Origin of the sequence: Pantoea sp. JZ2, from assembly GCF_035191405.1 — a bacterium.
Lineage (GTDB): Bacteria > Pseudomonadota > Gammaproteobacteria > Enterobacterales > Enterobacteriaceae > Pantoea > Pantoea stewartii.
This window is the reverse complement of sequence record NZ_CP045248.1, coordinates 114,526-172,196: the sequence shown is the minus strand read 5'-3', so window position 1 is coordinate 172,196 and position 57,671 is coordinate 114,526. Positions and strand designations below refer to the sequence as shown.

Below are 57,671 nucleotides of genomic sequence, written 5' to 3'. Positions count from 1 at the left end.
GTGTAATGACTTCAACCTTCTCGCCGTGTTCGGCCAGTAACGTCGCGATACAGAGTCCGGATACACCGCTGCCCAGCACTGACCAGCGGCTCATTGTCCACCATCCTGATGGGGTAAAAACGGAATAAGGATAGTCACATTGGCCTCTCTGTTAGCTCTCAGAGACCCGCGATACAAGAAGGGAAAAAGCACAAGCCTGACAGAAACAGGCTCTGCGGCAAGCATCTACGCGATGCGCAGATGCCCGTCTTCCTACGCCAGTATCAACTGGGTCAGGTTCTAAGGGTCGCTAAGCCGCGCATGGCGCTATTAGCCTCTCAGTCTCTCTGGCGAGACTCCCCTGACGGGTTCTAGTTGTATTTTAAGCGACGCTGTTCGTCAAGGCTGACACGCAATTTATCGCCGGGTCCGGCAAGATAAATTGCGCATTCAGGGTACACCCATGTAGCGCAACAACGCCGTCATGCAGGCCGCGCCCAGAATAATGAAAATCAGCGGAGCTCTACGCCAGGCAAGGAACAGGGCAAACCCGACGCCCATCACTCTGGCCATCCCTGCAAAATGCTGGCCTTCAAACAGCGTGGTGGTTGCCGCAACCGCAAGCAGCAGTACAGTGGCAGCATCGGATAACATGTTTTGGGTTCGTTCACTGACGGGCAGACGATTGCCGAGTTTAACACCCGCGAAACGGATGGCGTAGGTGCCAGCAGCCAGCAACGCAATACCTGCAATAATCATGGCGTGATTCATTTGCGCGATCTCCATGTAAAGAGGCCCAGCAAGGAAAACAATACGGGCATACCGGCAGGTACGAAAGGCGTGACCACCAGCGACAAAAACGCACCAGTCATAGCAGGAATGCGGGTGCGCGCTTTGCGTAAGGCAGGAAAGATTAGCGCAATCAGGATCGCGGGAAAGACCGCATCCAGGCCGATAGTAGACACATTCGGAATAAACTGCCCTATCGCCGCGCCAGCCATTACGGTCACAGGCCAGATTACGCCAATACTGATGCCGCATATCCAGAATGCCTGGCGACGTTGCGCCAGCGTAGGCTGGGAAATGCCAAACACGACACTTTCATCATTCATGATGTGGCATCCTAGCAGACCCCGTCTGCCCTGACCGACCAAATCCTTGACAGTGATACCAAAAGGAAGATGACGCGCATTGACCAACAGCCCCGCCGCTGCCGCCGTGAGAGGACTGCCACCGCCCGCCACGATACCGATAAACAGGAATTCAGACGCCCCCGCCAGCACCAGCGTCGATAACGCCAGCGGCACCCAAAACGGAAAACCCTCTGCAAGAGCGAGCGAACCATATGACAGGCCTACAATGCCATCGGCAAGACAGACAAGGAAAATGGCTTTTATCACGCCCTTGTCCAGAGTCTCTTTTTTATCCAGCACCACGATTAGCTCCCATAACGAACGATATACCCATTATAATGAACGGACCGCAGCAGTATTACAAGATGAACGATACGTTCGCCATAACGAACAGGATGCAGGATGAGTACACCCATTGATATTATCGCCAGCAGTTTAGTCAGAGAGCGCCAGCGGGTAGGACTGACTCTCGCAGAAGTCGCGCGTCGGGCTGGCATAGCAAAGTCGACCCTTTCTCAACTTGAGGCGGGGAACGGTAATCCTGGCATTGAGACGTTGTGGTCACTTTGCGTTGCCCTGAATATTCCGTTTGCCCGCCTGATGGAGCCGGAAGCGAACCGCCTGCAGGTTATTCGTCGCGGTGAAGGCCCTGCCGTTGCCGCCGAGCAGGCGGATTATAAAGCCGTCCTGCTGGCAACCTGTCCGCCCGGCGCGCGACGGGATATCTATCTGCTGCACATCCAGCCCGGCAGCGAGCGCCGCTCGCAACCGCATTCGCCGAATACCATTGAGCATCTCATCTTGACTCAGGGACGCGCGCTGGTCGGGCCCACAGACTCGCCCGTCGAACTGGCACCGGGCGACTACATCAGCTATCCCGGCGACACTGAACATATTTTTCGAGCGCTGGAGCCGGATACGCTGGCCGTGCTGGTCATGGAGCACATCTGAGGGTGCTCTGCCTCAGTCATCAGGCAGGCTAATCGCATCAAGGGAAATGACCCGATGTGCACTCCTTTCAAGTAGCGTGAGATCATGACTGACCAGCAGAATGGCGCAGCGTTGCTGCATGGCCAGGTCAGTCAGTAAGGCCAGCGTCTGTTGCTGAACCACAGGATCGAGACGCGACGTGGGTTCATCGGCAAACAGGAACACGGGATTCAGCAACATCGCCCGAAGCAGCGAAAACCGCTGAAGCTCACCGCCTGACAATCCTGAAGCCGGACGGTGTAACAACGCCTGTCCGAGCCCCAATTGCCGCATCCGCTCATCACGTCGCCTCACCGGGATTGTGTGGCGCTGCAGCAGATCGTCGATGATCTGGGCCATAGTGATATCCGGTGGAAAAACCGCAGAAGGATCCTGGTATAGTTTTTGATAACGCAACGGATGAAACCTACCCGGTCGGGTTATCGTTCCCTTATCGGGCTTAATCAAGCCCGACAGCGTATCTCCCAGGCTGCTTTTGCCACTGCCGCTCTCACCATAAAGCCCAACGATTTCACCGGCGCGAAAGCATAAATTTACATTGCGGAACAACGTTTTCCCGGCGCGTTTCAGAGTAAGCCCTTCGGCCCGTAATACGAGGGTGTCATCACAGGGCAACAACGTGGCCGGTGGCCAGGCATGGGGTTCAGCGGCCAGCAACTGTTTCGTATAAGCCTTCTGCGGCGCATTCAGGACTTGCGTGGCATCCCCCTGCTCAATCACCTTTCCCTTATGCATCACGACAATGTCACCGCCTAACTGTCTGGCCAGCGCGATATCATGGGTGATGGTCAGCAAGGCTTCGCCGCGGGCTACAGCCAGGTTGAGCATGTCACCAATTTCGTCCCGTCGCGCCACATCCAGTCCTTTCGTCGGTTCATCCGCGATAAGCAGAGTGGCACCACCCGCCCGCGCAGCGGCAAAGCACACCCGTTGGGCCATTCCACCGGAAAGCTGCCAGGGGAAACGCTCTGCCGCGTGGGCCAGCCCCAGCGAGTCCAGCGCCAAACCTGCCGCCTGCTGCGCGCCCTGACGCGTGAACCCCCGTATGTACCGATAACCCTCTTCTGTCTGGCCTTTCACACGCATCGTCGGATCAAGCGCCAGCAAGGGCTCCTGAGGTAAAGCGGTAATACGGTGTCCCCACAGCGCACGGAGTGCTGTCAGATCGGTTTGCAGATTATATTGCTGCCCGTCAATGACTACCGTTCCTTCAGCGCGCAGTCCGTCGGGTAAGGCGCCGAAAATCGCCTGCGCAAACAAACTTTTTCCCGATCCTGTCTCACCAATGAAGGTGACGGGCCTGCCGGAATGGATGATCAGACTTATAGGCTCAACAATGCAGGTATCCGCGAAGACGGCGACCTGTTTGATTACGATGCTTGCCATTTGCGCTCCTTGTTGACCAACAAATTCAGCCCCACCAGCAGGATAAACAGCACAACCACAGGCTGTAGTAATAGCCAGGGCGCTTCCCAGGCATAGGGGAACAGCTCCGTCATCATCAGGCCCAGCTCAGGTGTGGGTGGACGAACGCCAACACTGATAAATCCCAGCGCCGATACGGCCATAATGGCATTGCTGAATGCATAGACGGTCAGTGTCAGTAATAACGGAGACAGGGCCGGCCAAAGATGTCGGCGAAACAGATAAACAATGGAGAAGCCAAGCAGTGAAGATGACTGAACGGCTGGCGACATGACCACAGGCCGCAGCGTGGCGCGCGTCACACGGAAAAACTCCACCCACAGTACCAGTGAAAGTCCCAGCCATAACATGAGTGGTGCGTCAGGTGCGATTGCGGCGAGCAGCAGGACTAACAGCAGGCCCGGCAGCGCCAGACACATGTCGGCCAGCATACCGAAAAGTCGATCGACCCATCCGCCGTACCAGGCGCTGGCTATTCCCGCCAGCAGCCCCATGAGCATTGCTGTAATCACACACAGGGCCGCCAGCCCCAGCGACAATCGCAGCGCCGCACTCAGGCGCGCCAGCATCGAGCGCCCTAAATGGTCATAACCCAGCCACGCGTTACCCGAGGGCGGCGTTAACATCTGCAACAAATCCTGCTGCAGGGGATCGTTCTGATTCAACAACGGCATCAGCCACGCAAAGGCCAGCAAGGTTAAAATTATCACCAACCCCGTTTTTTGGCGGTACGTCATACGCGTTTACCTCGGGGATCCAGGACATAACACACAGCATCGACAAGCATATTTAAGGTGACAAAGGTCAATCCCAGTACCACCGCACTGGCCTGAATCACCGGAACATCCCGGGCAAAAATCGCATGTACCAGCGCGTGTCCGACACCTGGCCAGGCAAAAAGAGTTTCGATCACCACCACACCTTCCACTAACCAGACGAATTGCATGCCGATCCAGGTGACGACAGGGACACTGAGATTGCGCAAACCATGTCGCCAGAACAGGTGCGGCGCGGAAAGGCCCTTTTGCGCTCCCCAGCGATACCAGCCTGCTTTCACAGCCTGACAGGTTGCCTCGCGGACAACACGCGCCCCTACCGCGCTCAGCGTTAATGCCAGCGTCAGCGCCGGGAGGATGAAATGTTGCCCTTCCCCATGCCCCGCACTGGGTAGCCAGTTCAGGCGCAGCGAAAACAACATAATCAGAAGTAAACCCAGGGCAAAATGTGGAATCGATTTAAACGTGGGTGCCAGCACGTTAATGAGCCGATCAACAACACTGCCCGGCCGACATCCTGCCCAGACCCCCGCGGGAATAACGAGAATCAACATCATCAGCAGTGCTACCCCGGCCAGAGCAAGGGTTTGTGTTAACTGCCAGCCCAGCTCACTGCTGACCGGTTCCCCTGAGACGAGAGATCGCCCGAAATCGAAGCGCAGCAGATCCCACATCCAGTGCCATAGTGCATTTCCCTGAGCGGAAAAGTCCGTCAGCTGTTGCTGCACGCGGATAACCGCCGCCAGGTCGACCCGGTCATAACCATATCGTCCCGACGCAATGCGCCAGGCCATATCGCCCGGTAACGCCTGTACTAAAACGAACGTTAAAATACCGACGGCAAAAATCACAAAGGCAGCCTGACCCAGGCGCCAGACGAGTTGTTTAAACATTATTCCGCCCATTTCATCTCACGCAGGCCAAAATGGCGTTCAAAGGGATCCAGTTTTACGGCGGCAAGCTTCGCGTTTACTGCTGCTGACTGCTGGTACCAGGCAACCGGAATAACCGGTAAATCACGCTGTAATGCGGCGGTGATGACCGCTCTTGCCTGCTGTCGTTGATCGGGATCGTTGCTACGTGAAAGCGTGCTGAGCGCCTTATCAAAAGCGTTGTCGTGCCAGTTCATTGCGCCCCAGTCACCTCCCTGCGAACCGTAATCCTGAAGTAGCGTGCCGCCAGGATCCGGCGTCAGGGCGAAATTACGGGCATAGAGCGCCATTTGCAGGCTGCCATCATGATGACGCGCGGGTATCTCACTGGAATTGGTTGAATTGATGATGACCTCGATCCCGACCTCTCGCAGTTGTTGCTGAATGACCATGGCGATTAAGGGCAGCTCGGGGCGATCGGGATATGTCAGCAGCGTGAGGGTAAAGCGCTGGCCAGCGCGGGTTAACATGCCGTCCCGGCCGGATATCCATCCGGACTGTGCCAGTAAGGCGGCGGCACGCTGAGGAGCATAATCCAGAGGCTGTAAAGATGCGTTGTGCCATCCGGCCATAGAGGGCGGGAACATCTGTGTTGCCGCACCGGGATAGCGTAATATGGCCGCAGCCAGCGCATTCCGATTGATCGCCAGGCTGAGCGCTTCGCGCGTGGTTTGCTCCTTCAGGAACGGATGAGCGACGTTCAGCTTCAGCATCACCGTACGGGGTACGGAAACGGTAAGCACCTGTAGTGAACTTTTGTGTGACAAGCGCTGACGGCTGGCGGCGTCCAGATTAAAGACGTAATCCGCATCACCACTTTCTGCAAGTAATGCGCGCGTTTCAGCCCGACCTGCGGACAAATAACGGGCACGTTCAATGCTGGGTTTCTCTCCCCAGTATCCTTCAAACCGTTTTACACTCAGTGACTGAGGGGGCTGGAAACTGACGAGCTGGAAAGGGCCACTGCCGATGACGCGTGAAATGGTATTGGTATCGTCCCAGGAATTCAGCGCGAGGATTTGCGAACGGCTTTCAGCCAGCACCGCCAGCAGCGGCGTGAAAGGCTCGCTCAGCGTGACCGTCACCCGCCGATCTTCTCCGCTGACCGACGTAATGGGTGCTTTGTCGAGTAAACCCGGCTTGCTGCGGGCGGTATTCAGCGATTTTACGACGCTCTCAGCAGTAACAGGTGATCCATCATGAAAATGGGCGTTGCTCCGCAGCGTAAAATGCCATTGCAGCCCATCGGGCGAAATGTCCCAGCTTTCGGCTAACGCGGGTACCGCCTTACCTTTCTCATCCGTTTCCACCAGCGTTTCCACCACATCCATACGAAGCAGAATGTCGCCTGAAAGGGCGGGATCGGGACCTTTAATCTCGAAAGGCGCGGCGATGCGAACGGTCGGATTGCGATCGGCGTAAGCACTTAATGACGCAAAAAGCAGGCCAGTAAGCGTACCGAAAAACCAGTATTTGAATTGTGTCATGATATGTCTGTTTACCACATAATGTTTCCCAGAATTAATTATGTTATAACATAACAATTAAAATATGAACCCGTTTAACGCTCAGCTAGTCGCATCAGCCTGCTCGCTTTCAGTCTTAACAGCAAAGAAATGGAAACCCTGAATCCAACAAAGCATATTGAAAATGGCCGCTAATTTGTTATGTTATAACATAATGTATTCGCCATTTAAGGATCACTTCATGTCAGGCCACTCTCTTTCATCGCCCACAGACAAACGTTTGCCCGTTTGCGTGCTGTCCGGCTTTCTCGGGGCAGGCAAAACCACCCTTCTCAACCATATCCTCAATAACCGTGAAGGCAGGCGCATCGCCGTGATTGTCAATGACATGTCGGAAGTCAACATCGATGCGGCTTTAGTACGTAATGGCGGTGCGGCATTGTCTCGTACGGATGAAAAGCTGGTGGAAATGAGTAACGGCTGCATCTGCTGCACGCTACGTGAGGATCTTTTGCTGGAGGTGAAACGGCTGGCGTCGAAAGGCCGTTTCGACCATCTGGTCATTGAATCAACCGGCATTTCTGAACCGCTGCCCATTGCCGAGACGTTTACCTTTGCCGATGAAGAAGGTGAAAGCCTGTCGACGGTGGCAAGGCTGGATACCATGATCACTGTTGTGGATGGTTATAACTTTCTTCGTGACTACCGTTCCCTGGACTCCTTACAGGCGCGTGGCGAATCACTGGGCGAAGAGGATGAGCGCTCGGTTGTGGATTTGCTGATCGATCAGATTGAATTTTGCGATGTTTTGATCGTGAACAAAACCGATCTTATCAGCCATGAGGATCAACGCACGCTCAAAGCGATGCTGCACAAGTTGAATCCACGGGCGCGCATTATCACCAGCCATTTTGGTAATGTTCCGCTCGATCAGGTACTGGATACCGGCCTGTTTGACTTTGACCAGGCCGCTCAGGCACCAGGCTGGCTAAAAGAACTTCGCGGCGAGCATCAGCCAGAAACAGAAGAGTACGGTATTCGTAGCTTTGTCTATCGCGCAAGGCGTCCGTTTCATCCTGAACGATTCTGGCATGCGGTTAATCATCAGCTTGAGGGGGTGATCCGTTCGAAAGGTTATTTCTGGCTGGCCAGCCGTCCTGAATATGCAGCGTCGTGGTCTCAGGCGGGTGCGATAGCCCGGCATGGCTATGCAGGCAGCTGGTGGGCCAGTATCCCGCGTGATAAATGGCCACAGGACAGTGAATCCCTCGCGTTTATTGCCGACAACTGGATAGACGGGACAGGCGATGCACGACAGGAACTGGTTTTTATCGGCATCGATATGGATGAAACGGCAGTGCGTGCTGCGCTTGATCACGCCTTGTTAACCCCTCAGGAAATGGCGGCGGGGCCGGGATACTGGGTGACGCTTTCCGATCCCCTGCCCGGCTGGTTCGATGACGCAGAATCGTAACGGATCTTTTTCTGCAAAGGATCCTGTTTTGTGTCAGGCAGAAATCAATGTTGTTATCCGATGGGAAAAGACAGTAAGCCGGCGCACTGCTGCGCCGGTAGACTCAGGGGATAATAAAATAGTGGTTAGCGCCGGTTTTTCCAGACTGTCTGAATATTACAGAACTCATGGACGCCAAAGTGCGATAACTCACGACCATAGCCACTCTTCTTCACGCCACCGATAGTCACGCGTGGATCGGATGCACCATTGCCATTGATAAATACAGCACCCACTTCGAGGTTTGCCGTCATCTGCTCAGCACGATCGGTGTTGTTCGTCCATACCGTTGCACTAAGTCCGAATTCGCTGTTATTAGCGATTTCCAGCGCATGATCCGCATCACGGGCGACTGCGATAGCGGCGACAGGCCCAAAAAGCTCTTGCCTGAAGGCTGTCATGTCACTTGTTACATCAGACAGGATCGTCGGTGCATAATAATTGCCCTGCCCTGCTATTTTTTCGCCACCTAACACCAGACGTGCACCTTCACGCAGACTCGCTTTGACCTGGTCATCCAGTTCATCGCGGAGATCGTAACGGGCCATTGGGCCAATGTACGTTTGTTCATCCAGCGGATCGCCGATTTTAAGCGCCTTAACGGCTTCAACAAAACGCATTTCAAACGCTTCCGCAATCGGCGCTTCAACGATAAAGCGTTTCGCTGCCATACAAACCTGCCCGGTGTTCTGGAAACGGCCTGTGACTGCGGATTTAACGGCTTCATCAAGATCAGCATCGGCCAGCACGATGAAAGGATCTGAACCACCTAACTCCAGCACGGTTTTTTTCAGCGCCGCACCCGCCTGGGCAGCTATAGCGGCACCCGCCCGGACGCTGCCTGTTACTGCAACCGCTGCGATGCGATCATCCCGGATTGCGGTTGAAACGCCTTCGTTATCAACGTTTATCAGGTTAAAACCGCCTTCAGGCAGATCTGTAGCATCGAACAGCTCTGCCATCAGCATTGCGCTTCCCATGACATTAGGGGCGTGTTTCAGCAGATAAGTGTTACCCGCCAGCAGCATCCCTACAGCACCGCGCAGAACCTGCCAGAAGGGGAAATTCCAGGGCATTACCGCCAGAATAGTCCCGATTGGCCGGAATGACTGCCACGCATCGGGAATCTGTGAGGGTTGGTCTTGCAGCATGGCAGGGCCAAATTCAGCGTACCAGTCACACAAACTGGCACATTTCAGGATCTCTGCTCTTGCCTGTGCAACAGGTTTACCCATTTCCAGGGTTATCATTCGCGTCAGTTCTGGCTCACGCTGGCGAAGTTGTTCGCTCAGTTGACGAAGTACGTTGACACGCATGTCCATGCTGCTTTGCCGCCACGCTTTACTGGCCTTGGCACTTGAGTCTAACGTCTGCTCCAGTTCAGAAGCGGTTTGCATTGGATATTTTGCAAGAATTTCACCCGTTGTGGGATTACGGGAAATGGCAAAGTCAGTCATGATCGTGATCCTTATTAATGACGAAATTCTGTCACCATACGCCGTCGTAATGCTGATGAAAAATGAATAATAGTGATGAACTTGTTTCTGAAAAATGAAGGTACAAGTGAGTGCGTTTGTCCGGGACGGGTGGCAGTTACCTTATCTTTTTTAAAAAAAACGCTATTCAGAGAAACATCACTATGATCTGTTATCGCTGAGTTATCCACTTATACAGTGAATAGTTCCTATATAACGATCATAGAGAGATCCATAATAGATCCAAAGAGATCCCCGATCGCTGCAGGCCGCGCCACACAAGGGCTGAGAGGGGGTTGGTGTTCACTGTAATCAGCAAACTATTCACTGTAATCAGTACTTTATTCACTACACACTGTAGAAAGTTCACTATAATCAGTGCTAATGTTCACTGTAATCAGAAAACGATCCTTTTCATCCACAGAATGAAGATCTTATCCCATGGCAGATAAAGATAGTGAAAACAAAGCGTTACTAGAGCCTTTTCTGTCTGTGACTAAAAACAGCGGTGAAGTTATTCAGCTTCATCCCAATAAGAATAACACTGTTCAGCCTGTTGCCTTGATGCGACTGGGACTGTTTGTACCAACGCTTAAATCCACCGCGCGCGGGATTTCAGGCGCGATGGCGTCCACGGATGCGACGAAAGAACTTAAAAACCTCTCGCTAGTGAAAGCGGAAGGGTATGAAAAGATTACCATCACCGGTGCCAGGCTGGATATGGATAATGATTTCAAGACATGGGCAGGCATCATCCAGTCTTTTTCGCGTTATCCTACTCAGGGCGATACGGTCACGCTGCCCTTTATCGATTTCGTTAAAATGTGTGGAATACCTTCAGCAAACTCTTCTGCTGCCTTACGTAAGCGGCTTGATGCATCCCTACGGCGAATTGCGACCAATACGCTGTCCTTTGAAGGAAACGGTAAGGCCTATCACACGCACCTTGTTCAGTCTGCCTACTATGATCGTGAAAAAGATATTGTTCGCATACAAGCTGATCCCAAGCTTTTTGAGCTCTATAACTTCGATCACAAGGTTTTACTTCAGCTACGCGCCATCTCCCGTCTGAAACGTAAAGAATCGGCTCAGGCGCTCTATACGTTCCTTGAGAGCCTTCCCACCAACCCTGCGCCTATATCACTGGCACGCCTGCGTATGCGCCTGAATTTAGGATCTAAAATTACGACGCAGAACCACGTTGTGCGACGCGCAATGGAGCAGCTTAAAGAGATTGGCTATCTCGACTATTCTGAAGTCAAACGCGGACGCTCTGTGTTTTTCATTATCCACAGCAGGACGCCTAAACTGGATGGTATCGGCAATCTTGAAGGTATTGATACCCTTGAAGACATTGAATTTGAAGAATAGCGCGCATTTACTGTAATCAGTAAGTTTTGCGTTGCAGTGTCACTTTTAACTAAAAAGTGACACTGCACGCCAGTTCATATACTTCTTTCACTCCTTACCTACAATCATTCACTGTAATCAGCGGCATTCACTATAGTCAGTAACGCCGCTGAAGTTATGCTGTTGGAACGTCTGCCATCTGATTTTATTTTAATAATATTTCAATGACTTATAAGTAAGCGTGCGCTTACTATTATTTTATTAATTTTCTGCTTATCCTTTTTTGCCTCGCCTTGCTGATTACAGTGAATACTGGCTGCGTTTATTCGCGCCCTGCCTTTCACTGATTACAGTGAACGTTTGTGGAGAATGATATAACTGATTATAGTGAATATTGTTATTAATTAATTGATTTTATTTGTATTTTTTTGGGTTAGACAACGCAGGGTTGAACACGTTGGCATTAATGAACAATCACACTAAATAAGTGACAGGGTTAGTGGAACGCTGATTACAGTGAATGTTATGACGGGTTAAGCCGACAAAATGCATTTACTGATTCCAGTGAATCTGTCCTCTGTTCGTCACGAGGTTCCTGCTGATTACAGTGAACGTTCCGAAGTTAGATCCAGATTACTGACGGTGGCAGCTACGTTTACTGATTACAGTGAACGCTATCGACGTGTCATGGATGGACCACAATGTCAGGCAGCGGCTGATTCAGATCAGGGCGTTTACTGATTACAGTGAATGTTATTGGAAAGCGTATCATTCTTATAGCCTTTCCAGCCTGATGCCATGAGCATTTTCTCCTTCTGAAGGCTGCAAGTGTTACTGATTACAGTGAATATTCAGGGGACCGGGCTGATGAAGCCTCTTCCGGACTTCTCTACCCGACAACAAAGACTGCCACGCTGGTATGGGTTTTCTGCTACTGATTACAGTGAATGTTTACGTCATTCCCCTTCCCTGTTTATTTTTCGCTAAAGGCTCGTCACGGTCTGTATCGCTACGTCTTTATCGCCAGGCCCGGCCTTGAAGCTGGCCCGGCATCGCTTACTGATTACAGTGAATGTTTTAGTCGATGCCTTTCCACATCTGTTGCGACAGAAGCAAGTCGTGTGGCAAATAGCGGCATCTCTGTGGTCAGGCTTTTCATCTGCAGGCAACTGGAAGGGATACTGATTATAGTGAACATTGCGGATGTATATGTTCGCTCTGTCAGATTTTTAGAGAGTTAGCATTGAGACACAGCTTGCTTCAGTGAACACAGGATGGGTCCAGAACGCCCCCGCTGAGTCTGAGTAACAGATATTGATGCTGAATCACCTGCTGTGCTGTTTTAGCTGTCTGTCATCCTGATTCTGGCCACACGATCGGTGCTCATCCTCTACTGAATACAGTGAATCTTTTACTGATTACAGTGAACGAATGCAGGTTAAAAGGCACCTGCTGGTCAGATGCCCGTTAAATACATCCGCCAGCAGTGACGCCACAAGCGCGGTAGCTGCTGACCCTCTGCTACGCAGTTTTGCGCTCATGTGATCGGCGGGCTTTACTGATTACAGTGAATGTTCGCTTCTCGTTGTACGTACTGACGTTCTACTTTTATTTTAGAAACCGAGCGAAGATAGCCTCACGGTATCTTTGTCCAGTTGTATGGGCGAGACGGATTAAGTTCATCCTCCTGTATAGTCCACTCCTGAACGCATCGCAGATGCTTATTACAGTAAATTATGTGTATAGCGTCACATAAATCATAAGTTCAGCATTAAACACAGGATAGCGTTTATAAGATAAATTCTTGCCCGATGTGCAGGATTTAGGTATAAAGTCGTAAATCCTACATATCTGGAGTAAGTATGGCTAACGATGACAGTCAGGTCATGAAAGTTGCTCAGCGTTCTGAACGGATGCTATTGAGCCTTACTGAACAAATTCAGGCGCAAAAGCTTGAGTTACAGGAAAACAGTTATTACCAGATTTATGCGAAGGCTGCGCTGGCTAAACTGCCAAAATTAACCCGCGCCAGTGTGGATTATGCTGTCAATGAGATGGAAGAAAGTGGCTACCAGTTTGATAAGCGCGCTGCGGGAAGTTCGGTCAAATACGCCATGTCCATACAGAATATCATTGATATTTATCACCATCGCGGCGTACCGAAATACCGTGATCGCCATCCTGAAGCCTTTACGTTGTTTGTCGGAAATTTAAAAGGCGGCGTATCTAAAACCGTTTCGACAGTTTCTCTCGCGCATGCGCTTCGCGCTCACCCTCACCTGCTCTATGAAGACCTGCGCATTCTGGTTATCGATCTTGACCCACAATCCTCAGCAACCATGTTTTTAAATCATGAACGCTCAGTCGGTTTAGTTGAGGCTACGGCCGCGCAGGCCATGCTACAGAACGTAAGTCGTGACGAGCTGGTGAATGAGTTTATCGTATCGTCCATCATACCAGGCGTGGATGTGCTGCCCGCCTCCATCGATGATGCGTTTATTGCATCTAGCTGGGATGAGCTCTGTGCCACGCATCTTCCTGGACAGAATGTTCATTCAGTGCTTTATGACAATGTTGTCTCAAAACTCAAAAAAGATTACGACTTTATCTTCATCGACAGTGGTCCCCATCTGGATGCCTTTTTAAAGAACGCGATTGCTGCTTCTGATCTTCTGATGACGCCGGTGCCGCCTGCACAGGTGGATTTTCATTCCACTCTCAAATATCTGACGCGTTTACCTGAGTTGATTGGCATCATTGAAGAATCGGGGGCAGAGTGTCGCCTTCAGGGAAATATCGGCTTTATGTCGAAACTATCGAATAAAGCTGACCATAAGCTGTGTCACAGTCTTGCTAAAGAAATTTTTGGCGGCGATATGTTAGATGCAACGCTTCCGCGACTGGATGGTTTTGAACGCTGTGGAGAGTCATTTGACACCGTTATATCTGCCAATCCATCCACCTATGTGGGCAGCAGCGAAGCGTTAAAAAATGCGCGTTCTGCCGCTGAAGATTTTGCAAAAGCGGTTTTTGACCGCATCGAATTTATTCGCCTGAACTGAGGTTTTTATGAGTGCAAAGAGAATAACGATTGGTCGAACCTTCAGCCAGACGCCGTTAACTACCGAAAAATCCTCTGAACTCCCCTCACAAACCTTTGTGCTTTCGACGGGGAAACGCGCCGTATTCAGGTTTAATCATATACCTGCCAGCGAAGTGGCTGCTAAAACCTTCGTAAATATGGAAACCAATGGTCGCGACCAGTCTGGTCTCACACCCGATTCATTACGCGACATTATTCGTACCATCAAACTCCAGCAGTTTTTTCCTGCCATTGGCATCATGCATGACGAACGTATCGAGATACTGGATGGTTCAAGGCGACGGGCCGCAGCGTTGCACTGTAAAACCGGTCTTGATGTGTTGGTTACCGATGCTGCAATCACGCCCGATGAGGCACGCAAGTTTGCACAGGATATACAGACGGCGCGCGAACATAATTTACGTGAAGTCGGCATGCGTTTGCTTGCGCTTAAAGAAGGCGGACTTTCACAAAAGGAAATTGCTGAAAATCAGGGTCTGTCTCAGGCTAAAGTGACCCGTGCATTGCAGGCGGCGAGTGTGCCTGCCGATCTGATTTCGCTTTTCCCCAATCAATCTGAACTGACTTATCCTGATTATAAAGCTCTGCTCCAGGCTTCAGATAAGCTCAGTGAAACAGGGCAATCAGTTGACGCATTGATTAATGCGATTTCTGCTGAAATCGATGTGGTCAGAGCGCGTGAAAATTTAGCTGAAGATGAGCTAAAGAATAATATTCTTCGCTTAATCCGTCAGGGCAGCCAGACGTTGATTAAAGAGCCCGAAAAAGACAAAACCACTGCCATTGCGTTGTGGTCTTTCGCAGATAAAGATCGTTTTGCGCGTAAAAAAACGCGAGGAAGGATGTTCAGTTATGAATTTAATCGCCAGTCTAAAGAGCTGCAGGATGAGCTGGATAAAGTGATATCAGAAACCCTGAAAAAATTCATGACACGATGAGCGTCTAACCCTGACCAGGCAAATAGCCTTTGCCTGGTTTCTTTCCTCCCTTCCTGCCTTGTTTATGCTGCTATTTACACTCGCAATTTCAGGCTGAAATCGCCATCTAATAATCTTCCTTGTCGATATTAATATATTGAAAAATAAGTTCTTTTTTATCTCAGTGCCGTAAAATTTCGCCCGAAATTCTGTTTCGGGTCTTGGCTGTGCTGGTCGAAATTGTGCACGATCTGTAAGACTGTAATGAAAGCCTGACGCTTATAAATCAGGTCTCAAACCCATCTTATGGGTGATATTTGTTCAACCGCTTTCGCATTTATCAGCTCTACAAGCTTTCTCTCGACTGTTCGTACTAAAAGGAAAGTTTGAAGGAATGATGGAATGCTTTAATGTTACACCATGACGGCGATGAATTTGCGATTTTCTCTTATATCTACTTGTATTATATAGCTTTTGTTTTGGCGATTTCACCCTGAAATTTTTCTAAATCTGCCAGCAATGTAAACCTCATTGATATGAGCTGACACCCTATCCTGACTAAACTTATTTGCCGCGAGAAAATCTAATAAACAATAAAATTATCAATAATGACGATATACAAAAAAAATCCCTTAGTTATCCACAGAAAAAGTGGATAACTAAGGCTGTGATGGATAAATCACTCTGAATGATGATGTACTAACGGGAAAGTGTTTGGTAATGAGTAAGCCAAAGTTGTCAATGCATGGCACCATCAAGACTTTGCCCGCATCTCTCTCACACACTGATTAACGCCCTCATCCCTTCTTCCTTTAAAAGTGAAGCCTGTAGTCGACCGCACACTGTAGGACTGGCGCCAGTGAGTGAGGAAAGGTGAGACAAATGATATCACCCCTTTTTCTGTAAGGCGCTGTGACTTATGATGCAAATTCGGGGTGTATCAATAAAAACCGCTCAAGTCTGCGGGTTGCGTCAGTATCATTGCTGTTGAATCGGCCGCAAAACGTTTCAGGCACCTGAATACAGGTGACACATTCATTGGCTTGAATCTCACTTTTTGAAAACGAAGAAAGGCTCATTACATCTGCTACGACTAATCATGTTCAAAAGGACAAAGCGATGAGAGCTCAGGTTTTAATATTGAATTCACTGTAATCAGTATTCTGGTGCCATGAGCATGTTGCTCAGGCTTTAACGCTTGCCGATGCTTCATACTACAGATTACAGTGAATTACTTGCCACGCATTGATACCGCTGTTAGTCAGGAATATGTCGTTTACTGATGGCGCGATGCGCAGCCTGGGATGAGTATGGCACTGACATGAGATCTCTCGCTTAGCCTGAAGGGGCTGTGTGTAAAAATGCAGTTGATTACTGATTACAGTGGACGCCTGCTACATGTTCACTGTAATCAGTGAGCAAAATGAGTTTGGCGATTTCAGGCTGAAATTTGGTCATCAACCTTTCCGGGCGGACGCTAAAAGCTAAGCTGTGAATGCGGTTACGCGCCTGAGTCAATATTTTACAACTCATCACGCTGAAACTGACTCGCATCGTTATTGAAGAAATTCAGAATTAATATAATCTGGAACGTTGCAAAGCCAAGTCGGGTAAAGGTTAAACTACGTTAATCACGGCACTTTAGAATGCGCGTTCAGCTAAGATGACCGTGACATTTTAGCGGCCTGCCGCATATTGTAAGCCTGCGGTACCCGTATTGCTGTCCGTGAATCATGTTCAGCGCGCATTGTCTTTTAGGCCAGCTCAATGACCTTATTATCAAGCGGTTTAAAGCTGACACTTGCCTCGATCTTAACATCGCCGCCGCATCGCTGTTATCCGTCCTTTTTATCTGTTCCTAAAATAAGCGTGCCAATAACGCAGTCATCTGCTCACGCGAACTGATTACAGTGAATACTCAAACATTCACTGTAATCAGTGCTTCTCTTCGGCGATTTCAGGCTGAAATTCACATGTCATGGGTTTCTGAATGAATCCCTTTTACGCAGGCCCACGCGTAATTCAAATTAACTAATCAGGTTCCTTTTGGCAGGCTCAGCCAGTTTTTCTGAATGAGTAATCCTTATGCAGATAAACCGCAATCCTGGTTATGACAGGTATGCGACAGGCTGAAAGTGAGCTGCGAAACGTCAACCACTCGGTTTGTTATTTATATAGCAACGACAATGTGGCATATCTGTATGGCATGTCAAAAAGCTTTCATCGGTATGAATACAAGCGCGATCGCTGCAATATTAATAGCCAGCCAGCATCTTTCGCATTGAGCATGCCTGAAAACCAGATATCCAAGGGGGGAAGTATAAAAGCCGGCGCCATAAGAGGAATATCACGCCAACGTGCAGAGCAAACGTGTAACGCACTTATCTGAAGTGATGGGATGTCAGAAAAGGATGGGAGATGGAAATACATTAAGAACATGCTGTGCGAAAAGCATGTTCTTACCAGTTGGTGACATTAAACGTATGAAACGGGCAAGGCGAACTGTTCTTAAAGTGCAATGACCGCCTCAATTTCAATCAACAATTCAGGTGCAAAGAGGGCGCTGACCTGAACCAGTGAGCTGGCCGGAAGATCACTCCCATAGCGTTTGAACAGCACCTTTCGAAGCGAATCGATATCAACAAACGAGGTAATAAAAATGGTCACCTTGATCAAATTTTGTAACGACGTTTGCTCAGCGTGGGTAATAACTTCAAGCTGATCAAATATCGCCTCCGCCTGAGCAGCTATGTCATGCTGGCCTGCTGAGGTGCCGTGTGCCGTTAGGCCTGAAACATACAGTGTTCCATTATGGCTGACGGCGTGAACATATGGCGCTGTTATCTGACCCAGCGCAGCGTAATTTTTACGTTGCAGCATGATTAAGTGTCCTTTTGCGTAATCATTTATTGGTCGTGATCAACTGTCGGCACTGACTGTCGTGGCTGGCGGCCTGTCGCTGCTGCTCTGGCGTCAGATTTTTCCACTTAGCGATAACGCGTTTGGCCAGTCCGGGAATAAAATGAATTTTTTGCAATGCATAGTCAGAATTACTGCCTTCAATGACAGTGCGCATTGCTTTGTATAACTGTTGTTCATTTTGCTGGGGCACCGCGCAAAGCACTGAAACATAATAAGCCTCGTGTTCAGCATCATAATGTGGGATGAGCCACCAGGCCAGACAAACAAATATAATAACCACAGGAATAATAAATTTACGGTGACTTCTTTTCATGACTTGACCTTGAAAATCTTACATATGGCTTGTGAAGGATTAATTCAGGGGGCGTATCCTGCCATAAATTGGCAGCAGTGTTAAATACATCAGAAAAAGGGATGCAAAGAAAATTTTTGCTGATGCGTAAAAAAATCTGAAAAGTCTTTTGAATTTTTTACATGTAACCACGATTCCCATAAAGCACATAAATATCAATACAATTAACAGTTTACCCATGCAGATTTGTCTGTATTTAGCGCTGCGTTTTTTAAACTCTACTATGATAAAAATGTATAAAAGTAAAATCATCAATGGTGTAAAAACAGTAGGGGAATCGGGTGCTGATAAAAAAGAAGAAGTTGCGTTCACATACAGAAGACCGTTATCTTGCTCTGGCATTAGCCACAACCGCCGGGATACTGAATGCGATGGCGCTTGGCGCATTTGGTTTTTTCCCATCACATATGAGCGGAAACACCTCTCAAATTTCTACTGAAGTTTTTACGTCAGATTTTGACAGTTTGACATTCCTTGCCGGGTTAATCGCGGCGTTTGTTATTGGATGTACAGCGGCAAGATTTTTTATCATAGCTGGAGAAAGGCGAAAAATCAGAACGGTTTTTTGTCTGATCATTCTGGCTGAAGGGATAGCGCTCACGCTTGCTTCGGTTTTCGAAAAACTTTTCTATTCTCCCAGCTATAATGATGAGGTCTTATTGATACTGGCATTCCTGATGGGAGTGCATAATGCGACGTCAACCCAACTCTCGAACGGCCGTGTCAGATCAACCCATATCACAGGGACGCTTACAGATGCCGGTATTGCACTCGGAACGTACGTGTCATCTTTTGTTTCTCGTGCCGAGCCCTGCGACAGACGTTTTGCTCAAAAGCAGTTACACACACACCTGACTACCGTTTTTTCATTTTTGTCGGGCTGTATTGTCGGGTTAATTATTTTTAAAGCTTATGCATTCAATGCGATGATTGCATTAGGTATTTTTCTGATCATCCTTGCAACAAGTGCAATCCTCATCGCCTTAAATAATGCAAGGAAGTTTTAACATCTCATTTCATTGGGCAGCGATTAAGCTGCCCTGTCTTTGATATCACCCGAAAGCTAACCCTCAGCACTAACGTAGGCCTCATTAAATTTTCTTCTTATTCTGCCGTGTCATGAAATATAAATTTACTTAATGTCGTATTTTGTCAACTTATTCGGGGAAGGAAATTTTGCCAAGTATATTAATTCAAAAAGATATAACCCGGAAGGAAATCAAGATCATAACGCAATACTACCGCTTCGCTTACATTATATTTCGGTAATCTTCTTTGTTTTTAACATTATAAAAATGTTAGTCTGAATATATATACACCAGTTGGAGGTTATGTGAATAACCATGAGGACAACGATATTCGTGCGTTGATTGGAGAAGTAGTCAGTGAGCTTTTAAAGAGGGGCGAGCCCGTGCAGTTTCATCAAATTACAGATGCACTATTTCGTATGAGTCAGGACAGCGGTGATAAGAGAGTTAAACTTCTTTGCAAGCGCGCCATCCATTTTTTTGCGCGTAAAATGCATTAATGTTTATGGCTATATCAAGGTGTTGCAGGGTAGGGGGAGCCAGGAAATGCTAATGATTTCATTTCCTGGCATGAACATTAAATGCCTGCGTCGTCCGGAGTACGGCCTACGACAATCTCCAGTGTGTTGCGTAACAGTTCTGTCTGAGTTGCATCGTAAGTGCACTCCAGTTCAGCAATTAAGTACAGAATAATGGCTTTATTCGTCACCCGCTTCTTATCGCTGACAATGTTTCTGATCACCCGACCAAGCAATTCAGTTTCTTTGGCGAGGTGATCGCCCTCACTGCGGAAAAATTCGATGATGGCTAAATCTGATGTGCTCTGTTGCATAGTCTCAATTCTCTAAGAAAATTGTCAGTTGAATAGCAGGAAGTCAGCCGACAGTATTATTATTTATCAGGGTTAATCAGGTAACTTACCTGTCTGCAATCACACCGCATCATCGCCTGATGACCAGCCACAAACATTAAGCTCAGTGCTTTTTAGAACCTTCAGGCGGACCATCATTGTTTAAACGGTGCTTATCACGTTCGGAAAGATCCACTCTTCGACGACTGTTTGCAGAAGCCATTCCTTTTTGCACTTCAACGATGGCAACTTTAATCGCACGCAGTCGTGTTGCATCTTCCGTTTCGCCCGCCATCACCTCAAGCTGGGCAATTAATGCATTGCTGGAAATCGGACTTTCGGACTTGAGTAAGGTCAGCACGGCCTCACCTATCATCACATCCGTTATTTTTTCTTCTTCACTTCTGTACATACTGGCTTCTCTGATTACGAATGTGTGGCCATAGTCCGGTCACGATGACGGGGACAGCTAACCTTCCCGCGTCAGCTGTGGACAGTACACTCCCTGTGACTAAACGCAGTACTGTCCGATCAGAATTTACTTTAAAAACGAATTAACGATTAATGCAAAATTTATCAGCCTTCACGGCTAAACAGCAAACCAATCAGGGCCTGATAATGCTGCTGTTGTTCTGATGAAGCGCACCCATCAAGACGATGGAGAAGTTTACTACAGATAGCTTTACGAGAGAGCGTTTGACCAGCGCGCAGGAGTTCCACAACAATTTCGCCCAATGTTTCCTGCTGAGAGGGCTGGCTGGCCTGGTTAAAATAACGGGCAATGTCGCTGGTATTATCCGGTGCATGTCCGTTCTGACGCATGCTCATATCCTCAAGTGGTTAAAATATACTTCGCCGCTAAGCGAAAGTTATACATGTTTTAAAAACTTGTACAGAATTTTGATGATCTTGAAGGAATATTTTTGTGCAAAAAGTGCTAATTGAGGTAAAACAGAGGGTTATAGAGGTTGGCGTTTAAACTTTTTTAACAATTATGGCGTACGGTTCAGCTTGTTTCCCACCAACAGGGATGAAAAACAAGCTTATTACTATTTAAAGAAAATATCATCATAGTCATTGTCAGAAGACGCTGAAAAAGGGTGCTTGCGTGCAGACCAGCCTGTGCCGGGAGACGAGCGTGCACCGATTTTTCTGAATCCCATGAGCCACTTTGTTGCATCGGCCAGTTGCAGAAGTCGTTTTTCATCAACTTCAGATTCTTTCATTACCCTGAGCTCATCCACCAGGGACTCAACACTTACGTCCTGATTAATTGCTATCAGGTTCAGAGCGGCCTCGCCAATGATAGTGTTAGTCAGATACTGTTGTGAAAGTAGCAAAATAACCTCCTTTGGCATGTGTTCCACATTCGTAATTTTAGCAAAGAATACAATCCGCCTTACCGTACAGCGCTGTTTGTACGCTTACACGAATTCACGGCACCTGTTTAGACAGAAAATCTGCATTAGCTGGAGAGGGGTGGATCTATTTTTTACTCTTTAAAATAACGAATTACATACCTCCTGTCAGAAAAAATGAAACTTCCATTCATTTCATTATAAAACTTCACAAAGTGTTTCTGTCCCTGATTTATAGCTTGTGCTATACAAGTTAGCACGAGCTATATTTGCGCATTAAGCTGAGGACAGTACGATGAACAGGTTTAAAAGGTATTGGATAACCGCGCTGAGTGTCATGCTCGGTGTTGCAATGACAACAAACAGCCATGCCGCTGAAAAATTAAAGTTGTAACGACATTTACCGTCATTGCCGATATGGCAAAAAATGTGGCGGGGGAGGCGGCTGAAGTAACATCCATCACTAAGCCCGGAGCCGAAATTCATGATTATCAGCCGACGCCCGGAGACATAAAGCGGGCTCAGGGGGCGCAACTGGTGATGGCTAACGGCCTGAATCTTGAGCTATGGTTCCAGCGCTTTTATCAGCACCTGAAAGGCGTACCTGACGTTGTCGTTTCTGCCGGAATCGAGCCCATGGGGATAGGGGAGGGGCCTTACAATGGCAAACCCAATCCTCATGCGTGGATGTCGCCCGATAATGCACTTATCTATGTCGACAATATTCGTGACGCGCTGAGTAAATATGATCCGACCAATGCCCAGATCTATGCACAGAACGCCGCTGCCTATAAGCAGAAAATCATCGCATCGCTTGAGCCTTTCCGAAAACAAATCGCCGACATCCCTGAGAACAAACGCTGGCTCGTGACCAGCGAGGGGGCATTTTCCTACCTTGCGCGCGATTTGGGGCTTAAAGAACGTTATCTCTGGCCTGTCAATGCCGATCAGCAGGGGACGCCTCAACAGGTACGCCAGGTTATTGACCAGATGAAGAAACATGCCATTCCCGTTATTTTCAGTGAAAGCACCGTATCGGATAAACCGGCTCGTCAGGTAGCACGTGAAACACAGGCGCACTATGGCGGCGTTCTGTATGTCGATTCTCTCAGTACCGCCAGTGGACCCGTACCAACGTATCTGGACTTACTTAAGGTCACCACTCAGACATTGGTGAAAGGCATTAATGATGGGATGAAAAAACAATGACGCCGACAATTGATGTTTCTGACCTCTCGGTAATCTACCGCAATGGCCATATTGCCCTCGACAAGGCCAGTTTTTGCGTGCCAGCCGGTTCTATTGCCGCATTGCTTGGCGTCAATGGCTCGGGGAAATCAACGCTTTTTAAAGCGCTGATGGGGTTCGTTCCTGTCCGTGCAGGTACGGTCAGTATCCTCGGTATGACAACGCGACAGGCCTTACGCCGTAGTCTGGTGGCTTATGTGCCGCAGGCAGAAGAGGTCGACTGGTCTTTTCCTGTCCGGGTTGAGGATGTTGTCATGATGGGGCGTTATGGTCACATGGGTCTGATGCGCAGGCCCAGACAACAGGATCGTGACAAAGTCATGGCCGCGCTCGGACGGGTAGATATGCTCGAATACCGGGAGCGGCAAATCGGCGAGCTCTCAGGCGGTCAGAAAAAACGTGTCTTTCTCGCCCGGGCCATTGCTCAGCAGGGAGAGGTAATTTTACTGGACGAACCTTTTACAGGCGTCGATGTAAAAACCGAAGCCAAAATCATTAGTCTGTTGCGTGAACTGCGCGATGAAGGGAAAACCCTGCTGGTCTCAACGCACAACCTCAGTTCGGTGATGGCGTTTTGCGACTACACCGTGATGGTCAAAGGTACCGTTCTGGCCAGCGGGCCGACGCGCACCACCTTTACACAGGCAAATCTCGAACGGGCATTTAGCGGTGTACTTCGCCATGTGATGGTTGAGGGTGAACTACGTGAGGTCATGGATGATAAGCCTCTTTTACCCGCATCGCCTGACAGGCGTTCAGTACGAGGTCAGCCATGACGTTATTATTTGAACCCTTCAGTTATCAATATATGTTGAATGCCATGTGGATTGCCGCAATGGTGGGTGGATTGTGTGCCTTTCTTTCATGCTACCTGATGCTAAAAGGCTGGTCGCTTATCGGCGATGCGCTGTCGCACGCTATCGTGCCGGGCGTGGCAGGCGCGTACATGCTGGGGCTTCCGTTTGCCTTTGGTGCATTCCTGTCGGGGGGATTAGCGGCGGGGAGCATGCTAGTGCTGAATCAGCGTACACGTTTAAAAGAAGATGCCATTATTGGTCTGGTATTTTCTTCGTTTTTCGGGTTAGGGCTGTTTATGGTTTCACTGAATCCCCTGTCGGTGAATATTCAAACCATCATACTGGGCAATATTCTGGCTATCGCCCCCGCGGATATTGTTCAGTTGGCTGTTATCGGGATCACGTCTGCCACGATTTTATTTTTCAAATGGAAAGATTTAATGGTGGCTTTCTTCGATGAGAACCATGCTCGCGCCGTGGGGTTACAGCCGGGACGGCTCAAAATACTGTTTTTCACCTTACTTGCAGTTTCAACCGTAGCGGCATTACAAACGGTTGGGGCTTTTTTAGTCATCAGTCTGGTGGTAACACCGGGCGCAACCGCATGGCTGCTGACCGATCGCTTTCCACGTTTACTGGCTATTGCTGTCGCCATCGGCAGCCTGACCAGCTTTGCGGGTGCCTGGGCAAGTTATTATCTCGATGGTGCGACAGGAGGAATCATTGTGGTGGCCCAGACGTTGCTGTTTCTGCTGACTTTTGTGTTTGCACCTAAGCACGGTTTACTCGCGAACCATCGGCGTCGCCGGATGCAGGAGATATGATGATGTGGCTGGAACCTTTTCAGTTTGGTTTTATGAACCACGCCCTGTTAATTGCCTGTATCGTTGCTATTCCCTGTGCGCTGTTGTCTGTCTTTCTGGTTCTGAAAGGGTGGGCGCTAATGGGGGATGCCATGAGCCATGCCGTGTTTCCCGGTGTTGTGCTGGCATGGATGCTGTCATTACCGCTTGCCACAGGCGCTTTCAGCGCGGGTTTTTTCTGCGCGATTGCCAGCGGCTATCTTAAAGATAACAGCAGAATCAAACAGGATACGGTACTGGGGATTGTTTTTTCGGGCATGTTTGCCACCGGCCTGATTATGTTTGTTGCGTTAAAACCCGCGATTCATCTCGACCATATTCTCTTTGGCGATATGCTGGGAATCAGCCGTGATGACATTATTCAGACAGGGGCGATGGCTGCGACAGTGGTAATACTTGTTATCCTGAAATGGCGTGACCTGATGGTATTCAGTTTCGATGTCCAGCAGGCGCGGGCTTGTGGCCTGGCGGTGCGCTGGCTGCATTATGGCTTGTTAGCCATGGTTTCTCTGACGATTGTGGCGACGTTAAAAGCGGTGGGCATCATTCTTTCCATTTCTTTGTTGATTGCGCCCGGCGCGATTGCTGTCTTACTGACACGTCGTTTTTCACATGCGTTGATTCTGGCCGCTTTCATTTCCGTAATGGTATCGCTCAGCGGTGTATATTTGTCATTTTTTATCGACAGTGCCCCAGCACCGACCATCGTTGTCTTATTCGCTTTCGTTTTTATGATCAGTTTGTTGATCGCGCACGTTAAAGGCCCACGTTTACCTGCCCATTAATCTTCGCTGTTTCGCTGACCGTTACCCTTGTCTGGACGGTCAGCGTCAAGCACAGCAGACATTCTTCTTGTTTTTATCTCCGACCCGAAAAATAAGTGCTAAACCTAATGACGGACATACGCATGTAAACATCAGGGTTATCCGCGCTTCACGTTTTTAATTTCGCCCGTTAGCGATAAGCCTCACATCACGTAACCGGCCCTGCAACCATGGGAAACAGATAATGTCAGAAAAAATACCACTCACGATGCAGGTCAATGGTGAGACCCGGCAGTTAACGGTCGATCCTCGCGTCACATTATTAGATGCACTGCGCGATCATCTTGATCTGACCGGCACTAAAAAAGGATGCGATCAGGGCCAGTGCGGCGCCTGTACAGTGCTGGTGAACGGTCAGCGTGTCCTGAGTTGCCTGACGCTGGCTGTTCAGACGCAAGAAAAAGCCGTCACCACGATTGAAGGTCTGGAACAGGCATCGGGTGAGCTGCACCCGGTACAGCGCTGTTTTATTGAACATGACGGTTTTCAGTGCGGCTACTGCACGCCCGGGCAGATTATGTCTGCGGTCGCCTGTATTAAAGAAGGTCATACAGGCTCAGACGACGAGATTCGCGAATACATGAGCGGTAATCTCTGCCGCTGTGGCGCGTATCCTTTTATCATTGATGCGATAAAGCAGGCTGCAGCTGAAATGGCGGAGGACGTACGATGAACGAATTTCGCTGGCAGGTTGCCCGGTCAGTAACGGATGCAGCAGGCGCTAAACAGCACGCTGACAATCAGCTTATCGCGGGCGGAACGACGCAACTTGATTTGATGAAATGTGGCGTACTGACTCCCTCACTTCTCACCGATATTGCCGGCTTGTCGGATCTGTCAACGCTCGAATTCGGCGACGATAAAATCACCATTGGGGCGCTGGTCACCATGAGTGAACTGGCCAGTCATCCTGATTGTGAGGCCCTGGCCCCCGCGCTGTATGGCAGTCTGTGGCAGGCGGCGTCGCCTCAAATCCGCAATATGGCAACCATCGGCGGCAATCTCTGCCAGCGTACCCGTTGCGCCTATTACCGCGATCCGGCCACCTTTTCCGCCTGCAATAAACGCACGCCGGGCTCAGGATGTGCAGCGCTGCACGGCATCAATGCGAGTCACGCTATTCTGGGCGGCAGTGAACAATGTGTGGCGGTCTATCCTGGTGATCTGGCCGTCGCGCTGACGGCCTTTGACGCGACGATTATTGTCCAAAACAGCCATCAGGATACGCGGCGCATTCCGGTTGACGACTTTTTTCTGTTGCCCGGCGAGACGCCGCAGCATGAGCACGCCTTACAACCCGATGAAATTATCGTCGCCATCGAGATTCCCCGTTCCTTAGCATTAAAACAGTCCCATTACCTGAAAGTACGCGATCGGACTTCTTACGAATTCGCCAGCGCGAGTGCGGCCGTGGGATTAACACTTGCGCAGGGACGGATAGAGACCGTTCATATCGCGTTAGGTGGTGTCGCAACCAAGCCCTGGCGTGCTCGTCATGTGGAGCATGCGTTAACCGGACAACGGTTTGAGGAACAAAGCCTGTATAAGGCCGCAGAATTAATCACTCAGGAAACGCGCGCGCTGGCGCACAACGCTTACAAAATAACGTTAACGCCGCGCGTGATTGCCCGCGCGCTGCTGGCTGCGGGAGAACTGGCATGACAAAAGACAATAATGATCCGACGCTGTCCGATAATGCCGTGCTGTCCGCGGATGAGCAAAGCGTCAATCCTCACCGTCGCGCCGCTGCCAGCCCTTCCGGTCTTGGCACACCGCGAACCCGCGGTGAGGGCAAGGTCAAAGTCACGGGAAAAGCCCGTTATGCTGTAGAGCATAAGCCCGACCGCGTGCTGCATGGCGTCGTCCTGCAATCGACAATTGCCAGTGGCCGCATCTCACATATCGATACGGCCAAAGCGGAACGTGCGACAGGTGTGATTGCCGTTTATACGCATCTTAATTCACTCAGAATCAATAAGCCGACGGCTATCGCTGATGGCGGTGCGGCGCAGACAACCTATACGCCCATTCAGGACGATGTGATTATTCATAATGGTCAGAACATTGGCCTGGTCGTAGCAGAGACATTTGAACAGGCAACTTATGCCGCTTCCCTGGTCGATATCCACTATGAGACGACGCCTGCTCTGATCTCGGCGACGGATGAAGGGGTGGAGCCTAAGCCGACTACAAAGCAGGACATCGATTTAGGTGAGGCTCAGGCCGCCATGGAACGTGCAGACGTGCGGATTAATCAGCGTTATACCACGCCACGCGAATATAACATGCCGATGGAGCCCCATGCCTGTATTGCACACTGGGAGCAGGGCCGCATAACCGTCTGGGAACCCAGCCAGTGGGTGGCAGGGGCGCAGGTTGAAATCGCCGAATGGATGGGGATCTCGCCAAAAGATGTTCACGTCATCTCGCCTTATGTGGGGGGAGGTTTTGGCTCTAAGCCGGTGCCTTATACGCACGTAGCGCTGGCCTGCGTGGCCTCGCGCGCGCTTAATCGTCCGGTTCGGGTGTCACTGACGCGGCCACAAACCTTCACGGGTTTAGGGGGACGTCCTGCCACGTCACAGCAACTGGAAATGGGAGCGACACGCGACGGGAAAATTCAGTCGGTGATTTTGCGCAGCTTCAGTGAAACGTCACTGATTGATGTCTTCGCTGAAAACTGCAGTAAGGTGACGGGGCGCATGTACGCCATTGAAAATCTCTCGGCGCAGCACCAGGTCAGGCCCATCAATACCGTCACGCCAGGCTGGATGCGCGCACCGGGTGAGAATCCCAGTGCATTCGGGCTTGAGGTGGCGATGGATGAAATGGCTTATGCGCTAAATCTCGATCCGCTGGCCTTTCGCTTACGCAACTGGGCAGATCACGATTATCAGTTGGGGTTGCCCTGGAGTTCACGTCGTCTGAAAGAAGCCTATGAAAAAGGGGCGGAAGCCTTCGGCTGGGATAAACGCATTATGGCGCCTCGTTCGATGCGAGAAGGGCGTGAATTAATTGGCTGGGGCATGGCATCGGGCACGTATCCGGTCAATACCATGCCGGCTGAGGCAAAAATCCTGCTTTCCTCTCAGGGGCAGATTGTTGTGCAGTGCGCGGGCGCGGACATCGGCACCGGGACGTACACGATTCTGGCGCAAACCGCCGCTGATATCTTAGGGGTGGATTCACATTGCATTGAAGTTGAACTGGGCGATACGCAACTGCCACGAGCCGGCGTCGCGGGGGGCTCTCAGCTGGCAGGAAACCTGACGGCTGCGGTTGATGACACCGCCCAAAAAATGCGCGCGCGCTTAGTCACGCTCGCAAGCGAATTAACGGGCTCGCCTCTGAAAGGCATCCCTCCGCATGAACTCAGCATGGCGAACGGGGCGATTTGTGTTACCGCTAACCCTTCTCAGGCTGTTTCTTTTGGTGCACTGGTCAGCCTGACGAATGCATCCGTGCTGTGCGTCGAAGGCGGCACGTTCTCAGCGGATATGTCTGCCGAGGAACGGGACAGTGTGACCGGTAGCCTGGGTGAAATGAGCCGCCCGGAAGACGTCTCCGCACACAGCTGGAGTGCACAGTTTGTCGAAGTGAGAGTGGACGAGGACTTTGGCACCATCCGGATTAAACGTATGGTCGCGGCGTTTGACAGCGGCCGGCTCTATAACCCCAAGCTGGCCCGCAGTCAGTGGGTTGGCGGCATGATTATGGGCGTGGGACAGGCCTTGCTTGAGGAAGGCATTATCGATCCGCGCAACGGCAGAGTGCTGAACAACAATCTTGCCGATTATCTGATTCCCGTGAACGCGGATATACCGGCGATTACCACGATTGATGTTGGCCTGCCGGATTATAAAGCGACCCGGATGGGCGGCAAAACGGTGGGTGAACTGGGCATCGTGGGCGTGGCGGCCGCGATCAGTAACGCGGTTTACCATGCTACGGGCAAGCGGGTTCGCGATCTGCCCATCACGCTGGATAAGATTCTGTAAGCATGCGAAGGAACGCGCTGAGATGAAAACGGCCATTGTATTAACGGCGGCAGGGATGGGCCGCCGGTTTCGGCATGCCAGTGGCGAACATAAGCTACTGACGGCGTGGAATGGCAAAGCCGTGCTGAAACATACGCTTGACCAGGCGAGGGCGAGCGGAATGGAGGTGGTCGTGGTATCGCGTCCCGAAGATGTGGCGATTCATTCTCTGCTAGGTGATGCGGTGCGGGTGTTGTGTGCCAGCGCAGGACTGGGCGAGTCGATAGCGGCGGGCGTCAGCGCGTGCACGGATTATGATGGCGTGATCGTGGCGCTGGGCGATATGCCGTGGCTTACCGCTGCAAGCTACAGGGCGGTAAACAGGGCGTTAACCACGTATCCGCTGGTGCGTCCCTGGGTTGACGACCGTGCTGGTCATCCCGTGGGTTTTTCGGCCGCTTTTTTCCCCGCGCTGCGCCAGCTGACCGGTGATACTGGTGCGCAGCAACTGTTACAACATCATCCTGTACATTACGTGCCACTTCGGGATCGCGGTTGCCTGGAGGATGTTGATTATCCGGATGATTTACGGCGAATGAGGTGAAGCCCATGATGACGTTAGATCAACGAGTGATTGAAACGGCATTAGGCTGGCATCATGCGGGACGGGCCGTCTGGCTGTGCACTGTGTTGCAGACCTGGGGCTCTTCACCGCGCGCACCTGGCACGATGATGGTGATCAGTGACAGTGGAGAAGGATGCGGCTCGCTTTCCGGCGGCTGTATAGAAGAAGACTTTCTGGCACGGCTGGCTGAGGGGCATTACCGCATCCACAGTCAGGTTGTCCGTTATGGTGAAGGCGGAAGGCAAACGCAGGTGCAGTTGCCCTGTGGCGGTAGCCTCGACGTGCTGGTGGAATATTTGGTTGCCGATAACGACAGCGGCCAGATGTTACAAGCGATGCATCAGGCGTTGCGTGGCAAAACACGACTGCTCAAAACGGTCACTGTGAGCAAACGTGCCACCTGGCAAACTATGGCGATGACGGCGGCGCTGCCGGTGCTTCGTTATCAACATCCAGAGGTCGTGTTACCGGTTGGTGCCGTCCCGGAATTGCTGGTGGCAGGTTACTCTACCGTGGCCTTTGAGTGCATCCGGCTGGCACAAATCCTGGGCTTTCATGTTCGGGTATGTGAGCATCGCTCAGAGATGTTAAGTGAGCTGGAAGGTCATTTTACGGGCCAGGATACGATTACGATCGTCCCTCAGCATCCCGCGCGCTGGCTGGAGCTCAACGGTGCGCATGCTGCGGTAGCCATCGTCTCATTAACTCACGATCCGCGCATAGATGAGCTAACCATGATGGAAGCGGTCAACACTCATGCGTTTTACATTGGCATTATGGGGTCGGCTAAAAATACGGCCAGGCGCAAGACGCGTTTACAGACCATTGCAGGGTTGGATAACGATGAGCTCGCACGGATCATTGCGCCTGTTGGTCTGGCTATCGGAAGTAAAACCCCCGCGGAAATCGCGCTGTCTGTCATGGCCGACATCGTACGGGTAAAAAATCACTGTTAAGACGTTGCGTTGACCGGCGTCACCATTACGACGCCGGTCAATCCGTGATCAGGTATTGGGCGTCAGCTCACAGAAATAGGTGCCGGAATACGGAACCGGCAGAAAATCAGTAAACAGCTGGCGCAGCGTTTTTTCAGGATCAATATCGTTAAAGAGCGCGGGATGAAGCGTTTTGGCAAAAAATTCTGCCGCGACAACGTGCCAGGGGCTGAGGTAAAAATTATGCCACAGGGCCGCCGCGTGGCCGTCCTGCAACGCACGCAACGACTTCAGGCCCGTTTGTTGCGCGGTCAGTTGCCGCAGCGAGGCGCGCGTTTCAGCCTGCGTGATGGCAGGGCCAATACGCAGATCGGACGTATTATTACGATCGCCGCTGCCCGTTGCAAAATAGAAATCCGGATGTGACGCAATCACCGTTTCTTCATTCAACCGGCCGAAAACGCCGGAAACCGTTTTGCTGGCAATGTTTTCGCCGCCGGCAAACGCCAGTATCTCACCAAGGCTGCCGTTTACCGACGTCACACAGCATTCATTTCGACGTCCCAGATGCAACTGCAGAAGTACGGTGGGCTTCTTCCCGCGAAACTGAGCGAGGCGCTGCGCAAGGGTCTGCATATGTTGCTGATAAAACGCATTAAAAGCCGAGGCTCGCTCACCCTGATCGAGCACCTCTCCCAGAATGGCTACGCTGCGGGTCGTATTTTCAAGAAGATGCACCCGCAGGTCGATTTTCACGACCGGGATATGCGCGGATTTCAGGACGCGCTCCAGCCGTTGTCCGGCCTCACTGCTGCGCGCCAGTGCCGGCAAAATTACCACATCGGGTTGTAATGCGATCACCTTCTCAGGGTTGATGTCATTTGATCCCTCCTGACCTAATGACGCGATATGCTGCATCTCAGGAAACTGACGCGCGAAAATATCCCATGTCTGACGATCGTACTTTTTCAGATCCTCGGGCCAGCCGACCAGCCTTTTGAAAGGGTTGCCGGGCTCCAGCAGTGCGTAGGTGTAAAGTATCCGGCTTTCGCCCAGCACAATACGCACAGGATGATCGGGAACGGTGACCCTATCGCCGTTGATATCGGTGATGGTTTTGCCCCAGCCCAGGCTACTGAAGGTCAAAGCCAACAGCAGGAGCGTTCGTAGCAGGCTGCGTTTACAGGAATCAGAATTCAACACGGGCTTGTACCATCAGGTTGCGGGTTTCACCTTCACGTACGCGCAGGTTTCCGCCGCTCGACGTGTAATAGTGTTTATTAAACAGGTTATTCAGATTCAGTCGTATCTGTGTTTTCTTGCCCAGAAACGCGTTGTTCCAGGCAATAAAGCTGTCCGCTACGACATAATCCGGTAAGGTGAAACTGTTGTCAGGATCGCCAGCACGACTGCCAACATAGCGGGCGCCGCCGCCGACACGAAAATCACCGGGCACGTTGCTGACGATCAGATTATGGCTCAGGTAAAGCGCACCGGACTGCTCTGGTGCGTTCTGTAAGCGATTGCCATTATTCGCCGGGTTAATCCGGTCATCGACAATTTCAGCGTTGTCATAGCTGTAACTGGCACTGACATCCCAGTCCTGGACCACTTCACCATTAAGCTCAACCTCAACGCCCTGCGAGCGCGCCTTGTTGATCGGACGGTTAGTACCGTTGATGTTCAGTGTCATCCGCTTTTCATCGATTCTGTACAGCGCCAGCGAGGCGAAGAGGCGCGGAGAAAGTTGCCATTTGCTGCCAACCTCCCAGGTGGTGCCCTGCTCAGGCTTACTGACGTTTCCTTCATCGTCGACATCCGTCGATGGGGTGAACGATTTACTCATGCTGGCATAGAGCGAAACATCCGGTGTAATTTTGTAAATCAGTCCGGTTTGTGGCAGGAAGGTATTTCCCTCATCATTCAGCGTTTCAACGACCGGATTAAATCCTTTTGACGCGCGTTGTTCGTAATGTTGATAACGTCCGCCAATGACCGCAATCCAGTCTGGAGTAAGCGAAATACTGTCTTTCAAATAGACCGAACGGCTGTGGATACGGTTAAGGTTGTTAGCATTTGCCGTATTTTCGGTTGTGCTGTCGGTTACCGGTGACAGCAGGTCATAAGTGGGGTTGAGGTAGTTAAAGCGGCGGTCATTTTTGCCCTGATACTGGTGCGCCCGGTACGTCTGGTTCATTTCATAATCCGTACCGAAGACCAGCGCATGCGCCATGCCGAATATCTCCGGATTCCCCAGGACGTCCCATGACAGATATTTGGTTTGCTGATTAAATCCGCGATTGGCATCGGCGCGCCGGGTAACCACGCCGGTAGCAGGATTAATCGCCGTGACCCGAACTTCGTTATTGTCATAACGGCGCTGATTCCAGCCAAGCGTCAGGCGCGTGCTCCAGCTGTCGTTGAACTGCCAGTCGTAATGCGCGTTCAGTGCCTGATTACGTCCCCAGGAATGATTCGCTTTGTCATCCAGTCGCTGTTTGTAACCGACATCGAGTGGTGCGCCATTAATAAAAGCGGTACCGCGATCGTAAGGAATGTCATAACGATAGTCGCTGTAGCTGACCAACAGGCTGGCTTTCTCACCGTACCATTGCAATGACGGTGCGAGCAGAGAATGCGCATCACTGCCAAAATTGCGCCAGTAATCCTGACGCTGCTTCTCTGCGATGAGCCTGAAAGCAAAACCATTACCCAGCGGGCCGGTGACATCGAGCGTACCGGCTCCACCACCTTCACTTGCGTAGCGCCCACTGACGGAAGACTGCCATGAATAGCGTGGTTTTTTGCTGATGACATTGATGATACCGCCTGGATTTTGAATGCCATAGAGCAGAGATGCCGATCCCTTGAGTACCTCAACCCGCTCCGTGGTCGCATCCAGATTTAACCCCTGGCTGCTTCGTATACCATCGCGATATATCGAGCCATCAGAATTGCTACCGAAGCCACGGCGAACGAAACCGTCCTCTGTTCCTGCCAACGTGTTGGCTTCCGCAACACCACTGACGAAGCGCATCGCATCGCTCAGATTGCTGACCTGATAATCATCAAGCTGCTGTTGTGTCACGGTACTGACAGACTGAGCCTCGTCGAGACGCGCCGTCGGCATTTTACTGCCAACGCTGCTGGTGGTGGCTGCATAGCCATCTTCACGGTCAGCATCGCTGGTGACGGTGACGGTATCATCCCCGGTGGCGGCAAGGCTGTTACCGGCCGGAAGCCAGGCGCTGGAACAGATCGCCACTATTAAAGCATGCTGAAATCTGAGGTTCTTACTCTCGCCTGGACGTGTTTTCATTATATTTTTTCGCTGATCATCAAAAACAAAATAAACGTAAAGGCCACGTTAAACGTGGGGGTTTTTCGCCTTCAGGCGGAGGTTTTTGCGTCTGTCCTGGTAGGCTGTTTTGTAATTGAGAATCATTCAATCATTGAGTGATGTAGTAGTAAATATAAAAACATTTATTTTTACTACATTTCCAGGAGAGTGTATTAACGATGATTTAACTGTTTTTATATTGTTAACTCATTAATTTTCCTGAGTTAAAAAACTTATTCTGGCGAAGTGTATCCAGGTGAAGAAGCATAACCTTGCTGTTCGTGAGGGAGAAAAGGCTTGCTGACTACAGCCGGGCGAGACATGCTTAGCGCAGGCGAAGCAAGAACAGTATCGTCGAAGGGGATTACCCTGTCAGGTTCACACATTATCGTTCAGGATTTAACGGGGGCGTGAGAGTGTTTCATCTCATCGGTGTTTTTAACAGTAATCAGCGGGACAGGCTTCCTTGATGCAGGCCAGAAGTCGTACAGATATATTGGGCGAGCGTTTGCGTTCGCGGGAACAGCAACTCTCACCCCGCCTGCTGGCTGTTGCACATTATCTTCACACCAACCGGGAAACGGTTCTGGACAGCACTGCCATGGATATCGCCCGCGCGAACAACACATCGGATGCGACCGTGATTCGCGCCATTCAGGCGCTGGGTTTTTCAGGACTGCGCGATTTGAAAAACGTCCTTCAGGCCTGGTTTGGTCCCGGCCTCTCTTCAGAAGAGAAAATGCTGAGCACCGTCAATGCTATGACGCGGGATGTTTCGTCGTCGATAGACTTCGTATTGCAGGGGCATCTCCATGCGTGTCAGGTACTGGCCTCTGAGCAAAACCGCCAGGCGCTGGCCGAAGCGACGGGGTTACTGAGTGAAGCCCGCCAGGTGGCCGTTTTCGGGATTAACGCCTCGGGTATTCTGGCTGACTACACCGTCCGCCTGTTAAATCGCATCGGTTTGCCAGCCTTCTCACTTAACCGTTCAGGTATTGCGCTGGCGGAACAGATGCTGGCGCTGCAACGGGGCGATGTGCTGATCATGATGGCGCAAAAGTCGGCACATCGCGAAGGAACAACAGTGGTGCGTGAGGCCAAAAGGCTGGGCATTCCGATAATTCTTCTCACCCATGCGACCGACGCCTTCTTTGCCCGGGAAGCGGATGTGGTTATTGACGTGCCACGCGGCGGGGAAAAAGGGCGCATCCCGTTACACGGCACAGTGATGGTTTGCCTTGAAATGTTGATTCTCTCGGTGGCCGCTTCCCTGCCAGATCGTACGACTAAGACCATGAAACGGCTACAGGATTTCTACCGTGGTCTTAAGCCTGCCATAAAAAAATAAATCCTTCGTTCAGATGTCACACGACAAGAGGAGAGTTGAGCCAGTACATGGCTGGCGCAGCTTAACGCTTTCGCTCACCCTGCAACGCCTGGATGTGTTTCCTCAATACCTGGCGTGATCGGGTTTGCAAAAGTGGCTGACACTTTTCGGAATGGCTTAAAAATTTTTCGTTTTTGCGAACTCACGTCAGCTTTCGTCTGGAGCGTTCTTCAATCTGCGGCTATTACTCAGCCGTGATGTTTATTTGCTGTTCTTTTGATTTATCCATCCTTGTTATTTCCCTGAACGGAGCTGGTCATGAAGAAAAATCGTGCATGGTTTCCTGTGTCGTTCGTCGCGCTTGCCATCCTGGTAAGCCCACCAGCGGTGATGGCCTGGGACAGTCTTACCGTATTTGGCGACAGCCTGAGTGATACAGGCAACGTCGGCCGTTTTACCTACGATTCTGCCAGTCATCCACTCTATGATGAAATCATCGCCCGTGACGCGGGACTGATGCTGCAGCCGTCCTCTCAGGGCGGGAGTAATTACGCGGCAGGCGGTGCTGTGGCGGTGCCTGCTCTCAATCCGCAGTTTAATACCCAGGATCAGGTTGCCCGCTATCTGTCGTCAACGAATGGCCGGGCCGATTCCAACGGGCTCTATATTCACTGGATCGGCGGGAATGACCTGGCCGCTGCCACGCTCATTCCCAGCCCCTCGTTGGCGCTTTCTCTGGTTGACAACAGCGCCGGTGCGGCCGCCAGCCAGGTCAGCGCGTTACTGAATGCGGGCGCTGGTACGGTGATAGTGCCAACCGTGCCGAATGTCGGTGCGACGCCTGCCCTGATAGAAGGAATACTTCAGGGGGCCGGTTCCGCAGCGGTGGCGGCGGCGTTTCAGTCACTGAACGCGGCGACCACGTTCACTACGGCGGAACGGCAGCAGGCTATCCAGACGGCTTTCGGTCAGGCCGCTGCGCAGCTCTCTGCCATACCGGCGGTTCGTGACCTGATCGCACAACAGCTGTTCGCCACCTGGCAGCAGTTAAGCGATCAGGCGGCTTCTCTGACGGCCCGTTACAATCAGCAGGAAGAAAACGCGCTGGCGGCTGCACAGGGGAATATTGTTCGGGTCGATATTAATGGGCTTTTTAATGAAGTGATCGCCTGTCCGGCGCTTTATGGTCTTACTAACACCGCAGGCATGGCCTGTCCACCGGGCATCTCTTCCGCCGTCTGTACTTCGTCGACAGCGGGTTTCTCATCGCAACAGACTTTTTTGTTTGCCGATCGTCTTCATCCCAGCCCTGCGGTGCATGCCCTGATTGCTGACTACATTCAGTCAATCCTGGATGCACCAGCCCAGGTCGCGGTACTGACGCAGGCACCGCTGTCGATGCTGCAGGATGTGCATAACACGCTGGACAGTCATCTCCAGCAGCAGCGTAGGCAACCCGCTGAAGCCGGAGAATTCACTGTGTTTGGCGGTTACGCCGGTCAGCACGCGCGCAACAAACGTGATGTTTTTAATGATGGCGACACAGATACCGCAAACCTGTCAGCTGGCATGGGTTATCAGCTGACCGACAACCTGCAGGCAGGGGCGTTGCTGTCAACGGCCAGCCAACGACAGCATCCCTCTGAACGTTATGATTACCGGCTGCACGGCAACATGGTGGCACTCTGGAGCCAGCTACAACTGATGGACAGACTGTGGGTCAACGCCGATATCCATTATGCGGATCTGGATTACGACAGCATTGAACGTCAGATAAAACTTGGCCCTGCGGTCCGCACTGAACAGGGCAGCAGTAGTGGAAAGCTGATGGGCACGCGGGTTCAAACCGGTTGGGATTTTCCCTTAAACGAGACGATTACCACGGGGCCTGTTGTCAGCTATGCGCTGGATTATGTGCGGGCCGACGGTTATCAGGAACGCGGCGACAGCAGCAGTGCGATGCGTTTCTCCGATCAAACACGGCATTCACAAACTGGCGCAGTGGGGTGGCGCATTGATACCCAGGGATTAGGAATCAATCCCTGGGCACAGGTCAGTTATAACCATCAGTTTGGCGACACGGATACATCGGTGAGTGCAGGTCTGAAATCGACACGAACGGCTTTCCGACAAAGCCGTTCGAATCAGGATAAAGACTGGACGGATATAGCTGTAGGGGCCAATGTCCCCATCGGCGACGCGGTTAGCGCTTTTGGCGCTGTGTCGACGGTGGCGGGCGCGCGTGATTATCATGAGGTCACCTGGAACCTTGGCATGAGCGCGCGGTTTTAGCACCTGCCCGGTGCAGACCTATGGGCGTCGCATCGATCAGACCCGGGTCAGCGCCATCGAAAAAGGCGCGGGACGAGACTGATGTGTCACGTCGTCTGCCTGCACTTTCAGGTTCAAAACGCAGAGGATATGGCCCGATTTTACTGGCCGATGAAGGGGCCAAAAGTTTAATGCCTTCTGCTTCGCAAGCGAGAGCGGGTAAGGTATAGTGCGCGTTTTTGGAGGAACCATGCTGACGCATTCATCAACACGACTCAATAAATACATCAGTGAGAGCGGAATCTGCTCCCGCCGCGATGCCGATCGCTTTATCGAACAGGGCAACGTTTTCATCAATGGTAAACGCGCAGCCGTTGGTGCCCAGGTTTTTGCTGGCGATGTCGTAAAAGTGAATGGTCAGCTGATTGAGCCTCGTGATGAAGATGATTTGGTGCTGATTGCGCTGAATAAACCCACAGGCATTATCACCACAATGGAAGAGGGCGAACGCGATAACATCAGTGATTTTGTTAATCACAGTAAACGCGTTTTTCCCATCGGTCGTCTCGATAAAGATTCGCAGGGACTTATTTTCCTGACCAATCATGGCGATCTGGTCAATAAAATTTTGCGTGCAGGCAATAACCACGAAAAAGAATATGTCGTCACTGTTGATAAGCCCGTTACCGATGAATTTATTGCCGGTATGGCAGCCGGCGTTCCCATGTTGGGCACGGTAACCAAAAAGTGCAAAGTGAAGAAAGAAGCACCCTACGTGTTTCGTATTACGCTGGTACAGGGGCTTAATCGGCAGATCCGTCGTATGTGCAAACACTTTGGGTATGAAGTCACCAAACTGGAACGCACGCGCATTATGAATGTAAATCTCAAAGGTATTCCTTTGGGTGAATGGCGCGATCTGACGGATGATGAATTAATCGAACTGTTTAAGCTGCTCGAAAATTCCACTTCTGATGACAAATCGGCAAAAAAGACGCCGCAGAAAAAATCTCCTGCAAAAAAACCAGGGAATAGCCAACCTAAATCGGGCGTAAAAGCTGATGATAAGCCCGCTTCACGCAAGCGATTTACGCAGCCGGGTCGCAAGAAAAAAGGGCGCTAAAAAGCGAAATGATAAACGGGCGTCAGATAATCGTGAGTGAGTATTGCCCTGAATGGGCGAATCATTTCTCTGCTGAGGCGGCTGTGTTAGCGGCGAGATTGGGTAAACACCTTGTCGCTATTCATCATATTGGTAGCACTGCGGTGCCAGGATTAGCGGCCAAACCGATCATCGATATTTTGCTGGAAGTGATTACTCATGATTCGTCTGACATTACGTCAGCGTTGTGCGCCTCTGGCTATCAGGCGCGTGGCGAAAACGGTATGCCAGGAAGACGCTATTATACCAAGGGCCTTCAGGGCCGCCGTACGCATCACGTCCATGCTTTTATCCAGGGCAGTCCAGATATCATCCGGCATCTGGCGTTTCGGGATTATTTGCGAAAATATCCAGACATCCGCGACAGCTATGCGGCAGTGAAATACGCCGCGCAACGTGACTGCCGGGGGGAGAGTAACGTTTACTGTGAATTAAAAAATGCGTTTGTTCAGACCCATCAGCAACGCGCACTAGCCCTCTATCCCTTCTGAATTATCTCTCTGAACGCGTCTTTATTTTCCTTTTGCAAAATTTAGCCTTGCCTGCACATTCAATGATGCAGCCTGATGCTTATGGCTACAGACGGCATCACAGAACGATAAGTAAGACGGTGCCCAAAAGGAAAGCGCAACGTCGCATAATCAGATGACGGCACCTTTTCAGTAGTAAAATGGCATGGCAGGATACGCTAAATTACAAAGGAGTGGGCCTGATGTTACTGAAAGGTATGAATGATCCGTTGTTCAAAGCGTATCAGCATCCCAAAGCAAGGCTAATGATAAGTCGTTTCAGAGGATTAGCCGGTGACCGGCGGCTTAGCGACTGGCAGGTATTTTGTATTCTGGTCAACGGCTTTACTAACTACTGGTATGTGCATTCAGGCAATTTCACCATCAATGTCACCTTAACCAAGACGCGTCAGTTCGATTTTATGCAGGATTTTTTGCATTTCACGGTGACGCTGGATGGCCTGTTAAGCGACGAGAATTTCCGCTGTCCCGACTTTATTTTGCCCCATTATGATGTGCCTTATGAATTTTGCCGTTGGCGGAGTAAACGTGGCTACGATTCGCAAACCACCTATGTGGGCAAACATGGTGTGAAGTCCCACAAAGGCCTGTTCATTGCAACTCATGATCCGATCAGAGATGAATATCAGATGAAATGGGAAGGCATTATTACGGTTTTTGATAAAGCCTTTTTTAAAATGGGAAACTTCAACACCACCTGCGATTTTTTAATCAACGATATTACCAAGACTATCCATGAGGGCGTGGTGAAACATCTGAGCCTGTATCGCGATCTGTACCATTATCTGTTTCCCTCACCCACAGAAGCGCGTATCCAGGCTCGTGATACGAAACGCCATCTGGCCAGAAAATAAATACCAGCAGGATGGTCCACGAGTACAGAACGGGGAGAAAACGCTTACCCCGGTAACTTCCATTTCAGCCAGGGATCGAGTTCCGTTTCTGTCATAGGTTTAATGTTGAAATATTCATAGGTAGCCTCACTGTTATCTGAGGTGACCACAGAGGCGGGACGATCGCTGTGGGCTAAAACAAGGAGGTTGAGCTCTTTGAGCGTCGTAAAAATACTGTGTGCGATAAGTCGGGAAGTAATATTTGCATGAATTTGGTTGGCCAGTGTTTTATCCAGTTTTATAACATCAGGCGGCATCCCGCGCAGATAGCGTATTTTGCGATAGCCTTTCGCGATATATTCCCATGTCATTGTGAATCCCATACGTCTTAGCATTTCCAGGCCCAGCATGGCTGAGGGGCTGTCAATGATATGCTCTTTTTGAACGATTTTGATGACCAGCATTGACACAGGTAAGGTTGCCTTAAGCATTTTTTCCGCCAGCTTTTCTGCAAACGCCCGATCTGTCACATCCCGCTCATGAATACTGATTGTGACAGGTAACTGAATAGGATGATTACGTAGACGTTTAAGCCGGGCAATAGTGCTGTCAATCAGCCAGGTCGTGAGTGTTGTGCCCAGCTCAGTCCCAACGGCCAGTGAAGTAAAGTTATCGGCTGCCAGCTCTCCACGTTGGGGATGATGCCAACGGATCTGCGCTTCGAGGCCAACCGGTTTACCACTGAGCAAGCACACGTTGGGCTGGAAAACCAGATACAGTCCCTGGTTGCGCCGCAGCGCGTCTGCCAGATCACGCATTAAGGTGAAATCAGCGGGGGAACTCGCGTCTTTAATTCCATCACTAACAGCATCACACAGATGAACGGACGGACCGCTCACGCGTTCCAGCGCATTGACTGCCTGTCTGAGAGTGTCCTGGGGGAAGGTCTGGCCGGCGATAAAGTCGATCTGCGCGGTACAGGTCGCCAACGCCATAGTGAGGCCGTCGCCCATATCGGCATGAATCCCGTTTAACCGTTCCTCAACCCATTTTGCGCTAACGTGGCTTTCTGCACGGGTCAAAATCGCAAAGCGGCCAGTCGCGATCGTGTAAATCGACTCACCACTGGCAGGCCGAAGACGTAACCTTAACAGGGTGGCGACATCCTTAAGCAAGGACTCCAGCGACGCCATGCCCAGTGACCGGGACAGGTCGTAGGCGCGTGACATATCAATACAGTCGATAAGCACCAGACGGCGCAGTGCCGTGTCATTCAGCGTGGCAAGATGCAGAATGTCGCGAAAGAGACGTTCCCGATTGGCCATGCCGGTAACAGGTTCGATAAAGGCCGCCGAATGCCAGGCTTCAAGAAAGGCAACAACCAATCCAGCCAGTGACTCTATGATCTGTTTCTGCTGGTGGCTAAAAGTCCGTGGCACCGTATCCGTCAGGCATAGCGTTCCCAGTATCTGTCCATGAGCGTTTTTCAGCGGCGTACCGACATAAAAGCGAATATAAGGGGCATGGACAATCAAAGGGTGATGGGCATAACGCGGATCAAGTCGGGTATCAGGTGCAATGACCGTCGCATCACTTTCGACAACATGTCGGCATAAGGCCTGTTCGCGCGTCGTGTCACTCAGCTCAATATTGTAATTGGCACGCACACTATGCTTATCGTCATTTAAGACAGCGATATAACTTCCATTAATACCAACTAACTGACAGGCCAGACGTAAAAACTTTTTCAGCACCTCATCCCGGCCTCTGTCTGAGACGCGCAGTGACTGTGTTGTTCTGGTGCGGTGATATTCCTTGTCGCCAGGTTCCTGAGCCATTGCCGCTCCTGCCCATATGCTGAATGATATTGCAAAAAATAATTGTACGTTGATTTTAAAAAATAAAAGCCAATCACTATAAAAGGCGAAAGCAATTAATGCGTTGCGATATTAAACCGTCATGGAATAACCGTTTACGTCCCGGATGAAGGCCGTTTATTTTTTGAGTTAATGCGTATTGATTAATACGTCAGGTGAGGAAAGAACAGAAACCCTGGAGCCTCGAACGAAGATTTCATTTTCGCTTACGCTTTTTTATAAGGCAAATTTCTGGCTGCGATACATTTTCCGACGTTCTCCGTGCGGCATGTCGGGCCGGCTTCAGGTGGATAAATCTGCAAACCCAGAAGCGCGGGTCACCGGCAGGTGGGTTAAAGCCTTTTAAAACATAGAGTTAAAAAATAAATAAAAGCGCACTCATTAGCAGTTAAAAAATATCTCTTGTAAAAAGAGGTCAGGGCAGTAATCGTTCCCCGCTGAAAAAGTAACGATAATTAATGAGAAGCCGATCCGGGTTTACTTTGTGTTATTTTGTCTTGCGCGCCATTACTGTTCCTCCCTGATGCAATTTAATGTAAATTATTGCGTCAGTCCGCGCACCGAGACCTGCATGTTAAAGGAATAACTGATAAGCTGACGACTACACTCACGTTGATGCTGGAGATGCCCTTTGCTGACCACAATAATTTATCGCAGCCATATCTCGGATGACGTTCCTGTTAAGACGCTACCCGGAATGGTGGATGATGCCAGCATACTGAATGCGTCTCATGATGTGACCGGTATTCTGTTGTTCAATGGCACGCACTTTTTCCAGTTACTGGAAGGCCCGGAAGAGGGCGTGCTGGCCATTTATCAGCGCATTTGTGCTGATCGACGTCACCATAACCTGGTCGAGTTGATGCGTGATTATGCGCCCTCGCGTCGGTTCGGTAATGCCGGCATGGAATTGTTTGATTTACGTGAGCATGATCGTTCCACCGTGCTTCAGGCGGTGCTGGATAAAGGCACGTCGAAGTACCAGTTAACTTATGCTGACCGCGCGTTGCAGTTCCTGCGTACCTTTGTTGAGGCGCGTGAGAAAGAGAATTACTTCGAGGTATTGCCCTCCGAATACTGGGAATTCATTCCGGAAAGCACCACTGCCAGCAAGGTGACGCCTTCGGTATCGGGTATTACTTTCCGTCCCGTCGTCGATCCGCTTGCCCGTCAAGTGACGGCGATTGAGGCGATAGCGGACGCACGGCTTCGTCGTACTGAACAGCGCGATTCGTCAAAGCAGTTACATGATGCCGATCTTGACGCGGTGATTACAGCGTTCAGGATGGCCGGGCGGGCCTGCCCGGACGAGATGACGCTGTATGTCAGTCTGCTGCCTATGACGCTGGTTGTCGTACCTGATGCGGTTCAGACCATTGTTGCGGCCATAAATGCTGCAGGGCTGGTCCCTGAGCAGGTGGTCATTGGTGTCAGCGAAACGGAAGTTATTTCACGCGTGGAAGCTTTTTCGGTTGCCGTCAGGGAGCTTAAGGCTGCGGGCATCAGTCTGTCCGTCGATAATTTTGGTGCCGGTTCCGCCGGGCTCTCGTTATTGACACATATTCAGCCCGACCGGATTCGCATTGACTCAAGTATCACTTCCGATGTTCACCGCAGTGGTCCGAAACAAGCCGTGGTTCAGGCCATTATAAAATGTTGCTCTGCCTTAGAGATTACGGTCATTGCTGCCGGCATCGTGAAAGCGGAGGAGTGGATGTGGCTGGAAGCAGCGGGCGTGATTAATTTCCAGGGCAGTTTATTTGCTCCTTCAGGTGCGCTTCATTCAGACGCGGTGGCCTGGCCGGAATATCGAAGCGCGATGTAAGGTCCGGTTAATATTATATGTCACGATAAAGACATCGTATCACTCGCAGCAGGGACCGCTGCCGTTTTGATTGCGTCAGCAGTGCTCCAGAGACCGCATTCAACCTGTCCCGACTTCACGCCTGCATCAGTCCTCTCGCCTTTCACATCAAATTTTTACCGTCCTCGTTTCAGACGAAGTGGGACGAAACCTTATATTCATCTAAGAGCATTAACACGCCGTCGCTCGCTGAGAAGTCATGCTGAACAGAATGCTTTCGCGATGAGAGTAAGCATGGCGCAGGAAAGCGGATCACCGTCACTTCAGTCGTGCAGTGAGGAATCCAAAGGTATTTACTCACCCGTGAGCTGAGTTAATCATCTTCTCAGATATTACCTGGACAGAAAAATCGCACTTTGCGATCATATCTGCATGATCCAAAAAAGAAAACGCCCTGGTCAATGTGAAGATGAAAGAAAACAGTCGCTTAGAATCGATAATGAATTACCTGAAAGGAAATAATCTGGTAACGGTTGAACAGCTTGTTTCGGTCACAGGCGCTTCTCCTGCTACTATCAGGCGTGATCTGATTAAACTCGATCAGGAAGGAGTGGTCAGCCGCACGCACGGGGGCGTAACGCTTAACCGCTTTATTCCATCGCAGCCCACCACGCTGGAAAAATCGTCACGGAATCAGCCTGAAAAACATGCTATTGCGCGCGTTGCAGCCACCTTCATCAAAGCAGGCGATGCAGTAATCCTTGATGCAGGGACGACGATGTTTGAGCTGGCCCGGCAAATTACCCATATGCCGCTACGTGTGATCACCAATGACTTACATATTGCGCTGTTCCTCTCCGAATTTAAGCAGATTGAAGTAACCATTATTGGTGGGCGAATCGATGAAAGCAGCCAGTCCTGCATTGGCGATCACGGTCGAAAGATGCTGAACAATATCAATCCTGACATTGCTTTCCTGAGTGGTAATGGATGGGATATGACGAAAGGCGTGACATCGCCCACGGAAGAAAAAGCGGCTCTGAAACACGATTTGATCATCAATGCGAGGCGACGTGTTTTGCTGGCAGACAGTTCAAAATACGGTGCCTGGTCTCTTTTCAATGTGGTTCATCTGGATGCGCTGACGGATATTGTCACTGACGCTAATCTGGACGCAGATGTCAGGAAAGCGCTCCTGTCCAGCAGCGTGCCTGCGTTGACTATCGCTCATCCTGCCTGAGTTGCCTGCATTATTTTGCCAGTAACAACTTACAAAAACTGATGGGCGCAGAAGCCGCAACGATGGGGCCCAAAGAAATGCGGTCAACCCGCGTTTTCTGACTCGCCTGGTGGCGGCTGAGAACGGTGATCGCGTGTTGTGATGATATGGGTCTCGCTTAAATCACGCGCTTGTCGCATCACATCAGTGATTCAGTAAGTGCAGAGCCGGGACAGATGCTAACAACCACAATGGACGGCATCGGTATGCGTTGACGATGAAAAGTGACCGAATCGCTTATCTTTCTGCAGAGCGGGTGGTCACGCCACACGCATCATGGCAGCGCCAGGCAGTGTCTCGAATCAAACTAAACATGGATAGATGAAGTGTTGATGCTACGGGGTGAAGAGCAGGGCTGACTAAGGGAGGATCAGTGTGTAACATGAGTCTCGCAGCGTTGACATGAATGAAGGTGAACGGGGGCGTGCCAGGACGGGGATTTACAGATGTGTAAGTATGAATATGTCACAACGGTTATTCTTCCATTGATGGTCTGAGGTAGAGCGGCGTATCGCCTTCTTCGTAGTGTTTCGGATGCCACACCATCGCGCCATTTTCATCGCCAATAAACGTCATACCTAATGGTTCAATGATCGCATAGGGCTGTGCGAACGCAGCACGGTAAACCCGTATCTCTTTCGCCATTGCCACAACCTGATCTGAAAATTCGTCGGGGTGGCTGAGAATGTAATTCAGTTGATCGTCAGTCAGCATACTTCTTTTCCTGAGCAACCCAGACCTGCTGGCGCCAACTGGCAGGGTTGTTTAACCTGTTAATCGAGTTCAGCATTGGCATTGTTCCGCCAAGGCAATAAGTGTACCAATTATCAGCGTGTCAGCCCATCATTACCGTCAGGGCGTCGTTTAATAAGCGAAAAGAAAAGCTGTTCAGCATACCGTAGCCGGCGATAGCGGGCTAACGTCCATTTCCTTATGCTTTCAGCCAGAAGTCTGCTGACATTTATCGTGTCTGCAGACACTAAGATGCCTGAACTGTTCTGTATTCCTCGCGCCATCACGAAGCCCCCGACCGTGTTTGTTAATCTTTGCTTCCATAACTTTACATTTTGCATTTAATTAACGTCTGTGCCGTCAGGATGTTTTGCCATTATTAAGTTCTTATCTCTGACAGAAAAGCTTAAGTAATATTTCATAACGGCAGTCTTACAGGCGCGCAACAGGTAATAACTGAATGCGCATTCATTACTGAGAGAGGCAGCCTGTGGCAAGATAAAGCGTCGGGAGAAAAAACCGCTTAACGTGGACCAATACCCTTAATGGGGTAAGCGGATCGATTATTGTGCCTGAACATTGACAGCGATGTCGTCTACTCACCAAAAGTGCCGCCTGCGTGTCGGGCATAACGCAGAACGTTGTGACATTTACGGTTAAAAATGACTTAAAACCTTTTCTTGCATGTTATACAGTCTCGCATGGCCTCTTGTTTGCTATAAATTGTCGGTCAATGTGGCGCTAAATATTTAAAATTAGGCTAAATTGTTTTCTGCGTTTTGCACCCGCACATGGGGAGGCTGTTGTGCACGATAATCAAAGTGGCAATGAAGAAAATCGTCTTAAAGCGGTTAAAGCACTTTTGTCACCTGATGTAACCAGGGATGAGGTGCTGGAAAAATTTGTACAGCTTGCCGCGCAGGCACTCGGCATTTCGGGCAGTTTTATCTCAATTATTGACGACAAAAATCAATACATTAAAGTTTCCCGCAACTTTAATCTTAAAGCGTCGTCACGTGATGTTTCCTTGTGTCGACATGTTATTGATGGCGACGGCCAACTGGTCATTCAGGATACACTGCAAGACAATCGGTTCTCTTTCCATCCGTTAGTGGAAGGCGAGCCGCATATCCGCTTCTATGCGGGCGTGTCATTATGTAATGTTGAAGGGTTGGTTCTGGGCACGTTATGTGTCACAGATACGCAACCCCATACCTTTAACGATGCGCAACTCGAAACCTTAAAGTCGTTAGCGAGGCTGGTCACCTCATTTCTGGACGCCTGGAATCTGGCCAGTTTTACTGACCTGATCACGCATCTTCCTAATCGCCCGCGGTTGTTGCGTGATATGCAGCAGCTGGCCGTGAGCAATCCTGATCGACGCTTCCGCCTTATTCTTATCGACTGCATTGATATTCCGCATGCTTATGAACTCTCGCGCACCTTTGGTATCGCGCCGGTAGAAAACCTGCTCCGGCAAATCGCCGGCCTGGTCAGTGCGCGCCTCGAACTTGAGTCCGATGATATGCTTTATTCATTCGCACCGGGTCGGTTTGCCCTCATCCAGCCCTATCTTGAAGGGTACACGGCACAAAGCACGATTGATGTTCTCAAGAATTTGAAGGCGGATTTAGCGGACAATATCACGATCGATATCGACGTTTATGCAGGTGAAACAGAATTTGTCTCCCGAGAGATAGATGCCAATGAAATCGTTCGTCAGGCGGTAAGCGCACTGCATGAATGCATTTATCAGAATTGCGGTGCCATGACCTTCGATCATGCTTATGATTCGCGCCGCACGGATGATTTTCTCATCATGAATGATTTGGCACAGGCGCTGAAAAAAGACGAAGGTCTTTATCTGGCTTATCAGCCCAAAGTGTGTTTAAAAACCGGCAAAACCGTGGGCCTGGAAGCGTTGATCCGGTGGCATCACCCGGAACGAGGCGAGCTGTTCCCTGCCGATTTCGTTCCCCTGGCTGTAAAAACAAACCTGATCTCGGTGCTGACGGACTGGGTCATCGATCGTGTCATCGTTCAACTCAAAACGTGGAAACAGGAATATCAGTTAATTCCTGTCTCAGTTAACGTCAGTGAACGTGACTTTTCACGCCCCGGCTTTGCGGCAGATTTGGCCAGTAAAATGCAGGCTGCTGATTTGCCTACGTCCTTTATGGGCGTGGAGTGCCTTGAAAATGAACTCATTACAGAAAGCCATGTTGCTATAAACGGCCTGGAAGCGCTGAGAACCGAGGGGTTTGTTATCTCTCTGGATGATTTTGGCACAGGCTACAGCAACATCAGCTATCTACAGGAAATTCCCTTAGACGTTATCAAAGTTGATATGTCTCTGATTAACCGCATGGACAACGATCAGGCGTCCAGAGTGATTGTCAGAAGCATTATTCAGATGTTGAAGGAGCTGAATTATACGGTTCTGGCGGAAGGGGTCGAAACCGAAGCGACGCTGAGTCTGCTGAAGCAATATGGTTGCGACCAGATTCAGGGCTACTTTTTTTCTAAACCGCTGCCAGCCAGCGAGATTGAACACTGGCTGCTGCAAAAATAACCGGGCCAGAAGGCGACAGTATTATCTGTCGCCTTATCCCTTTAAATGCTTCACCGCCGTCGCGTCTGGTCACGTCTCGTGGCTGCACACCGACTCAATCCAGATCGCGGCCATTGCTGGCGATGACTTTCTTGTACCACCAGAACGATTTTTTCCGGCGTCTTTCCAGCGTCCCGTTACCGTGGTCGTCCCGATCAACATAGACAAAACCATAGCGCTTGCTCATTTCACCGGTTGAAGCCGCCACTAAATCAATGCAGCCCCATGTGGTATAACCCAGTACGGGAATACCGTCGCCAATCGCGTCAGCCATGGCGCGAATATGCTCACGCAGGTAGCTGATACGATAATCGTCTATGATTTCGCCTTCTGGTGTTAACTCGTCACGTGCACCCAGACCGTTCTCGACTAAAAACAGCGGTTTCTGATAGCGGTCGTACATCATATTCATGGTGATGCGAAGTCCAAGCGGATCAATGCCCCAACCCCATTCACTACGTGCGATGTGCGGATTAGTCAGCGATTTGACGACATTGGCTGCGCTGCTGTTCTGGTCATGCATATCAGCAGATGCGCAGCGAGAGGCGTAATAACTGAATGAAACAAAATCGACAGTGTTTTTAAGGATCTCCGCATCGTCTTCCGCCATAACGATCTCAATGCCTTTCTCTCGAAACAGACGCGCGGAATACGCTGGGTAGGCGCCCCGTGCCTGCACATCGATAAAAAACAGATTTTCACGATCCTTTTGCAGTGCCGCCCAGACATCGTCGGGTTTACTTGACCAGGGATAAAAATTGCCGCCTGCCAGCATGCAGCCTACCTGGTTGGCCGGGTTGACCTCATGAGCAATTTTCGTTACCAGCGCACTGGCAACCAGTTCATGATGGGCAGCCTGATATTTAACCTGCTCGGTATTTTCACCCGGTTCAAACACCAGCCCAGCGCCTGAAAACGGACTATGCAGCATGATGTTAATTTCATTGAAGGTAAGCCAGTATTTCACAAGGCCGTCGAATGCCTCAAAACAGCTTCGTGCATAGCGTGCGAAAAACGCGATCATTTTACGATGACGCCACGATCCATATTCCGTTACCAGATGCATCGGCACGTCAAAATGGCACAGCGTCACCAGTGGCTCAATGCCATAGCGACGACATTCGGTAAACAGATCACGGTAAAACGCCAGCCCCTGCTCGTTGGGCGTTAATTCATCTCCACGAGGGAAAAGTCGGCTCCAGGCGATAGAGGTGCGAAAGACGGTGAATCCCATTTCTGCCATCAGCGCAATATCTTCGCGATAGCGATGATAAAAGTCGATAGCGGTATGGCTGGGATAAAATTCATCATCGCGCAGTGTGACGCGTTTTTCCTGCCCCAGTTTCACCGGCATGCGTGCCGGGCCAAGCGGTAACATGTCAACGGTCGTTAATCCTTTCCCGCCTTCAAGAAAGGCGCCCTCTGACTGGTTTGCGGACAGGGCACCGCCCCATAAAAATCCTTCCGGGAATACTGACTCAGACATGACATCCTCTTTAATACTGTAATCATTAATTAACTGGCGTTAACCGCGTTCGCTTTTTCTGCGGTGACGACGGACGAGGGCGCAGACGGCTGGGTCATTTCAGGGATATCTTCAAACCCCAGAATGAGAGTAAGAATGAACGACAGCACGACAGAAAGCACCATTACCGCCACGACCCAGACAATCGACAGGGGATTGGACGGATCAAAAAACTGCACGCTGGTAAATAATCCTGGCGAAGCCATTGAATGGCTGGCAAGCCCGCCGATTCCGGCAACGGCACCGCAGATAAAGCCACTCATCAGGCTGGCGATTAATGGGCGTTTCAGGCGCACGGCGACACCGTAAAGAGCAGGCTCAGAAATACCGGCCACAATAGCGGAGGCCGCGGCTGCAAGCGCCGTTTGGCGTAATTCGCGGTTTTTCGTTTTGAAGGCGACGGCCAGCGACGAACCGCCAAGTGATAAGTTGGCCCCAATTTCTGAAGGCATCACCATGCCTTCTTTACCTGTTTCTGCAATCGTCTGGATGATGGTAGGGGTAAAAACCCGGTGCATGCCGGTCATTACCAGTAGCGGCCACAGCCCGCCCATGATGGCCACGGAAAGCCAGCCCAGATAGCCGTGAATGGTGTAGACCAGCGCAGAGATACCGCTGCCGATCCAGATGCCAATGGGACCTATTAATACAATCGCAATCGGTGCCGCAATCAGCACAATCAGCATCGGCTTAAGGAAGTTTTTGGTGACGGCAGGCGTAATTCGATCGACGCCACGTTCGATATGGGACAGAATCCACGTCATCACAAGGGCGGGGATCACCGTATAGGTATATTTCACCGCCGTCACCGGAACAGAAGCAAACTCGACATGCTGGCCTTGAGCTGCTTTGGCCATTAAATCGATGAAAGTGGGGTGCACCAGGACGCCGGCAATAGCAATCGCCAGTGACATATTGGTTTTAAATTTCAGTGCGGCAGAAGCCGCTACCATGACCGGTAAAAAGAAGAATGCCCCATCCCCGATAACGTTCAGGATGATCAGCGTGGACGAGCCTTTGTCAAAAACGCCCGCCATATCCAGAATCATGGCCAGCAGTTTGACCATCGATCCGCCAATGATCGCCGGAATCAGTGGTGACATGGTACCGACAAGCGCATCGAGAATACCGGCACCAATGCTTTTCAGCGTGATACGACGTTTAACTGGCGAAGCGCTTTCAGCCTGCGGTTGACCGAGGGCCAGAACGGCCTGATAGGCTTTGGCAACATTATTCCCGATGATCACCTGATACTGTGTATCGGTATGCACGACGCCCATGATGCCGTTGACGGCCTTCAGGGCCGCCAGATCGACACTGTCGTCGTCTTTCACAACAAAACGCAGGCGCGTCATACAATGCGTAATGGCGCTAATGTTGTTCAGGCCACCTAAGGCGGTAACGATGGCCTGTGAAATCCCGGCATAATTTCCTGACATGATGTTTCTCTCGTAGGGTAGAGGGAAGTGCGTTCTGGTTTCCGCTCATGACGGCTGCCTTATTGTTTTACGTCTTTCGCCAGGGGAACGTTGCGTGACCACTGACGATCGGCACGGCAAAATAGGAAACCGGTTTCACAAAATCATGAAGCTGTTTTGGGGCTGACACAAGCGCCAATAATCACCCTGTGTTATTTCTGTGATTAAGGTCACTGTCAATGATCTGGCGCGCCCTGTGGGCTGGCGTGTAAATATTTCAAATAATGAAAGACTTAGGTAGACTGCTTTCAGGCTGAGAATTCTGGCGATCCTCATATGACAACGATTTCAGAAGTGGCAAAACGCGCCGGTGTCTCAAAAGCAACGGTTTCCCGGGTATTGTCGGGCAACGGTTACGTCGGCAAAGAGAAACGTGAACACGTTTTGCAGGCTATCGCTGAGACAGGCTATCGGCCCAATTTACTGGCCCGTAATCTGGCAAATAAAAGTACACAAACCATAGGGCTGGTGGTGACTAACACACTGTACAGCGGCAATATTTTCAGCGAGTTAATGTCGCATTCCGCCAGGATTATGGAGCAGCAGAATCGTCAGTTAATTCTGGCTGACGGGAAGCACACTGCCGCTGAGGAGCGCGCGGCGATTCAGTTTTTGCTCGATCTACGCTGCGATGGCATCATCATCTATCCGCGCTTTCTGAGTATTGATGAACTGGATGCTATTATTTCCGACCACAAACAACCCATTCTGGTAATCAATCGCCGCCTGCGCATTCATGAAAGTTTTTGTGTATTCAGCGACCAGCAGGCAGCAGGGCGGCTGGCTGTCAATCATCTGCTTGAACAGGGGCATCGTGATATCGCGTTTATCACCGGCTCGCTGGATTCTCCTACCAGTCAGGAACGACTTTCCGGTTATCAGGCTGCATTAAGCGCGGCGGGCATTGCGCCTAATCCCCAGTTGATTGTGCAGGGTAAGTGGACCGCACAAAGCGGCATGCTGGCGGTCAAATCCCTGCTCGCCAGCGGCGAGTCTTTCAGCGCTATCGTAGCCAGCAACGATGAAATGGCAATTGGTGCCATTAAACAACTCACGGAAAACAACATTGCCGTACCGGCCAGAGTTTCGGTGATAGGTTTTGATGACATCCCGCTGGCTCCGTATGTGATTCCCTCGCTCTCCAGCATGAAGTTTCCGGTTACCGACATGATCAATGAAACTATCAACCGGCTGGTCGCCATGCTCGATGGCGGCGAGTTAATGCAGCGTAAGCCTTTTATCGCCAGTCTGGTGTCGCGCGATTCTGTCAGCGTCGCACCCTGAAACCGACAGCCACCTTTAAGCGATCGTCACCGGTATCACCTCGGTGCCTTGCTCTGTAAGCCGGTTCACGGTATCCGCGGGCAACCCGTGTTCCGTGATGACATGACGCGGCGCATAACCGGGCGATAAAGGATAGGGATAAAGCTGTCCGAATTTACTGCTGTCTGTCAGGACATAGCTCTCAGCGTTTTTTGCCAGTACAGCGTCCACCACGTCACACCGTAGCATGTCGCGACCGGTAAAACCGGTTTCCGGGTGCCAGCCATCAGCACCAATAAACGCTTTATGAAAGTGGGTCTGCTGAATGCAGTAACGCGTCAGTGGCCCGGTCATCGATTCACTGCTCTTTTGTAACCGGCCTCCCAGCACAATGACCTCACAATCGGCTTCTTTCAGCAGATGAGCGATATAGTGACTGACGGTGATAAGCGTCAGATTTTTTCGACCGGCAAGCGCAAGTGCCAGTAAGGCATTCGTACTGCCGCCCTCGATAAAAACTGATTCGCCCTCATTGACGCGTCCGGCGGCATAACGGGCCAGAGCCTGTTTGATGCTGAAACGTGTGTTCATCCGTGTGCTCACATTATCACTGTCCAGCGCGACGGCTGCACCGTGAACGCGACGTAACACGCGCTGCTGTTCAAGTTGTGTTAAATCCTGCCGTATCGTCACCTCAGACACACTGACAACGCGAGCCAGTTCACTGACGGTGATGCTGCCACGCGCATTGACCAGTTCGATAATTTTTTCCTGGCGCGTATTCATACCGGCTCCCTTTATCCTACTGAACCAAAGCGGGCATTAACCCGCTTACTCTTTTTTATCAGGACTGGCACAGGCTGCGTTTCCCGAGTGGGTTAAGGTCGGCCAGGGTAAAGCGATTCTTCCAGTCAGCTTCGTAATGCTCCGGTGGGAAATCCGCAGGGGAATGGCCTTGCTTCAGCGCATGCGCCACATGATGCGCATACGCGCGGTTTTTATCGCACAGCGGCGCAGCAGGAATATACATCACATTTCCCCAGCCTTGTTGGTTTTCGACCGGCGCGACCGCGTGAATAAGGTCACAATGCCACCAAACGGAATCGCCGGCGGTAATAGCCGGTACCGGGCATAAGCCCTTCATCAAATGGGGATGCCATTTTTCATTAACAGGCAGGACGCGGCCGGGTGCGACACCGCACAGTTCATCTTCCGGCACATCGGAGAGCAGTGGACGTAACAGAAGATAGGCCATTGCCATGGGGACGGGCACAATGTGAAGTAAACCCTGACCCGGGATCATATCGGACAGCGCGGTCCAGCCCTGGAAAGTGCGGAAGACAGAACATTTTGTGGTGTCCGGTACATCGTATTCATCGACGTCGCTGCGGTGAGCGGCATTCCAGGGATCGTAGCGATCAATATCCCCGTTAAAAACGGCGTGAAAGACGCGTTGATAAGCAGGCAACAGCCACCGTTCCAGCGCGCCTGAATCGGTATGCGCACCCAGTCCCTTTGACGTGGTGCCCGGTAGCCGTCGACGAATACGGTCTGGATAGAGGATATTCACGTCAGGATCAAACCATCGCTGCCCCTCCGATTCATAGGTCCATAACCGGTTCAGAAACGACTGTACCTGATGCATTTCCGGGCGTTGACGGGCCTGCATTTGAGCCTGAGACCAGTAAATGGGGTAAATTTCTGGACGGGATGCCTCAAGACTGCCGAAAAAATTGTCTCCTGGCCCGCGGTACTGTGCATCAAACTGGTTTTCATCCAGATAACGCAACATGTCGGCGTCCCAGGCCAGTGCCTGCTCACGGGGGAAATGCTGCCGGACGACGACACAGCCGCGCCGCTTGATACGCGCCCGCGTTTCCGGGGAAACCGTGCCTGAGGCTATCGCCTCGCCCGTGACGATGGGCCAGGCGCTCCCGGTTTGAGCCTCTTCCTGCCTCGCTTCGGCAATGGCCTCTTCTGTTTTCTGACAGACTTGCCGAAATACGCGCTCAACGTCGCCGATCTGCTTACGTGCGCGCTGCTTAAAGTTACGGATAGAGGCAGAGATGTCCTCAGGAAGTGGGGTGTAGTGAAGTCCTTCGCGCATAGATTAACCTCTTAACAGATGATGTTATTTCGAATGAAATTTATGTAACCTTCATTCGAAGGTGATGGTCATTATTAACAGAGCTTTAACTTTCAATCTGGGCGCGACGGCACAATTTGCCATAACAGGCGGAAATTCAGCGTTTGTAACTTTCAATAATCCTTACAGCGAGTAAGCTTAACCACACAGTTAGCCTGTTAAGGCCGGGAGCAAAGGGGGAGTAAAATGGCAGTAAGGATGATTGCAGTGGATATGGACGGTACCTTTCTTGATGAAAACAAGCAGTACAATGTCCAGCGCTTTTCACGCCAGTATGCTCTGCTCAAAGAAAAAGGTATTCATTTTGTGGTCGCCAGCGGCAATCAGTATTACCAGTTACAGCGATATTTTCCTGACATCAAAAATGAAATTGCCTTCGTGGCAGAAAACGGTGCGTGGGTGTCGCATGGCGATGAAGTGATATTTTGTGGCGAGCTGGCAAAAGAAAGGGTACACAGCGTACTCGATATTCTGTCCAGAGAACCGGATATCAGCGTCGTTGTTTGTGGCCGCAAAAGCGCTTATGTTCACGCGTCCATGCCGGATAGCGTGATCGGCATGCTAAAAAATCATTATTACCGACTCGAGAAGCGCGACAACCTTTACGATATTGATGACACTGTCTTTAAGTTCTCGCTCAATCTGGCGCACGAAGGGATTGAAAGCCTGATGACGCGTTTGCATACCCAATTGGGCGAAATCGATCACATCATGCATCCCGTTTCCAGCGGTTATGGCTTTATTGACCTGATTATTCCGGGTTGCCATAAAGCGCACGGTATCGCTTTGCTTCAGCAAAAATGGGGCATTAGCGATTGTGAAGTAGTGGCTGTCGGCGACAGCGCGAATGATATCGAGATGTTACGTCAGGCCTGCTTTAGTTTTGCAATGGCCAATGCGGGTGAGGCTGTCTCGGCTGTCGCGCGTTTTAAAACCGAGAGTAATACGGACGAGGGCGCGCTGAATGTGATTGCCCGCGTTCTGGCTCGTGAATTTCCATTCGACTGATTTCACTAATCAGACATCAACCAACCCAAATCACGTCTTACGGAAACCACAGGTGACGTTGTCACTTGTAGCGATGTTTTCAGAGGCTGCTCACTCATCGTGAGCAGCCTCCCTGACGAGCCTGAACGTAAGCTGAGCATCAACGAGGCATAATATAGTTACAACATACTTTAAGCGTTTTAGGTTATCCCTGGCATTAACCTATGTGCCTGTTTCGCCTGCCAGATGCAAAGGCTGGCCCGATGCATATCGGGCCATGGAAGGTTAGCGATCGGCTTTATTTTCATCAACACCGGAGGGATCGTTTTCAGCCTCTGACTGCCACGGTTTCAGGAGCTGAATATCCAAAATGACATAAACCATCGTACTGATAAACAGTGAAATGACGCTACCAAACACACCGCTGGTAGTGAAGGTAAGGTAGTTATAGATGATTAACCATGTGAGGCAAATGAACATCGCGAGCGCCAGCATGATGGATGAAAGCGAGTAGTTGCTGGTACCCGCGCCTTGCTGATGCGTCAGTTTAAATACATGACCAGTGGTATACCTTTCCAGAATCAAAAGTGTTCGTTGCCAGTTACGGCGTTGACGTGAACCCGCGCGCACAAGAAACAGGTAAAGCACAGAAATAAAAAAGCCGGAAAAGGCGATAAGCACCGGCACGGCTTCTAACGCGTATTCAATACTTTTGTGACTCGCCCCGGCGGGACTCAGGTCCAGCGTCAGTGATGCACCCAGCGCCGCATAGAGAAAAACGAACAGGGCCAGAAACGTGATCGTCCGTTTCCAGTCTGCCTCAGCCTCATGATTTTTTTGCTGTAGCGCGACAGTATAAGCGCGATCAATGTGTTCAGCGTGGGGAGAGTGCATCTCAATGACGTCAACGGGTTCGTCCAGAAGTGCGGTGATAAATGCTTTATGATCGTCAGGCAGGGGGATTTTCATTATCCAGATTCTCGTTGTTAATTTTCGCTTATTTTAGCTGTCCTGAGACGAAATGATACTCACGTTCCCGGTTAAAATGCGTTAAGAGGCAAGCAAATGCCTTTTATTCATCCGGCTTGTTGTACACTGCCGATGATCCCACGACGAGGAAAGCGACGATGAATGACAAGAAAATGATTTCCATCGATCAGTTCAGCGATGAAGAGCGACTTGCCGTCAATGAAGTGCTTCATCATTTGATTGAAAAATACCGCCAGCGTACGGGTAAAGAACCGGACGTCAAAAAAGAGAAAGCGCTTAACCTTGAAGCGCGTCAGCAGGTGATGGCGGATAAATTGCTTAAAGAAAAGTTAAAAGCAGAAAAGGAAAACAAAAAACCTGTCCGAAAAAAGAAACCCTCCTCACTGACTGCCAGTGAAGTCAACGATTTTAACTGGTCTGCGTCGGTCGCGAAGGGCCGCAGGAGATAGCGGCAATGTATTGCTAAATTGACAGCCTGATGCATGACAATGAGATGATGTTGCGCGTTAGGCTTAAACGTATTTTTTTAAATGCGGGCAGCTAACATTTTTTTCTCACCAGAAAAAATAATAAATAAAGCGGAAAGAATCTTAAAAAGTCATGCTGCCTGCTCTTTTTGTAGATAAACTGCGTTATATAGACTGCTAATTACGCCTTCGAATGACCTATTACTCACCC

The 57,671-nt window shown here is 50.6% G+C and carries 49 protein-coding genes, 1 pseudogene and 1 riboswitch (2 of these 51 only partly in view); of the genes and pseudogenes, 27 read left to right on the top strand and 23 right to left on the bottom strand.

Annotated features, from left to right (window positions below):
* The 3 genes from GC087_RS23260 to GC087_RS23250 all read right to left on the bottom strand — a co-directional run.
* A protein-coding gene (locus tag GC087_RS23260; protein ID WP_039339581.1) for an FAD-dependent oxidoreductase crosses the window boundary here: on the bottom strand, positions 1–94 show its beginning. The gene continues 851 nt to the left of window position 1, outside the view; the window shows 94 of its 945 coding nt (coding positions 1–94); it begins with the start codon at positions 92–94; its stop codon lies off the left edge, out of view.
* Between the two features lie 138 nt (positions 95–232).
* A riboswitch (TPP riboswitch) is annotated at positions 233–352 on the bottom strand.
* Between the two features lie 77 nt (positions 353–429).
* Positions 430–750 carry a branched-chain amino acid transport AzlD family protein gene (locus GC087_RS23255; protein WP_058702491.1) on the bottom strand — a complete coding sequence of 107 codons (321 nt, stop codon included), beginning with the start codon at positions 748–750 and terminating at the stop codon, positions 430–432.
* The gene (locus GC087_RS23250) at positions 747–1,418 is read right to left on the bottom strand and encodes an AzlC family ABC transporter permease (RefSeq protein WP_193750325.1); all 672 of its coding nucleotides are present in this window, start codon (positions 1,416–1,418) and stop codon (positions 747–749) included. Before GC087_RS23250 ends, GC087_RS23255 begins: the two co-directional genes overlap by 4 nt.
* 96 nt (positions 1,419–1,514) lie before the next feature.
* Here GC087_RS23250 and GC087_RS23245 point away from each other — a divergent pair, with 96 nt between their 5' ends.
* Entirely contained in the window at positions 1,515–2,063 is a 549-nt protein-coding gene (locus tag GC087_RS23245; RefSeq protein ID WP_324030677.1) for a helix-turn-helix domain-containing protein, read from the top strand.
* Between the two features lie 12 nt (positions 2,064–2,075).
* Here GC087_RS23245 and GC087_RS23240 read toward each other — a convergent pair whose 3' ends face one another.
* Genes GC087_RS23240 through GC087_RS23225 form a run of 4 tightly spaced genes read right to left on the bottom strand, consistent with a single transcriptional unit; the run spans position 2,076 to position 6,722 of the window.
* A complete protein-coding gene (locus tag GC087_RS23240; protein WP_058708867.1) occupies positions 2,076–3,488 on the bottom strand; it encodes an ABC transporter ATP-binding protein in 1,413 nt (470 codons plus the stop codon).
* Complete coding sequence (locus tag GC087_RS23235) at positions 3,473–4,264, bottom strand: ABC transporter permease (protein ID WP_058702494.1); 792 nt, start codon at positions 4,262–4,264, stop codon at positions 3,473–3,475. Before GC087_RS23235 ends, GC087_RS23240 begins: the two co-directional genes overlap by 16 nt.
* A complete protein-coding gene (locus GC087_RS23230) occupies positions 4,261–5,196 on the bottom strand; it encodes an ABC transporter permease (RefSeq protein WP_058708868.1) in 936 nt (311 codons plus the stop codon). The genes GC087_RS23235 and GC087_RS23230 overlap by 4 nt, the downstream gene beginning before the upstream one ends.
* On the bottom strand, positions 5,196–6,722 hold the full coding sequence (locus GC087_RS23225) for an ABC transporter substrate-binding protein (RefSeq protein ID WP_058708869.1): 1,527 nt from the start codon (positions 6,720–6,722) through the stop codon (positions 5,196–5,198). The genes GC087_RS23230 and GC087_RS23225 overlap by 1 nt, the downstream gene beginning before the upstream one ends.
* A 220-nt stretch (positions 6,723–6,942) precedes the next feature.
* Between GC087_RS23225 and zigA the strand changes: the two genes are divergently transcribed.
* Positions 6,943–8,175, top strand: a complete 1,233-nt coding sequence (gene zigA, locus GC087_RS23220) for a zinc metallochaperone GTPase ZigA (protein ID WP_324030676.1) — start codon at positions 6,943–6,945, stop codon at positions 8,173–8,175.
* 125 nt (positions 8,176–8,300) lie between these two features.
* Here zigA and GC087_RS23215 read toward each other — a convergent pair whose 3' ends face one another.
* Positions 8,301–9,671, bottom strand: coding sequence for an aldehyde dehydrogenase family protein (locus tag GC087_RS23215; protein WP_058708870.1), 1,371 nt, complete (start codon positions 9,669–9,671; stop codon positions 8,301–8,303).
* Between the two features lie 459 nt (positions 9,672–10,130).
* Between GC087_RS23215 and GC087_RS23210 the strand changes: the two genes are divergently transcribed.
* The 3 genes from GC087_RS23210 (at position 10,131) to GC087_RS23200 (ending at position 15,080) form a co-directional block, all read left to right on the top strand.
* The gene (locus tag GC087_RS23210; protein ID WP_006122024.1) at positions 10,131–11,060 is read left to right on the top strand and encodes a RepB family plasmid replication initiator protein; all 930 of its coding nucleotides are present in this window, start codon (positions 10,131–10,133) and stop codon (positions 11,058–11,060) included.
* 1,841 nt (positions 11,061–12,901) lie between these two features.
* Positions 12,902–14,101, top strand: a complete 1,200-nt coding sequence (locus GC087_RS23205; RefSeq protein ID WP_039339560.1) for an AAA family ATPase — start codon at positions 12,902–12,904, stop codon at positions 14,099–14,101.
* Between the two features lie 7 nt (positions 14,102–14,108).
* Positions 14,109–15,080 (top strand): ParB family protein, encoded by a 972-nt coding sequence (locus GC087_RS23200; protein WP_324030675.1) that lies wholly within the window; start codon positions 14,109–14,111, stop codon positions 15,078–15,080.
* A 2,487-nt stretch (positions 15,081–17,567) separates the two neighbouring features.
* On the opposite strand, the gene GC087_RS23195 is transcribed toward GC087_RS23200, so the two are convergent.
* Positions 17,568–17,939, bottom strand: coding sequence for a RidA family protein (locus GC087_RS23195; protein WP_054634059.1), 372 nt, complete (start codon positions 17,937–17,939; stop codon positions 17,568–17,570).
* Between the two features lie 22 nt (positions 17,940–17,961).
* A complete protein-coding gene (locus GC087_RS23190; protein ID WP_058702500.1) occupies positions 17,962–18,294 on the bottom strand; it encodes a hypothetical protein in 333 nt (110 codons plus the stop codon).
* A 320-nt stretch (positions 18,295–18,614) separates the two neighbouring features.
* Between GC087_RS23190 and GC087_RS23185 the strand changes: the two genes are divergently transcribed.
* A complete protein-coding gene (locus tag GC087_RS23185; protein WP_058702502.1) occupies positions 18,615–19,340 on the top strand; it encodes a YoaK family protein in 726 nt (241 codons plus the stop codon).
* Between the two features lie 598 nt (positions 19,341–19,938).
* On the opposite strand, the gene GC087_RS23180 is transcribed toward GC087_RS23185, so the two are convergent.
* The 4 genes from GC087_RS23180 to GC087_RS23165 all read right to left on the bottom strand — a co-directional run bounded on the left by GC087_RS23180 (position 19,939) and on the right by GC087_RS23165 (position 21,569).
* On the bottom strand, positions 19,939–20,193 hold the full coding sequence (locus GC087_RS23180; RefSeq protein WP_324030674.1) for a biofilm/acid-resistance regulator YmgB/AriR: 255 nt from the start codon (positions 20,191–20,193) through the stop codon (positions 19,939–19,941).
* 142 nt (positions 20,194–20,335) lie between these two features.
* Positions 20,336–20,623: a hypothetical protein gene (locus GC087_RS23175; RefSeq protein ID WP_033742341.1), complete on the bottom strand. Its 288-nt coding sequence runs from the start codon at positions 20,621–20,623 to the stop codon at positions 20,336–20,338.
* A gap of 164 nt (positions 20,624–20,787) precedes the next feature.
* Complete coding sequence (gene ycgZ / locus GC087_RS23170) at positions 20,788–21,033, bottom strand: regulatory protein YcgZ (protein ID WP_033742343.1); 246 nt, start codon at positions 21,031–21,033, stop codon at positions 20,788–20,790.
* Positions 21,034–21,260: 227 nt separating this feature from the next.
* Positions 21,261–21,569: a hypothetical protein gene (locus GC087_RS23165; RefSeq protein ID WP_226374859.1), complete on the bottom strand. Its 309-nt coding sequence runs from the start codon at positions 21,567–21,569 to the stop codon at positions 21,261–21,263.
* Positions 21,570–21,906: 337 nt separating this feature from the next.
* On the opposite strand from GC087_RS23165, the pseudogene GC087_RS23160 reads away from it, so the two are divergent.
* The 9 genes and pseudogenes from GC087_RS23160 to GC087_RS23120 all read left to right on the top strand — a co-directional run bounded on the left by GC087_RS23160 (position 21,907) and on the right by GC087_RS23120 (position 30,859).
* A pseudogene (locus GC087_RS23160) lies at positions 21,907–22,778 on the top strand (metal ABC transporter substrate-binding protein).
* The gene (locus GC087_RS23155; RefSeq protein WP_054687853.1) at positions 22,775–23,593 is read left to right on the top strand and encodes a manganese/iron ABC transporter ATP-binding protein; all 819 of its coding nucleotides are present in this window, start codon (positions 22,775–22,777) and stop codon (positions 23,591–23,593) included. The pseudogene GC087_RS23160 and the gene GC087_RS23155 overlap by 4 nt, the downstream one beginning before the upstream one ends.
* Entirely contained in the window at positions 23,590–24,438 is an 849-nt protein-coding gene (gene sitC / locus GC087_RS23150) for an iron/manganese ABC transporter permease subunit SitC (RefSeq protein WP_162286562.1), read from the top strand. The genes GC087_RS23155 and sitC overlap by 4 nt, the downstream gene beginning before the upstream one ends.
* 2 nt (positions 24,439–24,440) lie before the next feature.
* Entirely contained in the window at positions 24,441–25,262 is an 822-nt protein-coding gene (locus GC087_RS23145; RefSeq protein WP_277284907.1) for a metal ABC transporter permease, read from the top strand.
* 223 nt (positions 25,263–25,485) lie between these two features.
* Positions 25,486–25,974 (top strand): (2Fe-2S)-binding protein, encoded by a 489-nt coding sequence (locus GC087_RS23140; RefSeq protein ID WP_033742349.1) that lies wholly within the window; start codon positions 25,486–25,488, stop codon positions 25,972–25,974.
* Positions 25,971–26,963: an FAD binding domain-containing protein gene (locus tag GC087_RS23135; RefSeq protein WP_039339534.1), complete on the top strand. Its 993-nt coding sequence runs from the start codon at positions 25,971–25,973 to the stop codon at positions 26,961–26,963. The genes GC087_RS23140 and GC087_RS23135 overlap by 4 nt, the downstream gene beginning before the upstream one ends.
* A complete protein-coding gene (locus GC087_RS23130) occupies positions 26,960–29,299 on the top strand; it encodes a xanthine dehydrogenase family protein molybdopterin-binding subunit (RefSeq protein WP_277284309.1) in 2,340 nt (779 codons plus the stop codon). The genes GC087_RS23135 and GC087_RS23130 overlap by 4 nt, the downstream gene beginning before the upstream one ends.
* A gap of 22 nt (positions 29,300–29,321) precedes the next feature.
* A complete protein-coding gene (locus GC087_RS23125) occupies positions 29,322–29,882 on the top strand; it encodes a nucleotidyltransferase family protein (protein ID WP_205951428.1) in 561 nt (186 codons plus the stop codon).
* A gap of 5 nt (positions 29,883–29,887) precedes the next feature.
* On the top strand, positions 29,888–30,859 hold the full coding sequence (locus tag GC087_RS23120) for an XdhC family protein (RefSeq protein WP_039339530.1): 972 nt from the start codon (positions 29,888–29,890) through the stop codon (positions 30,857–30,859).
* Between the two features lie 48 nt (positions 30,860–30,907).
* Here the strand turns inward: GC087_RS23120 and GC087_RS23115 are convergent, their stop codons facing one another.
* Both GC087_RS23115 and GC087_RS23110 read right to left on the bottom strand, forming a co-directional pair.
* Positions 30,908–32,041 carry an ABC transporter substrate-binding protein gene (locus GC087_RS23115; RefSeq protein ID WP_277284310.1) on the bottom strand — a complete coding sequence of 378 codons (1,134 nt, stop codon included), beginning with the start codon at positions 32,039–32,041 and terminating at the stop codon, positions 30,908–30,910.
* Positions 32,028–34,157 carry a TonB-dependent siderophore receptor gene (locus GC087_RS23110; RefSeq protein WP_324030740.1) on the bottom strand — a complete coding sequence of 710 codons (2,130 nt, stop codon included), beginning with the start codon at positions 34,155–34,157 and terminating at the stop codon, positions 32,028–32,030. Before GC087_RS23110 ends, GC087_RS23115 begins: the two co-directional genes overlap by 14 nt.
* 490 nt (positions 34,158–34,647) lie before the next feature.
* Here GC087_RS23110 and GC087_RS23105 point away from each other — a divergent pair, with 490 nt between their 5' ends.
* The 5 genes from GC087_RS23105 to GC087_RS23085 all read left to right on the top strand — a co-directional run bounded on the left by GC087_RS23105 (position 34,648) and on the right by GC087_RS23085 (position 40,322).
* Positions 34,648–35,526: a MurR/RpiR family transcriptional regulator gene (locus GC087_RS23105; protein ID WP_172913278.1), complete on the top strand. Its 879-nt coding sequence runs from the start codon at positions 34,648–34,650 to the stop codon at positions 35,524–35,526.
* A 297-nt stretch (positions 35,527–35,823) separates the two neighbouring features.
* The gene (locus tag GC087_RS23100; protein ID WP_324030739.1) at positions 35,824–37,797 is read left to right on the top strand and encodes an autotransporter outer membrane beta-barrel domain-containing protein; all 1,974 of its coding nucleotides are present in this window, start codon (positions 35,824–35,826) and stop codon (positions 37,795–37,797) included.
* Positions 37,798–38,026: 229 nt separating this feature from the next.
* Positions 38,027–38,899, top strand: coding sequence for a 23S rRNA pseudouridine(2604) synthase RluF (gene rluF / locus GC087_RS23095; RefSeq protein WP_006122011.1), 873 nt, complete (start codon positions 38,027–38,029; stop codon positions 38,897–38,899).
* 8 nt (positions 38,900–38,907) lie between these two features.
* Positions 38,908–39,429 (top strand): GrpB family protein, encoded by a 522-nt coding sequence (locus GC087_RS23090; protein ID WP_226374660.1) that lies wholly within the window; start codon positions 38,908–38,910, stop codon positions 39,427–39,429.
* A gap of 221 nt (positions 39,430–39,650) precedes the next feature.
* Entirely contained in the window at positions 39,651–40,322 is a 672-nt protein-coding gene (locus GC087_RS23085; RefSeq protein WP_033742365.1) for a hypothetical protein, read from the top strand.
* Positions 40,323–40,366: 44 nt separating this feature from the next.
* Here the strand turns inward: GC087_RS23085 and GC087_RS23080 are convergent, their stop codons facing one another.
* Positions 40,367–42,139 (bottom strand): EAL domain-containing protein, encoded by a 1,773-nt coding sequence (locus GC087_RS23080; RefSeq protein WP_324030738.1) that lies wholly within the window; start codon positions 42,137–42,139, stop codon positions 40,367–40,369.
* 670 nt (positions 42,140–42,809) lie between these two features.
* Here GC087_RS23080 and GC087_RS23075 point away from each other — a divergent pair.
* Together GC087_RS23075 and GC087_RS23070 are read left to right on the top strand one after the other, a co-directional pair.
* Positions 42,810–44,003, top strand: coding sequence for a diguanylate phosphodiesterase (locus GC087_RS23075; RefSeq protein WP_054634040.1), 1,194 nt, complete (start codon positions 42,810–42,812; stop codon positions 44,001–44,003).
* Between the two features lie 448 nt (positions 44,004–44,451).
* Complete coding sequence (locus GC087_RS23070; RefSeq protein WP_033742616.1) at positions 44,452–45,222, top strand: DeoR/GlpR family DNA-binding transcription regulator; 771 nt, start codon at positions 44,452–44,454, stop codon at positions 45,220–45,222.
* A 513-nt stretch (positions 45,223–45,735) separates the two neighbouring features.
* Here GC087_RS23070 and GC087_RS23065 read toward each other — a convergent pair.
* Positions 45,736–45,975, bottom strand: a complete 240-nt coding sequence (locus tag GC087_RS23065) for a hypothetical protein (RefSeq protein ID WP_006122003.1) — start codon at positions 45,973–45,975, stop codon at positions 45,736–45,738.
* Positions 45,976–46,798: 823 nt separating this feature from the next.
* Between GC087_RS23065 and GC087_RS23060 the strand changes: the two genes are divergently transcribed.
* Positions 46,799–48,565, top strand: coding sequence for a sensor domain-containing phosphodiesterase (locus GC087_RS23060; RefSeq protein ID WP_058702513.1), 1,767 nt, complete (start codon positions 46,799–46,801; stop codon positions 48,563–48,565).
* Between the two features lie 94 nt (positions 48,566–48,659).
* Here GC087_RS23060 and GC087_RS23055 read toward each other — a convergent pair whose 3' ends face one another.
* Together GC087_RS23055 and ascF are read right to left on the bottom strand one after the other, a co-directional pair.
* Positions 48,660–50,090 (bottom strand): 6-phospho-beta-glucosidase, encoded by a 1,431-nt coding sequence (locus tag GC087_RS23055; protein WP_033742371.1) that lies wholly within the window; start codon positions 50,088–50,090, stop codon positions 48,660–48,662.
* A 29-nt stretch (positions 50,091–50,119) separates the two neighbouring features.
* Positions 50,120–51,568: a PTS cellobiose/arbutin/salicin transporter subunit IIBC gene (ascF, locus tag GC087_RS23050; protein ID WP_205951423.1), complete on the bottom strand. Its 1,449-nt coding sequence runs from the start codon at positions 51,566–51,568 to the stop codon at positions 50,120–50,122.
* 315 nt (positions 51,569–51,883) lie between these two features.
* Between ascF and GC087_RS23045 the strand changes: the two genes are divergently transcribed.
* Complete coding sequence (locus GC087_RS23045; RefSeq protein WP_110268503.1) at positions 51,884–52,891, top strand: LacI family DNA-binding transcriptional regulator; 1,008 nt, start codon at positions 51,884–51,886, stop codon at positions 52,889–52,891.
* A gap of 15 nt (positions 52,892–52,906) precedes the next feature.
* Here GC087_RS23045 and GC087_RS23040 read toward each other — a convergent pair whose 3' ends face one another.
* Both GC087_RS23040 and GC087_RS23035 read right to left on the bottom strand, forming a co-directional pair.
* On the bottom strand, positions 52,907–53,656 hold the full coding sequence (locus tag GC087_RS23040; RefSeq protein ID WP_172913273.1) for a DeoR/GlpR family DNA-binding transcription regulator: 750 nt from the start codon (positions 53,654–53,656) through the stop codon (positions 52,907–52,909).
* A gap of 58 nt (positions 53,657–53,714) precedes the next feature.
* Positions 53,715–54,977, bottom strand: a complete 1,263-nt coding sequence (locus GC087_RS23035; RefSeq protein WP_324030737.1) for a DUF1479 domain-containing protein — start codon at positions 54,975–54,977, stop codon at positions 53,715–53,717.
* Positions 54,978–55,202: 225 nt separating this feature from the next.
* Between GC087_RS23035 and GC087_RS23030 the strand changes: the two genes are divergently transcribed.
* Positions 55,203–56,024: a Cof-type HAD-IIB family hydrolase gene (locus GC087_RS23030; RefSeq protein WP_277284326.1), complete on the top strand. Its 822-nt coding sequence runs from the start codon at positions 55,203–55,205 to the stop codon at positions 56,022–56,024.
* A gap of 264 nt (positions 56,025–56,288) precedes the next feature.
* On the opposite strand, the gene GC087_RS23025 is transcribed toward GC087_RS23030, so the two are convergent.
* The gene (locus GC087_RS23025) at positions 56,289–56,972 is read right to left on the bottom strand and encodes a RipA family octameric membrane protein (RefSeq protein WP_006121996.1); all 684 of its coding nucleotides are present in this window, start codon (positions 56,970–56,972) and stop codon (positions 56,289–56,291) included.
* 158 nt (positions 56,973–57,130) lie between these two features.
* On the opposite strand from GC087_RS23025, the gene GC087_RS23020 reads away from it, so the two are divergent.
* Both GC087_RS23020 and GC087_RS23015 read left to right on the top strand, forming a co-directional pair.
* On the top strand, positions 57,131–57,442 hold the full coding sequence (locus tag GC087_RS23020) for a hypothetical protein (protein ID WP_033742384.1): 312 nt from the start codon (positions 57,131–57,133) through the stop codon (positions 57,440–57,442).
* A gap of 211 nt (positions 57,443–57,653) precedes the next feature.
* On the top strand, positions 57,654–57,671 hold the 5' portion of the coding sequence (locus GC087_RS23015) for a diguanylate cyclase (protein WP_324030736.1). 1,044 nt of this gene lie beyond the right edge of the window; 18 of the gene's 1,062 nt are visible here — the first part of the coding sequence; its start codon is at positions 57,654–57,656; its stop codon lies beyond the right edge, outside the window.

Excerpts from the sequence above, each read along its gene's own strand:
- GC087_RS23155 (WP_054687853.1), top strand. The coding sequence starts at position 22,775 with ATGACGCCGACAATTGATGTTTCTGACCTCTCGGTAATCTACCGCAAT.
- GC087_RS23205 (WP_039339560.1), top strand. The coding sequence starts at position 12,902 with ATGGCTAACGATGACAGTCAGGTCATGAAAGTTGCTCAGCGTTCTGAA.
- GC087_RS23120 (WP_039339530.1), top strand. The coding sequence starts at position 29,888 with ATGATGACGTTAGATCAACGAGTGATTGAAACGGCATTAGGCTGGCAT.
- GC087_RS23135 (WP_039339534.1), top strand. The coding sequence starts at position 25,971 with ATGAACGAATTTCGCTGGCAGGTTGCCCGGTCAGTAACGGATGCAGCA.
- GC087_RS23245 (WP_324030677.1), top strand. The coding sequence starts at position 1,515 with ATGAGTACACCCATTGATATTATCGCCAGCAGTTTAGTCAGAGAGCGC.
- GC087_RS23195 (WP_054634059.1), bottom strand. The coding sequence starts at position 17,939 with ATGCTGCAACGTAAAAATTACGCTGCGCTGGGTCAGATAACAGCGCCA.
- GC087_RS23070 (WP_033742616.1), top strand. The coding sequence starts at position 44,452 with ATGAAAGAAAACAGTCGCTTAGAATCGATAATGAATTACCTGAAAGGA.
- ycgZ (WP_033742343.1), bottom strand. The coding sequence starts at position 21,033 with ATGCGTCAGAACGGACATGCACCGGATAATACCAGCGACATTGCCCGT.
- GC087_RS23180 (WP_324030674.1), bottom strand. The coding sequence starts at position 20,193 with ATGCAACAGAGCACATCAGATTTAGCCATCATCGAATTTTTCCGCAGT.
- GC087_RS23190 (WP_058702500.1), bottom strand. The coding sequence starts at position 18,294 with ATGAAAAGAAGTCACCGTAAATTTATTATTCCTGTGGTTATTATATTT.
- sitC (WP_162286562.1), top strand. The coding sequence starts at position 23,590 with ATGACGTTATTATTTGAACCCTTCAGTTATCAATATATGTTGAATGCC.
- GC087_RS23130 (WP_277284309.1), top strand. The coding sequence starts at position 26,960 with ATGACAAAAGACAATAATGATCCGACGCTGTCCGATAATGCCGTGCTG.
- GC087_RS23200 (WP_324030675.1), top strand. The coding sequence starts at position 14,109 with ATGAGTGCAAAGAGAATAACGATTGGTCGAACCTTCAGCCAGACGCCG.
- GC087_RS23105 (WP_172913278.1), top strand. The coding sequence starts at position 34,648 with ATGCAGGCCAGAAGTCGTACAGATATATTGGGCGAGCGTTTGCGTTCG.
- GC087_RS23140 (WP_033742349.1), top strand. The coding sequence starts at position 25,486 with ATGTCAGAAAAAATACCACTCACGATGCAGGTCAATGGTGAGACCCGG.
- GC087_RS23235 (WP_058702494.1), bottom strand. The coding sequence starts at position 4,264 with ATGACGTACCGCCAAAAAACGGGGTTGGTGATAATTTTAACCTTGCTG.
- GC087_RS23125 (WP_205951428.1), top strand. The coding sequence starts at position 29,322 with ATGAAAACGGCCATTGTATTAACGGCGGCAGGGATGGGCCGCCGGTTT.
- GC087_RS23045 (WP_110268503.1), top strand. The coding sequence starts at position 51,884 with ATGACAACGATTTCAGAAGTGGCAAAACGCGCCGGTGTCTCAAAAGCA.
- GC087_RS23040 (WP_172913273.1), bottom strand. The coding sequence starts at position 53,656 with ATGAATACGCGCCAGGAAAAAATTATCGAACTGGTCAATGCGCGTGGC.
- GC087_RS23035 (WP_324030737.1), bottom strand. The coding sequence starts at position 54,977 with ATGCGCGAAGGACTTCACTACACCCCACTTCCTGAGGACATCTCTGCC.
- GC087_RS23030 (WP_277284326.1), top strand. The coding sequence starts at position 55,203 with ATGGCAGTAAGGATGATTGCAGTGGATATGGACGGTACCTTTCTTGAT.
- GC087_RS23230 (WP_058708868.1), bottom strand. The coding sequence starts at position 5,196 with ATGTTTAAACAACTCGTCTGGCGCCTGGGTCAGGCTGCCTTTGTGATT.
- GC087_RS23055 (WP_033742371.1), bottom strand. The coding sequence starts at position 50,090 with ATGTCTGAGTCAGTATTCCCGGAAGGATTTTTATGGGGCGGTGCCCTG.
- GC087_RS23090 (WP_226374660.1), top strand. The coding sequence starts at position 38,908 with ATGATAAACGGGCGTCAGATAATCGTGAGTGAGTATTGCCCTGAATGG.
- GC087_RS23145 (WP_277284907.1), top strand. The coding sequence starts at position 24,441 with ATGTGGCTGGAACCTTTTCAGTTTGGTTTTATGAACCACGCCCTGTTA.
- GC087_RS23240 (WP_058708867.1), bottom strand. The coding sequence starts at position 3,488 with ATGGCAAGCATCGTAATCAAACAGGTCGCCGTCTTCGCGGATACCTGC.
- GC087_RS23085 (WP_033742365.1), top strand. The coding sequence starts at position 39,651 with ATGTTACTGAAAGGTATGAATGATCCGTTGTTCAAAGCGTATCAGCAT.
- GC087_RS23100 (WP_324030739.1), top strand. The coding sequence starts at position 35,824 with ATGAAGAAAAATCGTGCATGGTTTCCTGTGTCGTTCGTCGCGCTTGCC.
- GC087_RS23080 (WP_324030738.1), bottom strand. The coding sequence starts at position 42,139 with ATGGCTCAGGAACCTGGCGACAAGGAATATCACCGCACCAGAACAACA.
- GC087_RS23225 (WP_058708869.1), bottom strand. The coding sequence starts at position 6,722 with ATGACACAATTCAAATACTGGTTTTTCGGTACGCTTACTGGCCTGCTT.
- GC087_RS23110 (WP_324030740.1), bottom strand. The coding sequence starts at position 34,157 with ATGAAAACACGTCCAGGCGAGAGTAAGAACCTCAGATTTCAGCATGCT.
- GC087_RS23255 (WP_058702491.1), bottom strand. The coding sequence starts at position 750 with ATGAATCACGCCATGATTATTGCAGGTATTGCGTTGCTGGCTGCTGGC.
- GC087_RS23065 (WP_006122003.1), bottom strand. The coding sequence starts at position 45,975 with ATGCTGACTGACGATCAACTGAATTACATTCTCAGCCACCCCGACGAA.
- GC087_RS23215 (WP_058708870.1), bottom strand. The coding sequence starts at position 9,671 with ATGACTGACTTTGCCATTTCCCGTAATCCCACAACGGGTGAAATTCTT.
- zigA (WP_324030676.1), top strand. The coding sequence starts at position 6,943 with ATGTCAGGCCACTCTCTTTCATCGCCCACAGACAAACGTTTGCCCGTT.
- rluF (WP_006122011.1), top strand. The coding sequence starts at position 38,027 with ATGCTGACGCATTCATCAACACGACTCAATAAATACATCAGTGAGAGC.
- ascF (WP_205951423.1), bottom strand. The coding sequence starts at position 51,568 with ATGTCAGGAAATTATGCCGGGATTTCACAGGCCATCGTTACCGCCTTA.
- GC087_RS23020 (WP_033742384.1), top strand. The coding sequence starts at position 57,131 with ATGAATGACAAGAAAATGATTTCCATCGATCAGTTCAGCGATGAAGAG.
- GC087_RS23165 (WP_226374859.1), bottom strand. The coding sequence starts at position 21,569 with ATGCCAAAGGAGGTTATTTTGCTACTTTCACAACAGTATCTGACTAAC.
- GC087_RS23175 (WP_033742341.1), bottom strand. The coding sequence starts at position 20,623 with ATGTACAGAAGTGAAGAAGAAAAAATAACGGATGTGATGATAGGTGAG.
- GC087_RS23210 (WP_006122024.1), top strand. The coding sequence starts at position 10,131 with ATGGCAGATAAAGATAGTGAAAACAAAGCGTTACTAGAGCCTTTTCTG.
- GC087_RS23025 (WP_006121996.1), bottom strand. The coding sequence starts at position 56,972 with ATGAAAATCCCCCTGCCTGACGATCATAAAGCATTTATCACCGCACTT.